Origin of the sequence: Rhizobium sp. LC145, assembly GCF_001005825.1 — a bacterium.
In the GTDB taxonomy this organism is placed as follows: Bacteria; Pseudomonadota; Alphaproteobacteria; order Rhizobiales; family Rhizobiaceae; genus Neorhizobium.
On sequence record NZ_LBHV01000001.1, the window covers coordinates 723,952 to 780,564 of the forward strand.

Annotated in this window: 53 protein-coding genes and 4 tRNA genes (2 of these 57 cut by a window edge); 20 read left to right on the plus strand and 37 right to left on the minus strand. The window is 62.0% G+C overall.

The genetic code is table 11. The annotated features are described in order from the left end of the window. The 19 genes from nuoN to YH62_RS03795 all read right to left on the minus strand — a co-directional run. On the minus strand, positions 1-1,194 hold the 5' portion of the coding sequence (gene nuoN, locus YH62_RS03710; protein WP_046792764.1) for an NADH-quinone oxidoreductase subunit NuoN. The gene continues 249 nt to the left of window position 1, outside the view; only the first 1,194 of its 1,443 coding nucleotides appear in the window; its start codon is at positions 1,192-1,194; its stop codon lies off the left edge, out of view. An 18-nt stretch (positions 1,195-1,212) separates the two neighbouring features. Continuing rightward, positions 1,213-2,724 (minus strand): NADH-quinone oxidoreductase subunit M, encoded by a 1,512-nt coding sequence (locus YH62_RS03715; RefSeq protein ID WP_046792765.1) that lies wholly within the window; start codon positions 2,722-2,724, stop codon positions 1,213-1,215. After that, positions 2,724-4,724 carry an NADH-quinone oxidoreductase subunit L gene (gene nuoL, locus YH62_RS03720; protein ID WP_046792766.1) on the minus strand — a complete coding sequence of 667 codons (2,001 nt, stop codon included), beginning with the start codon at positions 4,722-4,724 and terminating at the stop codon, positions 2,724-2,726. Before nuoL ends, YH62_RS03715 begins: the two co-directional genes overlap by 1 nt. Positions 4,725-4,731: 7 nt before the next feature. Next, complete coding sequence (gene nuoK, locus YH62_RS03725) at positions 4,732-5,040, minus strand: NADH-quinone oxidoreductase subunit NuoK (protein ID WP_046792767.1); 309 nt, start codon at positions 5,038-5,040, stop codon at positions 4,732-4,734. A 26-nt stretch (positions 5,041-5,066) separates the two neighbouring features. Further along, on the minus strand, positions 5,067-5,681 hold the full coding sequence (locus YH62_RS03730; RefSeq protein ID WP_046792768.1) for an NADH-quinone oxidoreductase subunit J: 615 nt from the start codon (positions 5,679-5,681) through the stop codon (positions 5,067-5,069). A gap of 132 nt (positions 5,682-5,813) precedes the next feature. Next, positions 5,814-6,305, minus strand: a complete 492-nt coding sequence (gene nuoI / locus YH62_RS03735) for an NADH-quinone oxidoreductase subunit NuoI (RefSeq protein WP_046792769.1) — start codon at positions 6,303-6,305, stop codon at positions 5,814-5,816. A gap of 40 nt (positions 6,306-6,345) precedes the next feature. After that, a complete protein-coding gene (gene nuoH / locus YH62_RS03740; RefSeq protein WP_046792770.1) occupies positions 6,346-7,389 on the minus strand; it encodes an NADH-quinone oxidoreductase subunit NuoH in 1,044 nt (347 codons plus the stop codon). A gap of 7 nt (positions 7,390-7,396) precedes the next feature. Next, positions 7,397-9,478, minus strand: a complete 2,082-nt coding sequence (nuoG, locus tag YH62_RS03745) for an NADH-quinone oxidoreductase subunit NuoG (protein WP_046792771.1) — start codon at positions 9,476-9,478, stop codon at positions 7,397-7,399. 55 nt (positions 9,479-9,533) lie between these two features. After that, positions 9,534-10,184, minus strand: a complete 651-nt coding sequence (locus YH62_RS03750) for a hypothetical protein (RefSeq protein ID WP_082118221.1) — start codon at positions 10,182-10,184, stop codon at positions 9,534-9,536. 4 nt (positions 10,185-10,188) lie between these two features. Further along, on the minus strand, positions 10,189-11,493 hold the full coding sequence (nuoF, locus tag YH62_RS03755) for an NADH-quinone oxidoreductase subunit NuoF (protein WP_046792773.1): 1,305 nt from the start codon (positions 11,491-11,493) through the stop codon (positions 10,189-10,191). Positions 11,494-11,503: 10 nt separating this feature from the next. After that, complete coding sequence (locus tag YH62_RS03760) at positions 11,504-12,700, minus strand: NADH-quinone oxidoreductase subunit E (RefSeq protein WP_046792774.1); 1,197 nt, start codon at positions 12,698-12,700, stop codon at positions 11,504-11,506. 16 nt (positions 12,701-12,716) lie between these two features. Beyond that, complete coding sequence (locus YH62_RS03765; RefSeq protein WP_046792775.1) at positions 12,717-12,965, minus strand: hypothetical protein; 249 nt, start codon at positions 12,963-12,965, stop codon at positions 12,717-12,719. Next, positions 12,965-14,155, minus strand: coding sequence for an NADH-quinone oxidoreductase subunit D (locus YH62_RS03770; protein ID WP_046792776.1), 1,191 nt, complete (start codon positions 14,153-14,155; stop codon positions 12,965-12,967). Before YH62_RS03770 ends, YH62_RS03765 begins: the two co-directional genes overlap by 1 nt. Positions 14,156-14,221: 66 nt before the next feature. Beyond that, positions 14,222-14,596 carry a four helix bundle protein gene (locus YH62_RS29330; RefSeq protein WP_280950038.1) on the minus strand — a complete coding sequence of 125 codons (375 nt, stop codon included), beginning with the start codon at positions 14,594-14,596 and terminating at the stop codon, positions 14,222-14,224. 59 nt (positions 14,597-14,655) lie between these two features. Next, positions 14,656-15,258, minus strand: a complete 603-nt coding sequence (locus YH62_RS03775) for an NADH-quinone oxidoreductase subunit C (RefSeq protein ID WP_046792777.1) — start codon at positions 15,256-15,258, stop codon at positions 14,656-14,658. A 17-nt stretch (positions 15,259-15,275) separates the two neighbouring features. Next, positions 15,276-15,857, minus strand: coding sequence for an NADH-quinone oxidoreductase subunit B (locus YH62_RS03780; protein ID WP_046792778.1), 582 nt, complete (start codon positions 15,855-15,857; stop codon positions 15,276-15,278). Beyond that, the gene (locus tag YH62_RS03785) at positions 15,848-16,213 is read right to left on the minus strand and encodes an NADH-quinone oxidoreductase subunit A (protein ID WP_046792779.1); all 366 of its coding nucleotides are present in this window, start codon (positions 16,211-16,213) and stop codon (positions 15,848-15,850) included. Before YH62_RS03785 ends, YH62_RS03780 begins: the two co-directional genes overlap by 10 nt. A 302-nt stretch (positions 16,214-16,515) precedes the next feature. Then, a tRNA-Asp gene (locus YH62_RS03790) sits at positions 16,516-16,592 on the minus strand. Positions 16,593-16,657: 65 nt separating this feature from the next. Continuing rightward, positions 16,658-16,734 (minus strand) — tRNA-Asp (locus YH62_RS03795). Between the two features lie 262 nt (positions 16,735-16,996). Between YH62_RS03795 and YH62_RS03800 the strand changes: the two genes are divergently transcribed. Both YH62_RS03800 and YH62_RS03805 read left to right on the plus strand, forming a co-directional pair. Continuing rightward, positions 16,997-17,072, plus strand: a tRNA-Val gene (locus tag YH62_RS03800). Between the two features lie 193 nt (positions 17,073-17,265). After that, positions 17,266-17,766, plus strand: coding sequence for a hypothetical protein (locus tag YH62_RS03805; protein WP_046792780.1), 501 nt, complete (start codon positions 17,266-17,268; stop codon positions 17,764-17,766). 18 nt (positions 17,767-17,784) lie between these two features. Here YH62_RS03805 and YH62_RS03810 read toward each other — a convergent pair whose 3' ends face one another. Both YH62_RS03810 and YH62_RS03815 read right to left on the minus strand, forming a co-directional pair. Next, complete coding sequence (locus YH62_RS03810) at positions 17,785-21,228, minus strand: YhaN family protein (RefSeq protein ID WP_046792781.1); 3,444 nt, start codon at positions 21,226-21,228, stop codon at positions 17,785-17,787. Positions 21,229-21,230: 2 nt separating this feature from the next. Continuing rightward, positions 21,231-22,466, minus strand: a complete 1,236-nt coding sequence (locus YH62_RS03815; protein WP_046792782.1) for a DNA repair exonuclease — start codon at positions 22,464-22,466, stop codon at positions 21,231-21,233. A gap of 383 nt (positions 22,467-22,849) precedes the next feature. Here YH62_RS03815 and YH62_RS03820 point away from each other — a divergent pair, with 383 nt between their 5' ends. Continuing rightward, complete coding sequence (locus YH62_RS03820; protein ID WP_197082515.1) at positions 22,850-23,299, plus strand: cupin domain-containing protein; 450 nt, start codon at positions 22,850-22,852, stop codon at positions 23,297-23,299. A 69-nt stretch (positions 23,300-23,368) separates the two neighbouring features. Here the strand turns inward: YH62_RS03820 and YH62_RS03825 are convergent, their stop codons facing one another. The 5 genes from YH62_RS03825 to clpP form a co-directional block, all read right to left on the minus strand. After that, positions 23,369-25,567: an esterase-like activity of phytase family protein gene (locus YH62_RS03825; protein WP_046792783.1), complete on the minus strand. Its 2,199-nt coding sequence runs from the start codon at positions 25,565-25,567 to the stop codon at positions 23,369-23,371. Between the two features lie 198 nt (positions 25,568-25,765). Further along, on the minus strand, positions 25,766-26,041 hold the full coding sequence (gene hupB / locus YH62_RS03830) for a DNA-binding protein HupB (protein WP_046792784.1): 276 nt from the start codon (positions 26,039-26,041) through the stop codon (positions 25,766-25,768). Positions 26,042-26,240: 199 nt separating this feature from the next. Then, the gene (lon, locus tag YH62_RS03835; RefSeq protein WP_046793030.1) at positions 26,241-28,661 is read right to left on the minus strand and encodes an endopeptidase La; all 2,421 of its coding nucleotides are present in this window, start codon (positions 28,659-28,661) and stop codon (positions 26,241-26,243) included. A gap of 414 nt (positions 28,662-29,075) precedes the next feature. Next, positions 29,076-30,353, minus strand: coding sequence for an ATP-dependent Clp protease ATP-binding subunit ClpX (gene clpX, locus YH62_RS03840; RefSeq protein ID WP_046792785.1), 1,278 nt, complete (start codon positions 30,351-30,353; stop codon positions 29,076-29,078). 275 nt (positions 30,354-30,628) lie between these two features. After that, positions 30,629-31,261 (minus strand): ATP-dependent Clp endopeptidase proteolytic subunit ClpP, encoded by a 633-nt coding sequence (gene clpP, locus YH62_RS03845; protein ID WP_046792786.1) that lies wholly within the window; start codon positions 31,259-31,261, stop codon positions 30,629-30,631. A 356-nt stretch (positions 31,262-31,617) separates the two neighbouring features. Here clpP and YH62_RS03855 point away from each other — a divergent pair, with 356 nt between their 5' ends. The 3 genes from YH62_RS03855 to YH62_RS03865 all read left to right on the plus strand — a co-directional run bounded on the left by YH62_RS03855 (position 31,618) and on the right by YH62_RS03865 (position 36,038). Further along, positions 31,618-32,868 carry a GGDEF domain-containing protein gene (locus YH62_RS03855; RefSeq protein ID WP_052760336.1) on the plus strand — a complete coding sequence of 417 codons (1,251 nt, stop codon included), beginning with the start codon at positions 31,618-31,620 and terminating at the stop codon, positions 32,866-32,868. Positions 32,869-32,980: 112 nt separating this feature from the next. Next, positions 32,981-34,738: a gamma-glutamyltransferase gene (ggt, locus tag YH62_RS03860; protein WP_046793031.1), complete on the plus strand. Its 1,758-nt coding sequence runs from the start codon at positions 32,981-32,983 to the stop codon at positions 34,736-34,738. 40 nt (positions 34,739-34,778) lie between these two features. Further along, entirely contained in the window at positions 34,779-36,038 is a 1,260-nt protein-coding gene (locus YH62_RS03865; RefSeq protein ID WP_046792789.1) for a cytochrome P450, read from the plus strand. On the opposite strand, the gene YH62_RS03870 is transcribed toward YH62_RS03865, so the two are convergent. The 3 genes from YH62_RS03870 to YH62_RS03880 all read right to left on the minus strand — a co-directional run bounded on the left by YH62_RS03870 (position 36,039) and on the right by YH62_RS03880 (position 38,237). After that, positions 36,039-36,383 (minus strand): cupin domain-containing protein, encoded by a 345-nt coding sequence (locus tag YH62_RS03870; RefSeq protein ID WP_046792790.1) that lies wholly within the window; start codon positions 36,381-36,383, stop codon positions 36,039-36,041. A gap of 8 nt (positions 36,384-36,391) precedes the next feature. Next, positions 36,392-37,675: an O-acetylhomoserine aminocarboxypropyltransferase gene (locus YH62_RS03875; RefSeq protein WP_046792791.1), complete on the minus strand. Its 1,284-nt coding sequence runs from the start codon at positions 37,673-37,675 to the stop codon at positions 36,392-36,394. A gap of 133 nt (positions 37,676-37,808) precedes the next feature. Further along, entirely contained in the window at positions 37,809-38,237 is a 429-nt protein-coding gene (locus YH62_RS03880; protein ID WP_046792792.1) for a CoA-binding protein, read from the minus strand. A 573-nt stretch (positions 38,238-38,810) separates the two neighbouring features. Between YH62_RS03880 and YH62_RS03885 the strand changes: the two genes are divergently transcribed. The 6 genes from YH62_RS03885 to YH62_RS03910 all read left to right on the plus strand — a co-directional run bounded on the left by YH62_RS03885 (position 38,811) and on the right by YH62_RS03910 (position 43,315). After that, positions 38,811-39,236, plus strand: a complete 426-nt coding sequence (locus YH62_RS03885) for a PaaI family thioesterase (protein WP_046793032.1) — start codon at positions 38,811-38,813, stop codon at positions 39,234-39,236. 229 nt (positions 39,237-39,465) lie between these two features. Then, the gene (gene rplM, locus YH62_RS03890) at positions 39,466-39,930 is read left to right on the plus strand and encodes a 50S ribosomal protein L13 (RefSeq protein WP_046792793.1); all 465 of its coding nucleotides are present in this window, start codon (positions 39,466-39,468) and stop codon (positions 39,928-39,930) included. 2 nt (positions 39,931-39,932) lie between these two features. Then, positions 39,933-40,400, plus strand: coding sequence for a 30S ribosomal protein S9 (rpsI, locus tag YH62_RS03895; protein WP_046792794.1), 468 nt, complete (start codon positions 39,933-39,935; stop codon positions 40,398-40,400). Between the two features lie 116 nt (positions 40,401-40,516). Beyond that, a complete protein-coding gene (speB, locus tag YH62_RS03900; protein WP_046792795.1) occupies positions 40,517-41,467 on the plus strand; it encodes an agmatinase in 951 nt (316 codons plus the stop codon). Positions 41,468-41,540: 73 nt separating this feature from the next. Continuing rightward, positions 41,541-42,473: an N-acetyl-gamma-glutamyl-phosphate reductase gene (argC, locus tag YH62_RS03905; protein ID WP_046792796.1), complete on the plus strand. Its 933-nt coding sequence runs from the start codon at positions 41,541-41,543 to the stop codon at positions 42,471-42,473. Next, on the plus strand, positions 42,470-43,315 hold the full coding sequence (locus tag YH62_RS03910) for an aminoglycoside phosphotransferase family protein (RefSeq protein WP_046792797.1): 846 nt from the start codon (positions 42,470-42,472) through the stop codon (positions 43,313-43,315). The genes argC and YH62_RS03910 overlap by 4 nt, the downstream gene beginning before the upstream one ends. Here the strand turns inward: YH62_RS03910 and YH62_RS03915 are convergent. Next, positions 43,312-44,409, minus strand: coding sequence for a COX15/CtaA family protein (locus tag YH62_RS03915; protein WP_046792798.1), 1,098 nt, complete (start codon positions 44,407-44,409; stop codon positions 43,312-43,314). The genes YH62_RS03910 and YH62_RS03915 overlap by 4 nt on opposite strands. Positions 44,410-44,567: 158 nt before the next feature. Here YH62_RS03915 and YH62_RS03920 point away from each other — a divergent pair, with 158 nt between their 5' ends. Together YH62_RS03920 and YH62_RS03925 are read left to right on the plus strand one after the other, a co-directional pair. Then, on the plus strand, positions 44,568-44,777 hold the full coding sequence (locus YH62_RS03920) for a DUF2842 domain-containing protein (RefSeq protein WP_046793033.1): 210 nt from the start codon (positions 44,568-44,570) through the stop codon (positions 44,775-44,777). Between the two features lie 78 nt (positions 44,778-44,855). Then, complete coding sequence (locus tag YH62_RS03925; protein ID WP_245282034.1) at positions 44,856-46,133, plus strand: GNAT family N-acetyltransferase; 1,278 nt, start codon at positions 44,856-44,858, stop codon at positions 46,131-46,133. Between the two features lie 16 nt (positions 46,134-46,149). On the opposite strand, the gene YH62_RS03930 is transcribed toward YH62_RS03925, so the two are convergent. Then, positions 46,150-48,366 (minus strand): exopolysaccharide transport family protein, encoded by a 2,217-nt coding sequence (locus YH62_RS03930; RefSeq protein ID WP_046792799.1) that lies wholly within the window; start codon positions 48,364-48,366, stop codon positions 46,150-46,152. A 181-nt stretch (positions 48,367-48,547) separates the two neighbouring features. Between YH62_RS03930 and YH62_RS03935 the strand changes: the two genes are divergently transcribed. The 5 genes from YH62_RS03935 to YH62_RS03955 all read left to right on the plus strand — a co-directional run bounded on the left by YH62_RS03935 (position 48,548) and on the right by YH62_RS03955 (position 53,543). Continuing rightward, the gene (locus tag YH62_RS03935) at positions 48,548-49,123 is read left to right on the plus strand and encodes a polysaccharide biosynthesis/export family protein (protein WP_046792800.1); all 576 of its coding nucleotides are present in this window, start codon (positions 48,548-48,550) and stop codon (positions 49,121-49,123) included. A 5-nt stretch (positions 49,124-49,128) separates the two neighbouring features. After that, complete coding sequence (locus tag YH62_RS03940) at positions 49,129-50,301, plus strand: glycosyltransferase family 4 protein (RefSeq protein ID WP_046792801.1); 1,173 nt, start codon at positions 49,129-49,131, stop codon at positions 50,299-50,301. Between the two features lie 98 nt (positions 50,302-50,399). After that, positions 50,400-51,956: an undecaprenyl-phosphate glucose phosphotransferase gene (locus tag YH62_RS03945; RefSeq protein ID WP_046792802.1), complete on the plus strand. Its 1,557-nt coding sequence runs from the start codon at positions 50,400-50,402 to the stop codon at positions 51,954-51,956. Then, positions 51,953-53,197 (plus strand): O-antigen ligase family protein, encoded by a 1,245-nt coding sequence (locus tag YH62_RS03950; RefSeq protein ID WP_046792803.1) that lies wholly within the window; start codon positions 51,953-51,955, stop codon positions 53,195-53,197. Before YH62_RS03945 ends, YH62_RS03950 begins: the two co-directional genes overlap by 4 nt. A 49-nt stretch (positions 53,198-53,246) precedes the next feature. Beyond that, positions 53,247-53,543 carry a helix-turn-helix domain-containing protein gene (locus YH62_RS03955; protein ID WP_046793035.1) on the plus strand — a complete coding sequence of 99 codons (297 nt, stop codon included), beginning with the start codon at positions 53,247-53,249 and terminating at the stop codon, positions 53,541-53,543. Between the two features lie 82 nt (positions 53,544-53,625). Here the strand turns inward: YH62_RS03955 and YH62_RS30010 are convergent, their stop codons facing one another. Next, positions 53,626-53,802, minus strand: a complete 177-nt coding sequence (locus YH62_RS30010) for a hypothetical protein (RefSeq protein WP_156176926.1) — start codon at positions 53,800-53,802, stop codon at positions 53,626-53,628. Here YH62_RS30010 and YH62_RS03960 point away from each other — a divergent pair. Next, entirely contained in the window at positions 53,801-54,130 is a 330-nt protein-coding gene (locus tag YH62_RS03960; RefSeq protein ID WP_046792804.1) for a hypothetical protein, read from the plus strand. The genes YH62_RS30010 and YH62_RS03960 overlap by 2 nt on opposite strands. Before the next feature lie 170 nt (positions 54,131-54,300). Here the strand turns inward: YH62_RS03960 and YH62_RS03965 are convergent. From YH62_RS03965 to YH62_RS03985, 5 genes are all read right to left on the minus strand, one after another. Continuing rightward, positions 54,301-54,377, minus strand: a tRNA-Pro gene (locus YH62_RS03965). Positions 54,378-54,532: 155 nt separating this feature from the next. Further along, the gene (locus tag YH62_RS03970) at positions 54,533-55,021 is read right to left on the minus strand and encodes a BA14K family protein (RefSeq protein ID WP_046792805.1); all 489 of its coding nucleotides are present in this window, start codon (positions 55,019-55,021) and stop codon (positions 54,533-54,535) included. Between the two features lie 107 nt (positions 55,022-55,128). Beyond that, positions 55,129-55,665 (minus strand): MerR family transcriptional regulator, encoded by a 537-nt coding sequence (locus YH62_RS03975; protein ID WP_046792806.1) that lies wholly within the window; start codon positions 55,663-55,665, stop codon positions 55,129-55,131. Between the two features lie 175 nt (positions 55,666-55,840). Next, positions 55,841-56,176 (minus strand): integration host factor subunit alpha, encoded by a 336-nt coding sequence (locus tag YH62_RS03980; protein ID WP_046792807.1) that lies wholly within the window; start codon positions 56,174-56,176, stop codon positions 55,841-55,843. Positions 56,177-56,342: 166 nt separating this feature from the next. Next, on the minus strand, positions 56,343-56,613 hold the 3' portion of the coding sequence (locus tag YH62_RS03985) for a beta-ketoacyl-ACP synthase III (RefSeq protein WP_046792808.1). Its footprint extends 701 nt past the window's final position; only the last 271 of its 972 coding nucleotides appear in the window; its start codon lies beyond the right edge, outside the window; it ends in the stop codon at positions 56,343-56,345.

Genomic DNA, 56,613 nt, shown 5'->3' on the forward strand with positions numbered 1-56,613 from the left:
GAAGACGAAATACTTGGCGAAGAAGCCCGCGAGCGGCGGAATGCCCGCCATGGAGAACATCAGCGCGGTCAGCACCACAGCCATGAAGGGCTTGGTGGAGGAAAGCCCGGCGAGATCGTCGACATTCTCGACATTCTCGCCCTCCTTGCGGCGCATCGCCATGATGCAGGCGAAGACGCCGAGCGTCATGACCATGTAGATGGTCATGTAGAGAACGACGCCGGAGATGCCCGTCTCGGTGCCGGCGGCAACGCCGACAAGCGCGAAGCCCATATGGCCGATCGAGGAATAGGCCATCAGCCGCTTGATGTTGCGCTGGCCGATCGCCGCGAACGAGCCGAGCAGCATCGAGGCGATAGCCACGAAGACGATGATCTGGCGCCAGTCGGCTAGGATCGGCATGAAAGCTTCGGAGACGAGGCGAACCAGGATCGCCATGGCGGCAACCTTCGGTCCGGCCGCGAAGAAGGCGGTGACCGGCGTCGGCGCGCCTTCATAGACGTCCGGCGTCCACATATGGAACGGCACGGCCGAGATCTTGAAGCAGGCGCCGGCCATCACGAAGACCATGCCGAAGATGAGGCCGAGATTGCGCGGTTCGGAGGAGAGCACTCCGGCGATCTCGTCAAAGCCCGTATTGCCGGTGAAGCCGTAGATCAGCGACATGCCGTAAAGCATCATGCCCGAGGAGAGCGCGCCGAGCACGAAATACTTCAGGCCCGCTTCGGTGGAACGCAGGCTGTCGCGGTTGATGGCCGCGACGACATAGAGCGACAGCGACATCAGCTCCAGGCCAAGATAGAGGGCGATGAGATCGTTGGCCGAAATCAGCACCATCATGCCGAGGGTTGCGAGAACCAGGAGAACCGGGAACTCGAAACGGTCGAGCTGCTCGGAACGGGCATGGCCGACGGCCATGATCATCGCCGTGATCGAGCCGATCAGCGCGAGCACCTTCATGAAGCGCGCGAAGGGGTCCAGAAGGAAGGCGCCTCCGAAGGCCTCGCCCTCGCCGGGCGAGAAGATCAGCCAGAGCCCGGCGATGACGAGCAGCGCCACCGCAAGACCGGTCACCGTCGGCGCGGACTTGTCGCCGGAGAAGACGCCGATCATCAGAAGAGCGAGCGCGCCCACCGCCAGAATGACTTCCGGCATTGCGAGCTGCAGGCTTAGAGAGAGTAGTTCAGCGGTCATATCCAGTCGTGTCCCGTCTCAGTGCACGGTCAGTGCAAGGTCTTGCGCCGCGCGCAGGGCTGCGGAGTAGTTATTTACCAGGAGGTCTACCGAGGCTGCCGTCGCATCGAAGATCGGTGCCGGATAGACGCCATAGAAGATGGTGAGCGCGATCATCGGGTAGAGGATCACCTTCTCGCGGGTCGAAAGATCGAGCAGACCCTTGAGGCTCTCCTTCTCGAGCGCGCCGAAGATCACCCGGCGATAGAGCCAAAGCGCGTAGGATGCCGAAAGGATGATGCCTGTCGCCGCAAAGAGCGCGACCCAGGTGTTGACCCGGAAGACGCCGATGATCGTCAGGAATTCGCCGACGAAGCCGGACGTGCCCGGCAGGCCTACGTTCGCCATGGTGAAGACCATGAAGGCGACGGCATATTTCGGCATGTTGTTGACGAGGCCGCCATAGGCCGTGATCTCGCGGGTATGCAGCCGGTCGTAGATGACGCCGACGCAAAGGAAGAGCGCGCCCGAGACGATGCCGTGCGACAGCATCTGGAAGATCGCACCCTGCACGCCCTGCACGTTGGCAGCGAAGATACCCATGGTCACGTAACCCATGTGGGCGACGGAGGAATAGGCGATCAGCTTCTTGATGTCGTCCTGCATCATCGCCACCAGCGAGGTGTAGATGATCGCCAGAACCGACAGCGTGAAGATGAACGGCGCGAAATAGTCGGACGCCAGCGGGAACATCTGCAGCGAGAAGCGGATGAAACCATAGCCGCCGAGCTTCAGCAGGACACCTGCCAGGATGACGGAGCCCGCGGTCGGCGCCTGGACGTGCGCGTCCGGAAGCCAGGTGTGGACCGGCCACATCGGCATCTTCACCGAGAAGGCCGCGAAGCAGGCGAGCCATAGCCAGGTCTGCATGCCGGCCGGGAAGCCGTATTTCACCAGCTCTGTCATGTCGGTCGTGCCGGCCTGCCAGTAGATCGCCATGATGGCGAGCATCAGCAGCACCGAGCCCGTCAGCGTGTAGAGGAAGAACTTGTAGCTCGCGTAGATGCGATCCTTGCCGCCCCATACGCCGATGATGACGAACATCGGGATGAGCGTCGCTTCGAAGAAGACGTAGAAGAGGACGATATCCAGCGAGACGAAGACGCCGACCATGACCACTTCCAGAAGCAGGAAGGCGATCATGTATTCCTTGAGGCGCTTCTCGACCGATTCCCAGCTCGCCAGCACGCAGAACGGCATCAGGAAGGTCGTCAGGATGACGAACAGCATGGAAATGCCGTCGACGCCGAGGTGATAGGCGATGCCCGTTCCGAGCCAGGCATGTTTCTCCACCATCTGAAAGCCCGGGTTCGAATTGTCGAAGCCGATCCAGATGAACAGCGAAACGATGAAGGTGAACACCGTCGTGAACAGGGAGACGTTCAGGATGTTGCGGCGGCCATAGGGGCCGTCCTCCCGCGTCAGAAGCAGCAGAAGGACGCCGACCAGCGGCAGGAAGGTGACCGTCGAGAGAATGGGCCAGTCGGTCATTACAGAGTGCTCCCGAGCATCATCCAGGTGACGAGGGCGGCGATGCCGATCAGCATCGCAAACGCATAGTGATAGAGATAGCCGGACTGCAGGCGCACGACGCGGCTGGTGACGTCCACGACACGCGCGGCAACGCCGTTCGGACCGTAGGTGTCGATGACGCCGATGTCACCCTTCTTCCAGAGGAAGCGACCGAGCGCCTTGGCGGAACGGACGAAGAGGAAATCGTAGATCTCGTCGAAGTACCACTTGTTCAGCAGGAACTCGTAGAGGACCTTCTGGGACTCGGCGAGACGACGCGGCGTCGAGGGCGACTTGATATACATGTACCAGGCCGTGACGAAGCCGAGAGCCATGGCGGCGAAGGGGCTCCACTTCACCCAGAGCGGCACGTGGTGGAACTCTTCCAGAATCTCGTTTTCCGGAAGCGTGAACAGCGCGCCCTTCCAGAACTCGGCATATTCATGGCCGAAGAAGTGGCCTTCGAACACAACGCCAGCGAGAACCGCGCCGATGGCGAGAAGGAAGAGCGGCGCCAGCATGACCATCGGCGATTCATGCACATGGTGCATGACGTCGGCGGAGGCGCGCGGCTTGCCGAAGAAGGTCATGAAGGCCAGACGCCAGGAATAGAAGCTCGTGAAGAGCGCCGCCACCACCAGGAGCGTGAAGGCGAAGCCCGCCGCTGCCGAATGTGAGGCGAAAGCGCTCTCGATGATCACGTCCTTGGAGAAGAAGCCGGCGAAGCCGAGCATGGTGCCGGGAATGCCGACGCCGGTCAGCGCCAGCGTGCCGATCGTCATCATCCAGAAGGTCCACGGAATATGCTTCCGGAGACCGCCCATGTAACGCATGTCCTGCTCGCCATCGACGGCATGGATCACCGAACCCGCGCCAAGGAAGAGCAGAGCCTTGAAGAAGGCGTGTGTAAACAGGTGGAAGATCGCCGCGCCATAGGCCCCTACCCCGAGTGCCACGAACATGTAACCGAGCTGCGAGCAGGTGGAATAGGCGATGACGCGCTTGATGTCGTTCTGCACGAGGCCAACGGTCGCCGCGAAGAAGGCGGTGATCGCACCGATGATCGTCACAACGAGCAGGGCATCGTGCGAAAGCTCGAAGAGCGGCGACATGCGGGCGACGAGGAAGACGCCGGCGGTCACCATGGTCGCGGCATGGATGAGGGCCGAGACCGGGGTCGGGCCTTCCATGGCGTCCGGCAGCCAGGTGTGAAGCAGGAACTGCGCCGACTTGCCCATCGCGCCCATGAAGAGCAGCAGGCAGACGACGGTCAGCGCACCGGCCTTGGAAAGCTCCATGCCGAAGATGTTGATAAAGGGTTCGGCGGCTTCCGCTGCACCTTCCGCCGGCAGATAGCTTCCCGCAGCCGCAAAGATCGTCTCGAAGTTGATCGAACCGAACAGCACGAAGACGCCGGCGATGCCCAGCACGAAACCGAAGTCGCCGACGCGGTTGACGATGAAAGCCTTCATGGCGGCGGCCGATGCCGAAGGCTTCTTGTACCAGAAGCCGATGAGCAGATAGGACGCCAGGCCCACGCCTTCCCAGCCGAAGAACATCTGCGCCAGGTTGTCGGCGGTCACCAGCATCAGCATGGCGAAGGTGAAGAGCGACAGATAGGCGAAGAAGCGCGGCCGATGCGGATCGTGGTGCATGTAGCCGATCGAATAGATGTGCACCAGCGACGACACGGTGTTGACGACCACGAACATGACCGCCGTCAGCGTATCGATGCGGAAGGCCCATTCGATATCGATGCCGCCGGACTGTATCCAGCGCAGCACATCGACCTTGATGACCTCGCCTGCTTCGCCATGGTGAAGCGCGACATTGAAGAAGACGATCCAGGAGAGAACGGCGGCGATGACCATCAGGCCGCTGGTGACATATTCCGATGCCTTGGCGCCGATCGACCGGCCGAACAGGCCGGCGATCAGGAAGCCGATCAGGGGAAGGAAGACGATAGCCTTGTAGATCATGACCCGATCAGCCCTTCATCATGTTGACGTCTTCGACCGCGATCGAGCCGCGGTTGCGGTAGAAGACGACGAGAATTGCAAGACCGATAGCAGCCTCGGCGGCCGCGACGGTGAGAATGAACAGCGCGAAGACCTGGCCGACGATGTCGTTCAGGAAGGAGGAGAAGGCCACCATGTTGAGGTTGACCGAGAGCAGGATGAGCTCGATCGACATCAGAATGATGATGACGTTCTTGCGGTTCAGGAAGATGCCGAACACGCCGAGCGTAAAGAGGATGGCGCTGACCGTCAGGTAGTGGGAAAGACCTATTTCCATATTTTTCGTTCCTTTTTCCCGCTCACTCAGACGCCCTGGCCCGGCTTGACCTTGACCACCTCGACGGCGGTCTCCGGCGTACGGGCCACCTGGGTCGGTATGTCCTGCCGCTTGATGTTGGTGCGGTGACGCAGCGTCAGCACGATTGCGCCGATCATCGCCACCAGAAGCACCAGGCCGGCGATCTGGAAGAAGTAGACATAATTCGTATAGAGCACGTCGCCGAGCGCGGCCGTATTGGTCCGTTCGGCCGGGTTCGGGATCGGCATGGTGATCGCCCGCGCGGCCTGCGGCGTCAGCACGCTGCCGCCGATCACGATGATCAGTTCGGCCGCGACGATCAGACCGACCATGATGCCGACCGGCGCATATTGCAGCATGCCGGAGCGCAGCTCGGCAAAGTCGATGTCGAGCATCATGACGACGAAGAGGAAGAGGACCGCCACGGCGCCGATATAGACGACGAGCAGGATCATGGCGAGGAACTCGGCGCCCGTCAGCAGGAAGAGCCCGGCCGAATTGAAGAACACCAGGATCAGGAACAGTACCGAATGTACCGGGTTCCTGGCCGAAATGACCATGAACGCCGACGCCACCGCGACGAACGCGAAAAGATAGAAGAAAACAGCCTGCAGACCCATCGTGGTGCCTTTTCGTCCTCACCGGGAAGTTCCGAAAGGATTCCTTCTTCCCGTCAGAAATCCGGAGGTCCTTTGACCTCCGCATTCATTGTTTGCTTGTGGCGCCGGCGGCGCCGGTCCGATGGCCCGCCCTCAGCGGTAGGGCGCATCCATTGCGATATTGCGGGCGATCTCGCGCTCCCAGCGGTCTCCGTTTTCGAGAAGTCTCGCCTTGTCGAAATAGAGCTCTTCGCGGGTTTCGGTCGAAAACTCGAAGTTCGGGCCTTCGACGATCGCGTCGACCGGACATGCCTCCTGGCAGAAGCCGCAATAGATGCACTTCACCATGTCGATGTCGTAGCGCACCGTGCGGCGGGTGCCGTCATTGCGGCGCGGTCCGGCTTCGATGGTGATCGCCTGGGCAGGACAGATCGCTTCGCAGAGCTTGCAGGCGATGCAGCGCTCCTCACCGTTAGGATAACGGCGAAGCGCATGCTCGCCGCGGAAGCGCGGAGAGACCGGGCCCTTTTCGAAGGGATAGTTGATCGTGGCCTTCTGCTTGAAGAAGTAGCGCATCGACAGGAAGAAAGCGCCGACGAACTCTTTCAGAAACAGCGAACTGACGGCTTGCGAAAGACTTGCCATCCTTATTCTCCAATGATGCCGAAACCGGGACCGGTCATGGTTATGCCCATCCCATCAGTTTCAGCACGAATGCGGTGATGATGACCATGGCGAGCGAGATCGGAAGGAAGACCTTCCAGCCGAGACGCATGAGCTGGTCATAGCGGTAGCGCGGTACGAAGGCCTTCACCATGGCGAACATGAAGAAAACCATGGACGCCTTCAGGACGAACCAGATGATGCCGGGAACCCAGTTCAGGAACCAGACGTCGACCGGCGGCAGCCATCCGCCGAGGAAGAGGATCGTCGTCAGCGAGCAGATCAGCAGGATCGCGGCATATTCGCCGAGCATCAGCATCATGTACGGCGCGGAGGAATATTCCACCATGTAGCCGGCGACGAGCTCCGATTCCGCTTCCGGAAGATCGAAGGGCGGACGGTTGGTTTCGGCCAGTCCCGAGATGAAGAAGATCACGAACATCGGGAAGAGCGACAGCCAGTGCCAGTCCAGGAAGGAGTTCGGCAGGCCGACCATGGTGCCGAGACCATCGCGCTGGGCATAGACGATATCGGTGAGGTTCAGCGAGCCGACGCAAAGCAGGACGGTGACGATGACGAAGCCGATCGAGACTTCGTAGGACACCATCTGCGCGGCGGAGCGCAGCGCGCCGAGGAACGGATATTTCGAGTTCGACGCCCAGCCCGACATGATGACGCCGTAGACTTCGAGCGAGGAGATCGCGAAGACATAGAGGATGCCGACATTGATATTGGCGATCACCCAGTTGTCGTTCAGCGGAATGACCGCCCAGGCGGCTAGCGCAAGCGTCACCGAGACCAGCGGAGCGATCAGGAAGACGCCCTTGTTAGCGCCCGACGGAATGATCGGCTCCTTGAAGACGAACTTCAAAAGGTCGGCGAAGGACTGGAACAGGCCGAAGGGACCGACGACGTTCGGGCCGCGGCGAAGCTGCACGGCAGCCCAGATCTTGCGGTCGGCCAGCAGGATGTAAGCAATGAAGACCAAGAGGCAGACGAGGAGCAGCAGGGACTGTCCGATCATGACGATCGCCGGCCAAGCATAGGTCGAGAAGAATGAATCCATGGTCCTGTTACTCCGCCGCTGCCTTGAAGTTGTTACGGGCCAGAGCCGAGCATTCGGCCATGACCGCGGAGGCGCGGGCGATTGGGTTCGTCAAATAGAAGTCTTTGATCGGAGACGCAAACGCAGACTTCGTCATCTCACCGGCTTTTTGCCCGAGTGCGGCGATTTCGTTCACGTCACCGGCCGCGATCTCATCAAGCGCGGCGAAATGCGGATAGGCTTCATAGAGCTTCGCCCGCAGCGCGGAGAGCGAATCGAACGGCAGTTTCTTGCCGAGCACGTCGGAAAGTGCGCGCAGGATCGCCCAGTCCTCTCGAGCCTCGCCCGGTGCGAAACCGGCGCGGTTGCCCATCTGCGGGCGGCCTTCGGTGTTGACCCAGGTGCCGGACTTCTCCGTATAGGCTGCGCCGGGCAAGATGACATCGGCGTTATGAGCGCCCGCATCGCCGTGGCTGCCGATATAGACGGTAAACTTGGCGTGCTTGGTCGAGAACTCCATTTCGTCCGCACCGAGCAGGAAGAGTACGTCCATCGAGCGCAGCATGGTCGCCGCATTGGCTCCCTTCGGACCCGGCACGAAGCCGAGATCGAGGCCACCGACGCGGGAGGCCGCGGTGTGAAGCACGGCAAAGCCGTTCCACTCGTCGGTGAGCGCGCCCACAGAGCCGGCGAGCTGGGCGGCGGCCGCCAGGATGGCTGCGCCATCCTGGCGGGCAAGAGCCCCCTGCCCCACGATGATCATCGGGTTCTTGGCGTTGCGCAGCGTATCGACGAAGCTGTGCTTGCCGGATGCGAGATCGGCAAGCGTCTCCGGGCCGGCGCCGAGATAGTCGTAGACGTAACGCAGCTCGCTGACTTCGCCGATGACGCCGATCGGGAAATTGCCTCGGCGCCAGCGCTTGCGGATGCGGGCGTTGAGGACCGCGGCCTCAAGGCGCGGATTGGCGCCGACGATCAGCAGAGCGCCAGCATTTTCAATGCCCTGGATGGTCGGGTTGAAGATGTAGCTTGAACGGCCGAGCGACGGATTGAGCGCCGTCCCGTCCTGGCGACAGTCGAGATTTTCCGATCCGAGCGAGCGGATCAGTTCCTTGAGCGCGTACATTTCCTCGACGGAAGCGAGATCGCCGGCGATCGCACCGATCCTCTCGCCGGAAGTCGCCGAAATGGCGGTCTTGATGGCCGCAAAGGCTTCACCCCAGGTCGCAGCCTGCAGGCGTCCGTCGCGGCGCACATAGGGCCGGTCGAGACGCTGGGTCTTCAATCCATCCCAGATGAAGCGGGTCTTGTCGGAAATCCACTCCTCGTTGACCTCCTCGTTGACGCGCGGCATGACGCGCATGACTTCGCGTCCGCGGGTGTCGACACGGATCGCCGAACCGACGGCATCCATCACGTCGATCGATTCGGTCTTGTTCAGCTCCCAGGGACGGGCCGTGAAGGCGAACGGCCGCGAGGTCAGCGCGCCGACCGGGCAAAGATCGACGACATTGCCCTGCAGCTCGGAGGTCATGGCCTGTTCGAGATAGGTGGTGATTTCCGCATCCTCGCCACGACCGATGAGGCCGAGCTCGGAAATGCCGCCGACTTCCGTCGTGAAGCGGACGCAGCGCGTGCAGTGAATGCAGCGGTTCATCACCGTCTTGACGAGCGGGCCGATATACTTGTCCTCGACGGCGCGCTTGTTTTCCGTATAGCGCGAACTGTCGATGCCGAAGGCCATGGCCTGGTCCTGCAGGTCGCACTCACCGCCCTGGTCGCAGATCGGGCAATCCAGCGGATGATTGATGAGCAGGAATTCCATCACGCCTTCGCGGGCCTTCTTGACCATCGGCGTATTGGTGAAGACTTCCGGCAGCTCGCCGTTCGGTCCGCCGCGAACGTCGCGCACGCCCATGGCGCAGGACGCCGCCGGCTTCGGCGGTCCGCCCTTCACCTCGATGAGGCACATGCGGCAATTGCCCGCGACCGACAGACGCTCGTGAAAACAAAAGCGCGGAACCTCGGCACCGGCTTCCTCGCACGCCTGAAGCAGCGTGAAATGATCCGGGACTTCGATCTCCTTGCCGTCTACCTTCAGCTTAACCATCGTCTCACTTACGTCCTGTGTTCAATCGCGCGACCCTTGAGCCGCCGAAGTATTCCTATTGCATCAGCTTCTTTGCCTGGCCGATCCAATCGTCACGACCGATGCGGCCCTCGAAACCGAGCGTCTTGTCGAACCGGGCGACGTCCGCCTTGCTCCATCCGGCAATGTCGGCGAAGCGCCGGACGCCCATATCGTTCAGAACCTTTTCCAGCTTCGGGCCTATGCCGGAGATCAGTTTCAGATCATCCGCAGGACCGACAATCCCCGCGTCAGACCCTGTGGCGGGAACCGCTTTGCCCCTCGCCTGCCGCTTCGGGGCGGCCGTGGCCTTCGCAGCCTTTTCCGCAACCGGTTTTTCCGCCGACTTCGGTGTGGCCTTTACGCGCTGCACCGGCTTCGCTTCCTCCGGCGCGGCTTGTGGCGCTGCCGGCTTCCGCGCAGCGGCTGCATGGGCGCTTTCGTCACCGAAAGCCTTGTTCATCCGGTTCGCCGCTTCCATCGCCCCTTGCAGCATGCCAAAGAAAACCCCGGCGGCCTGCGTTGCGAGACCGAAGCCGATCGCCGTGGCAGCCGTCATGGCCGCCGCCGGATGCGACATGAGCGGATGAAGCGAAAAGGCTTCCGAGAAATCGGCCGGGCGCGCGGGATCGTGCGCCGGCATATCCGCCCTCGCCCTCACATCCCGATCTGCGCCCGTTATCGCCACGCTCTTACTCCGCTGCTTCCATCACCGCGCCGTGGGACGTGGCGTTGTGGGTGTATTGATCGATACGCGCCTCGATTTCCGGACGGAAATTGCGGATCAGGCCCTGGACCGGCCAGGCGGCCGCGTCGCCGAGCGCGCAGATGGTGTGGCCCTCGATCTGCTTGGAGACCTGGAGGAGCATGTCGATCTCGCGCTTCTGCGCATTGCCCTTCACCATGCGTTCCATGACACGCCACATCCAGCCGGTGCCTTCGCGACAGGGCGTGCACTGGCCGCAGCTCTCATGCTTGAAGAAGGCCGAGAGACGTGCGATCGCCTTGATGATGTCGGTGGACTTGTCCATGACGATGACGGCGGCGGTGCCGAAGGAGGACTTCACGTCGCGCATGCCGTCGAAGTCCATGATCGCATCGATCATGTCCTCGCCCTTGACGACGGGGCAGGACGCGCCGCCGGGGATGACACCGAGCAGGTTGTCCCAGCCGCCTCGGATACCGCCGGCATGCTTCTCGATCAGTTCGCGGAAGGGGATGCTCATGGCTTCCTCGACCGTGCAGGGCTTGTTCACGTGGCCCGAGATCATGAAAAGCTTGGTGCCGACATTGTTCGGGCGGCCGATCGAGGAGAACCAGCCGGCGCCACGGCGCAGAATGGTCGGCGCGACCGCGATCGATTCGACGTTGTTGACCGTCGTCGGGCAGCCGTAGAGGCCCATATTGGCCGGGAACGGCGGCTTCAGGCGCGGCTGGCCCTTCTTGCCCTCGAGGCTTTCCAGCAGCGCCGTCTCTTCGCCGCAGATATAGGCACCGGCGCCGTGATGGACGTAGATGTCGAAATCCCAGCCGTTCTTGTTGTTCCTGCCGAGAAGGCCGGCGTCATAGCACTCGTCGATCGCCGCCTGCAGCGCCTCGCGCTCGCGCATGTATTCGCCGCGCACATAGATGTAGGCGGTATGGGCGCCCATGGCGAAACCGGCGATCAAGCAGCCTTCGATCAGCGTATGCGGATCGTGGCGCATGATCTCGCGGTCCTTGCAGGTGCCCGGCTCGGATTCGTCGGCATTGACCACGAGGTAATGCGGGCGACCGTCGCTTTCCTTCGGCATGAAGGACCACTTGAGACCGGTCGGGAAGCCCGCGCCGCCGCGTCCGCGCAAGCCGGACGCCTTCATCTCGTTGATGATCCAGTCACGGCCCTTTTCGATGATGATCTTCGTACCATCCCAGTGGCCGCGGCTCATCGCGCCCTTGAGCGACTTGTCCTTGAGGCCGTAGATATTGGTAAAGATGCGATCCTGATCCTTGAGCATGTCTCACTCCTTACCGCGGCTTCTTGCCGAAGACACGAATGTATTCGGCCTCACCGCCCTTGGCGAGTGCCTTGGCCTGCTTGACCCAGTCGTCGCGCTCGATCCGGCCCTTGAAGTTCAGATAGGAATCGACCCATTCGCGCTCCGCCTTCTTCCAGGAGGCGACTTGCGCGAAGGTGAAGATGCCGAGTTCGTGCAGAATGCCCTCGATCTTCGGGCCGACGCCAGCGATCATCTTGAGGTCATCCACTTCCGCCGGGCGTTCGATGCCCTTCGGGCGGTTCTTGTCTTCCAGCGAGGGCTTGGCGGCCTTGGCAGCCTCGGGCTTTCCACCCGTCGCCGAGCCCGGCTTGGCCGGTGCGCCTTCCGCCGTGCTGCCGACCGCCTTCGGGTCCGGCACGCTCTTTGCGGTGGCGGAAAGCGGCTGCTTTTCCGCAGCCTTCACGTTGGCGGCCGCCGCCTTCGGGGCGGTTGCCGGGGTCTTCAGCTTGGGATCGGTTTCCGGAGCCCGGTCCTTCGGCCGTGCGGCCTCGGCGGGCGGAATAGGTGCTGCGTCGGCCGCAGGCTGCGGCTCGAGATTGGTGCGAACCGGCTTCACATCTTCGAGAAGGGTCAGCGCACCGCCTTCGGGAGCGGAGAAATACCGGTCGATCTGCGGACCGGGCTTGATCTCGTCACCCTTGCCTGCCTCGAACGCATCGATGATCTCTTCCAGCCGCTCGGGCGTCAGGTCCTCGTAGGCATCCTTGAAGATGATGACCATCGGTGCGTTGACGCAGGCGCCCTGACACTCGACCTCTTCCCAGGAAAGCGTGCCGTCGGCATTCAGCGCGAAGGGATCGTGATGGATCTTCTTCTGACAGACCTTCATCAGGTCCTCGGCGCCGCGCAGCATGCAGGGCGTCGTGCCGCAGACCTGGATATGGGCGCGGGTGCCGACCGGCTTCAGCTGGAACTGCGTGTAGAAGGTCGCGACTTCCAGCACGCGGATATAGGGCATGTCGAGCTTGGCGGCGACGTATTCGATCGCCGAGCGCGTCACCCAGCCGTCCTGTTCCTGCGCGCGCATCAGAAGCGGAATCACCGCCGATTGCTGACGGCCTTCCGGATACTTTCTGATGGTCGCCTCAGCCCAGGCGGCGTTCTCGTCATTGAAGGCGAACGCTGCCGGCTGAAACTGCTCTTCGGCTAATCGACGAACGGACATTCTTTCTCACGCCTTATCAGTTTAAGGTTCCGCACCGCGATTTCGTGACGGTGAGGAATTCGCAGGCATAGGCAGAATTGCCTTTCTGCATGAACACTATGAACTTGGTCGTACCGTTGGGTACGGCTGCCTTGATCTCAAATCCCTTCGACAGGAGGTCCGCAATGGTGGAGCCTCCCTTGATCGCATCCGGCGAGGCCCGCTCCTGCGCAAGCGCAGCGGAGGCGGCCAGCAGAGCAAATGCCGTCAGGATCGGTCGGCGCATCAGCGATCCACCTCACCGAACACGATATCGAGCGAGCCGAGAACCGCAGAAACGTCCGCAAGCTGGTGCCCACGACAGATGAAATCCATCGCCTGCAGATGGGCATAGCCCGGTGCGCGGATCTTGCAGCGGTAGGGCTTGTTGGTACCGTCGGAGACGAGATAGACGCCGAACTCCCCCTTCGGAGCCTCGACGGCCGCATAGGCCTCGCCGGCCGGCACGTGGTAGCCTTCGGTGTAGAGCTTGAAGTGATGGATGAGGGCTTCCATCGAACGCTTCATCTCGCCGCGCTTCGGCGGCACGACCTTGCCGTCGGTGGAGGAGAACGGCCCGCTCCTGGCATCGCCCAGCAGGCGGTTGACGCACTGCTTCATGATCTTCACGGATTCGCGCATCTCGATCATGCGGATCAGATAGCGATCGTAGCAGTCGCCGTTCTTGCCGATCGGAATATCGAAATCCAGCTCGGAATAGCATTCATAAGGCTGCGCACGGCGCAAATCCCATGCGGCACCCGAGCCGCGCACCATGACGCCGGAAAAGCCCCAAGCCCAGGCGTCCTCCAGCTTCACCACGCCGATATCGACGTTGCGCTGCTTGAAGATACGGTTGCCGGTCAAGAGATCGTCGATGTCGTCGAGCTTCGCCGGGAATTCGTCGCACCAGGTGCCGATATCCTCGACCAGTTCCGGAGGCAGGTCCTGATGCACGCCGCCCGGCCGGAAATAGGCCGCATGCATGCGCGCGCCGGAGGCCCGCTCGTAGAAGACCATGAGCTTCTCGCGCTCCTCGAAGCCCCAAAGCGGCGGGGTCAGCGCGCCGACGTCCATCGCCTGGGTCGTGACGTTCAGGAGATGCGAGAGGATGCGGCCGATTTCGGAAAACAGCACGCGGATGAGCTGGCCGCGGATCGGAATTTCGAGCCCGATCAGCCGCTCCACCGCGAGCGCGAAGGCGTGCTCCTGGTTCATCGGCGCGACGTAATCGAGGCGATCGAAATAGGGAACGGCCTGCAGATAGGTCTTCGTCTCGATCAGCTTCTCGGTGCCGCGGTGAAGCAGGCCGATGTGCGGATCGACCCGCTCGACGATTTCACCGTCCAGCTCCAGCACAAGCCGCAACACGCCGTGCGCGGCCGGATGCTGCGGTCCGAAGTTGATGTTGAAGTTGCGAACGTTGTGTTCAGTCATGTGCGGCGCGCTCCGCGCTTGTAGGAATTAGGCAATAGGCAGTAGGCAGTAGGCCTTTGCCCGTATTCAGTTCTCATTTCCATTTCGTCCATCCTGCAAACGACGGATAAGCGACCGCAACATCTTTCCAACTTCATCACCTAGAGACATCGCAGGCTGTATTTCAGCCAATCCAATGATCCCTACACGGGTCGACAATATCAAATGCGTTTCCAATTCCTTTAATGACCCCTGTGCGATTTTCAGGTGCTGCACGTAAGCGCCTGTAGCATCTCGTCCGTAGCCTTCAGCAATATTAGCAGCCACGGAAGCGGCTGATCGCCTAATTTGAGAAACGAGACCGTAGATTTCCTCTTTCGGAAATCTTCTGGTGAGCTCGTAACAGACCACCGCAAGGTCCATCGAACGTTGCCAGACCACGAGGTCCTGATAGGAATTTATCGCCGTTTGTTTACTCTCCTAAAACGATTGCCTACTGCCCACTGCCTATTGCCTGAGCTTTACTGTTTTGCCTTCTCATCCCCCGGCAGCACGTAATCCGTCCCTTCCCAGGGAGACAAGAAATCGAAACTGCGGAATTCCTGGCGCAACTCCACGGGTTCGTAGACCACCCGCTTTGCGGCATCGTCATAACGAACCTCGACGAAGCCGGTCGTCGGGAAGTCTTTGCGCAGCGGATGACCTTCGAAACCGTAATCCGTCAGGATACGGCGCAGGTCCGGATGGCCGGTGAACAGGATGCCGTAGAGGTCCCAGGCTTCGCGCTCGAACCAGTCGGCGCCCGGATAGACCGAGAAAGCGGAAGGAACCGGCTCGTCCTCGCCGGTCTCGACCTTTATGCGGATACGCAGGTTCTGGCGCGGCGAAAGCAGGTGATAGACCACGTCGAAACGCTTCTCGCGCGCCGGCCAGTCCACCCCGCAGATATCGATGAAGCTCACGAACCCGCACTGCACGTCGTCGCGCAGAAAGGTGAGCAGCGGCACGATATCGTCCGGCTCGGCCGTCAGCGTCAGCTCGCCATAGGCGATCACCGCATCCTTCACCAGTTCCGGACGCGTCTCGCGGATATAGGAGGAAAGCTCGTTCAGGGCTTCAGTCATTGCTTCGTCCTTCGCCCTCAGCGCTCGATCGTACCGGTCCGCCGGATCTTCTTCTGCAGCAGAAGCACTCCGTAGAGCAGCGCCTCCGCCGTGGGGGGACAGCCCGGAACATAGATATCGATCGGCACGACGCGGTCGCAGCCGCGCACGACCGAATAGGAGTAATGATAGTAACCGCCGCCGTTGGCGCAGGAACCCATGGAGATGACGTAACGCGGTTCCGGCATCTGGTCATAGACCTTGCGCAGCGCGGGCGCCATCTTGTTGGTCAGCGTGCCGGCGACGATCATGACGTCCGACTGGCGCGGCGAGGCGCGCGGCGCGAAGCCGAAGCGCTCGACATCATAGCGCGGCATGGAGAGCTGCATCATCTCGACCGCGCAGCAGGCGAGGCCGAAGGTCATCCACATCAGCGAACCGGTGCGGGCCCAGTTGATCAGCTCGTCGGTGGAGGTGACGAGAAAACCCTTGTCGGCGAGCTCGTTGTTGATCTCGCCGAAGTACGCGTCGTCGCTGCCGATAGGCTTGCCGGTGTTCGGATCGATGATCCCCTTGGGCTGCGGCGCGACCAGAGTGCTGCCGGTGTCGACTACGCCCATTCCAGCGCTCCTTTCTTCCATTCATAAATGAAGCCGACGGTCAGGACCGCCAGGAAAACCATCATGGACCAGAAGCCGAACCAGCCGATATCGCCGAAAGACACCGCCCAGGGAAACAGGAAGGCGACTTCGAGGTCGAAGATGATGAAAAGGATCGAGACGAGATAGAACCGGATGTCGAACTTCATGCGCGCGTCGTCGAAGGCGTTGAAGCCGCATTCATAAGCCGAGAGCTTTTCCGAATCGGGCGCCTTGTAGGCGACGGCGAAAGGCGCGATCAGAAGCGCCAGGCCGATCACCAGGGCGATGCCGATAAAGACCGCAATCGGGATATAGGAAGCGAGGAGTTCACTCATGGCATTCGATCCTTGCTGGCCAAAAGCACCGGGCGGCGCTCGATCAACAATGCGCGGGCCAAGCAAACGTGCATTGCAACACGCCGTGTGACTAGCGCAGGCGAAGCCCCGGTGCAAGACTTTTGAGCGCCCCTTGCCACGTCAAAATGGACCAGGCGCTCCACAATCACCAGAGGTTGATTGGGAAGCAAAATTGACGAGTGCCGCACAGCCTATGGCAGCAGGCCGGACTTCGCAATAGCCGGGCAAAAGTCCCGGACCGCCCGGCGACACGAGGAAAGCCTGCATGAAGATAAGGAGAATGGCGCGAGTGACGGGGCTCGAACCCGCGACCTCCGGCGTGACAGGCCGGCACTCTAACCGACTGAGCTACACCCGCGCACAATGCCGCTTGCGGCATTTTGACCGATCCCAAACAAGACCGGTCGACTTCGAGGAAGAGAATGGCGCGAGTGACGGGGCTCGAACCCGCGACCTCCGGCGTGACAGGCCGGCACTCTAACCAACTGAGCTACACCCGCGCATTTCTCAAAAGGGCGCTTGGCCCTTCACCGTGCGGCCTCGACCGCCCGGTTGAGCGGCTAACTAAGAGGTTCGGCATCGGGTGTCAAGCAGGTTTCAAGACAAAAGGATGACGGCGGTCGATTTGCACAGACCCCTCCCCTTTCCGCGTCGGTCTTCCGCAAAAAATTCAAAAAAACATCATGAAGGCTCTTGCGGTTTTTCCGCGATCCGCATAGATCACGGCCACCGACGCGGCGGACGGGTTCCGCAGCCGCGAAAGGGCGATTAGCTCAGTTGGTAGAGCGCCTCGTTTACACCGAGGATGTCGGGAGTTCGAGTCTCTCATCGCCCACCATTTTCTCCTTTGAAATCATTGAACAACCCATTTTGTTGGGTTTCCGGCGTCCATTTGGTACACAAGGCCGGTTGACAATGAGTTTTATAATATCTGCCCTGCCCTCATCGGTAGTATCTGGGGCGGAATGACGTATAATGTTTGAACGTGAAACGTACTAGCCTTCATCATTGATCAATTCAGCGAGGCCGCTGTGGACTTCCTTTCGCTCATATTGGCAGCAATCGGATGGCAGAAAAATCACGCCAACAAAGTCAGTGATCGGCGGATAGAAGCATATCGCATGAACGCAGAGGTGGCGGCTGAGGCTGCTCAGTGCGCTAACATGCTAGCGCTTGCAACACCAAGCATCCTCCGGCGTGCAGCGCTTCTCTTTCCCGATCAGCCGCTGGTTTATCAAAGCTGCCATGACACGCTTACGACAATGCGTGCCCAAGCGGAGCAACTTCATGCCATGGCGGAGAGCTATAAGCCGATGATCGAGCGGGGCAGCACATGGGCCGATTGGGATAAAGCGGTGAGGCAGCTTCACGAGTGGAGGTCCACGGCTTCCATGCTGCGCCCTCATACGGAAACGATCATCAAACGGTACGAGGATTTGCTGACCGCCGCAGAAAATACAGAACCTCTCCCTTCGCCTTCACCTCCCGTGCGCCAACCAAGAGACCGGGGATGGGATGCTCCGCCCCTTTAACCGAGGCGCCAGGGGGGATTAAAGCAGCACCAAGTCCAGCCCGTCGCCGATCTCGCGCCTGGCGGTTTCCACCACGCTCGTCTGGTGGGTGAACAATATCGTCTGGAATCGCTCGCCGCCCGCGGCGAGCGTGCGCAGGCCCGCAGCCGTCCGCTCGTCGTCGAAGGTCTGGAAGATATCGTCGAGAATCAGCGGGGCCGGTTCGTTGCGGCCGCAGTAATCCTCCAGGAAGGCGAGCCGCAGGGCCAGATAGAGCTGGTCTCCCGTTCCCTCGCTCAAGCCGCCAAGCGGCACCTGTTCGCCGGTTTTTCGTTCCACGGCGAGCTGCAGTTCGTCGTTCTCGTCATAGAGCTGCAGGAGCCGCGCGAATCGGCCGCCGGTAAGCTCCGCAAACACTTGTCCCGCCCGCTGCATCACCGGATCGGCCTGCCGTTCGCGGTAGATCTCCATGGATGAGGAGAGAAGACTCGTCGCGAGCTTCAGCACGACCCAGCGCCGCGCAAGCTCCCTCGCCTCCTCCTCCGCCGCGAGCTTGCGGAAAACCGCGCCCTCGGCGCCGATGCCGGTTTCGAGCTCGCGGCGACGACGCAGATTGTCCGCCTCGCCGGCGCGCAGGGCCGCGATGCGGTCGATCTGTCGGCCATCCTCCGCCTCCAGCTTCTCGACCTCCAGGGCGGCGGCGACACGGTCGAAATCGGCAAGTGCGGCGCGCACCGCCTGCTCATCCCGGCCATCAGCCTGCTCGACGAACCGATTTTTCCCCTGGCGCAGGCTCTCCTCCAGCCGGTTGCGCTGCCTGAGATCCTCCAGGACCTCCGCAAGTTTCGGGATTTCGGACGAAAGCATTTCGGCAAGCGCGGCCAGCTCCTCCTGAAGCCGTTCCCCCTCGCTCTCCGAACGGCCCAATGCCGCTTGCGCGCGCTCTAGTTCCGCGACGAGAGCGGCGCGATGCTTGGCGTCCGCATTGGCGGCCATGGCGCGCTCGTTGAGCAGGCCTGCCGCGACATCCGGCGCGATGGAGCCGAGGTCCGGCGCGACCTGCGCACACAAGGCGCGCATTTCCTCCTCGAAGCCTTCCATGTCCCGCGCCATGCCGCGCACGCGCCGGTTCCGGTTTTCGCGCTCCGACATGAGATCCGGCACGATTCGCCAGAGATCGAGGGCGGCAAGCGCCATTTCCATTCTGGCGTCCTCCGGCAGGTCGACGGCGGCGAGCGCCTGGGTAAAGGCCCTCTCCCAGATTTCCGTTTCCCTGCGAAGCGCCGTCTCGCGCTCCTCCAGCCGCTCCAGGGTTCCTTGAGCGGAATGGCGCTTTCCTTCCAGCGCGCGGCTTTCACTCCAGCGTTCGGCGATCTCGCCGATCTTCCGTTCGATCCCGCGGGAAAGCGGCACGGTCGGCAGCGCGGCGGCTGGAAGACCGACAGCGTCGGCGAGAGACGATAGCGCCGGCCTCAGCTTCTCCTCTTTCAGCCGCAGAATCTCGAGTTCGTCGCGCAATTGGGTGAGGTTTTCCGCCTGGCGCGACAGCTCGTCCACCGCGCGGCGCCATTCGATCATCCGCTCCGGTGTGCCGGGAGAAACCAGCCCCGGCTGGAAGGCATCCTCGAAATCGGTGATAGCATCGGACAAGGCGATCTCCGCCTCCCTTGCTGCCTTCCGGTTCTTTACGAGCTGCCCTTCGATTTCTCTCTGCCGAAGCGCGATCTGGGCGTGGCGGGAGACCCTTTCGGCATCGGAAAGCGCCGCATCCGCCAGGCGGTCAGCCTCGCTGATGGCGCCCGACAGGAGACCGAACCCTTCCCTGCCCGGCTTCGCCTCCGCTGCCTTCAAGGCCTCGTCCCGGCTTGCGCGGGCAAGCGCTATATCCTCACGCGAAACGATCCTGCCCTCGATCTCGAGCGCCGCGCGCTGGGCGGCAAGGCTCGCCCCCTCCTCTTCCAGCGCGGCGAGCCTTGCGGCGACTTGCGTGCTTTCCGCCCGCGCGTCCTCGATCATGCGGCGGTGATTGGTGAGAGCGGCGATATCCGGCAGCGGCGCGGCAAGCAGCTTCTCGATATCCTTCACCGGCGGGTCCAGCCGGTCGGCGGCGGCGCGAAAGTTCGCCTCGGCGCGCGTTACCCGCACCTGCAGATCCTCGATAGCCGAAAGCGCGCCGATATCGGGACGCAAGGCGGCAAATTGCTCCGTCCAGGGTTTCGGATCGATCAGGCGGGCATCAGGCCCCTCCTCCTCCAGCCGCCGAAGCGTCTGCCGCTCCTCCTCGATCCGCTGGCGAAGCTCCTTCAGGCTGCGGTCGAGCGCCGCCCCCTCGTCCCCCAGCGCCTTCAGCCGCGCAAGGTCCGCATCCGTCGGCTGGTGGCGTTCGAGGCCGGCGGCATCCGCAAATCCCAGACGCCGGGCAGCCTGGGTGAGCCGCTGGTCGAAATCCTCGACTTCGCCGCGCACCCGGCCAAGATCTTCCCGCGCCTTGAGATAGGCGCCCTTCTGCGCATGGGCCGCAAGAATTCTGGGGGCCGCCTCGATCAGCGCCTCGTCCACATGCAGCGCATCGGCCTCGTCGCGCAGGCGGCGAACCTCGATCTCGGCCACACGACGAGCCTCGGCATTTTCCCGCGCGCCCTCCAGCGCTTTCGCCAGGCGCTCCTCGAAGCCGGCCGGAAGATCGGCCAGGCTCTCATACCGGGAAAGCATGGCCTGCTCGCGATCGATCTCCCGCAGCACCGGCTCCAGCCGCATCAGCATGCGCAATTGATCGAGCGCCCGCTTCGTCTCCTGCCGCTCGGCCAGTACCTCGGCAAGCTCCGCCTCGATCTCTGCCTGCTCGGCCAGAAGCTTCTTCCAGTCGTTGGATTTCAGCTCGCTTTCGCGCTCGGCCTTTCGCGCCTCGTCATGCGCGTCGAGCACCTGATAGAACAATCGGTCCTTCGAACGCCGCTGCGCATAGAGGCCGTCGGCTTCGGCTTCGATCGCCTTGCGCAGGTTCGACAACCCCGGGAGGCCGGAAGCGGCCGAAAACAGAAGGCTGCCGATTTCCCCGCCGCTCCTCAGCATGTTCTCGCCGCCGGCGCGCAAGGATGCGGAATTCAGTCCGAAGGCGCGCTCGAAGACATCGCGGCTCAGCGTGCCGAGAAAAGGCGCAAGCGCATCTTCCGGCAGCGCCTCCTCCGCCTCGCCGTCGGCAAGCAGCGTGTTCTTGCGCCCCTTCCGACGCCGGAAAGCCAAAATATCGCCATCGCGCGCGGTGATCTGCGCACCCACGCGCAAGGAACCGGAATCGTGCAGGAACGTATAGTCGGAGCGATCTGGGAAGCCGAACAGCAGGTCCGAAATGGCCGAGAGCGCGGAGGATTTTCCCGCTTCGTTCGGTCCGTAAATGACATGCAGCTTCGCATCCGGCCGGAAGACAAGACTGCGGTCGGTCAGCGCGCCATAACGCAGGATATCGAGGCGATCGAACCGCATGTTCAGCCGGCCCTCGCGGCGCGGGAAAGCAGCAGCTCGCGGGCTTCCGCCAGCAGGGTTTCGGCATCGCCGCCGAGAGCGAGCTCGCCCGCCCCGATCCCGCCCGGCAGGCGCGCGGCGATCTCGGCAATCCTGGACTCCGCGTCGGCAAGCAGTTCCGACGGGAAAGCGCCTGCCAGAATCAGGCCCTCGATGCCGAGAATGTCCTTGGAAACGGCCTTGCCGTTCGCTTCCGGCTCCAGCCGCACTTCCAGCTTTTCCAGCCAGATATCCTCGTGGCAGCGATGGCAAGCCGCCTGCACCTCGTCGCGGAAATCCTGAGCGCGCGACGCCAGCTCGTGGCGGAAGCGGCTCCTGCCGGTAAGCCTCACACGCAATGCCAGAGCCCGGCCCTCCATCCGCTCCACGACCGGCTCCAGCGCGCTTTCCAGCCGCTGCAGGATGGCGGGAATATCGTCCTCGGGCTCCACCGCAACGGCAAGTTCGGCGAAACGGGCGCTATCGGTAATCACCCGCTCATGGCTGACGCGGCCATCCTCGACCGTCACCAGCACCGCGCCCTTCGCGCCCTGTTCGCGGATGCTGCGTCCCTGCAAGTTGCCGGGAAAGATCACCACCGGGTCTTCGCTCACCACTTCGTAATCATGCACGTGGCCGAGCGCCCAATAGTCGTAGCCGCGCGATCTCAGGTCCTCAATGGAACAGGGAGCATAGGGCGCGTGCGGTTCGCGGCCGGTCAGCGAAGTGTGCAGCACGCCGATATTGAACCAGCCGGCCTGCCGCTCCGGATAGGAAAGCGCCAGGTTCTCCGTCGCCGAACGCTCGGCAAAGCCCTGGCCGTGCAGCGCCACCTTCAGATGATCCAGCGTGAACGTGCCCGGCTTGTTGACCGGGAATTCCCGCACGTTTCTCGGCAGCGTGATGGTCTTCGTGATGACGCTTTCGGCGTCGTGGTTCCCCTTCAGGAGGAAAACAGGAATTTCCTCCCGCTCCAGCCGCGCCACTTCGCGGTTAAAGAAGAGACCGATCTTGTTGTCCTTCCAGTCGCCGTCATAGACATCGCCGGCAACGATGAAAAAATCCACCTTTTCAGCGATCGCCTGTTCCACGAGCGCGGAAAAAGCCTTGCGGCTCGCTTCGATGAAGAGTTCGGCGATCGCGGCATCCTTCAGCGCCAGCCCCTGGAAGGGGCTGCCGAGATGCAGGTCCGCGGCATGGATGAAACGGAAGGACGTCATCGAATCGCTTGCATTGGTTGGCCGAGATGAACCCTTGTTTTAGGCAAATGCCGGGCATGAAGAAAGCATCGCCCGAATCGGCCTGTGGATAGCCTGGCCATTCGTCCGCTCGGTCCTTCTCACACCCAGCCTTCACAAAGATTTCGCAATGCACCATTAAATGCTGCATTGCAAAACAAGCAACTTAGGATACAATGAAATCATAATTGCAACCGATCCATGAAGGATCGGAGACGATCAGCATCCAATCAGCACAAAAGAATGAGACGCGCCCGGTTTCCGCCGGGGATGCGAACAGGAAGCTTTTACCCGCAAGGCCCGGTCCACGAGCGCGAAGCCGGCGGGCCCGAGGGAATACTGTTGACCCGACAAACGGAGGCCTGATGATGGTCACGAGTATGCAGATCACGCATTCCAGACCGATACAATTCTCGCCATATATGCTCGATGCCGACAGACCGACCTCTCTGCGATCGGAAACTCTGCTCCAGAGCGGCACGTCGTGGGACGGAACAGTCTGCAAGTCCTATCCTGACGGCATGCCGGAAATGTCCCTCCTGAAAATCACGGTTCCGGCCAACACCGAACTCCCCTGGCACGATCATCAGATGCCCTGCGCCGCCTATGTGCTGGAAGGTGAAATCACGATCGAGAAGCAAACCGGCGAAAAGAAGATGTTCGGCAAAGGCCAGGGATTTCTCGAGGTCGTGGAAACGGTGCATCGGGGCGTCACCGGAGCAATGCCGGTCGAGCTCATCGTGTTCTATGCGGGCGTAAAGGATATGTCTTTGTTGCGAGCGCGCACCATCGAGGCAGAAGCCGGCTTGCGGTGAAACCGCAGGATCGCCAAATGCAAAAAGGCCGAGCAATGCCCGGCCTTTCCGTTTTCAGCGTTGCAAGCCTCAGTTCGTCGCCAGGTTGACCTGGAAGAACAGCGTCTCGCCGGAGGAGTCGTCCACTCCGTCATTGTCCGTCACGGCATAGGCCTTGCCGGACTTGTCGAAGGTGAAGCCCTCCAGCTTGTCGACCACGTAACCGTTCGAGGCAGCCTTGAGGTCCGGAATGAAGTCGTGGACTTCTTCCTTGGTGACGAGCGGCAGTTCGCCACCCAGCTTGCCCGGCTTCAGGTCGGCGATCGCGACGCGGTAAAGCTTCTTGAGCTTCGCTGCATCGCCAAGTTGGTTGTCCCGCTCGACGATATAGACCTGGTCGCCATGAGCGGTGATTTCCGACAGGCCGACCCAGCCCTCTTCCGTCTTCTCGATCGGATAACGAACGGCGCCCCATTCCTTGGACTTCGGCTTGTAGGAGACGAGCTTGACGGTGCCCTTCGGGTCGTCCTTCCACTCGCGCTGGACAGCCATCCAGAGCGTCAGGTCGTCGCCAGAACCGATAGTCGTCACGCCTTCGAAACCGAAGCGGGTCTCCCCGGCGAGCAGGTCGGCCGGCAGGCCGATTTCGGCCTTGATCTCGCCCTTGGCGTTGACGTTGTAGAGGCCGTGGCCGACGAGCTTGGAAGAATCTCCTTCCGAGGCGAGCCAGAAGCCGCCCTTGCCGTCGAGCGCAATGCCTTCGATGTCCAGCTTCTGGGCCGGCTGGCCGTTGCGGGTCACACGCAGCACATTGGTGATCTCGGCCGGCTTCTTCGTCGCGTCGATGGTGAAGATCGACGGCTGCATGCCGTAGACCGAATCGCTCACCGCATAGAGGATGCCTTCCTTCTCCGCATCGCCGACCAGACCGGAAAGAGCGCCCCAGCCGACAACGTTGCCGTCGATATCCTTGGAAACGAGCTGCGGATAGTTCGGCTCACCTTCGCCAAGCTCGTAGAGCATGACATGCGAACGGGCGCCGCCATCCTCGCTGAGATCGGCCTCGTTGGCGGTTGCCAGCAGGTTGCGGCCGGGGATTGCGACCGCACCTTCCGGCGAAATACCGGAGGGCAGAAGCTGGACGAGTTCCGGCTCCGCTCCGGTATCCTTGTAGACGCCGACGATCGAGGCGCGCTCGGACAGGATGAAGATATATTTCTGACCGTTGAAGCTCGCGATTTCCATGCCTTCAGGCTCGACACCCTTGGACTTGGCGCGATTCTCCGGGAAGTGGCCGATGCGGGCGATCTCCCGCTCCAGCGAGGCGCCCGCTTCATAAAGGACCTTGCCGCTGCGGTCGAAGATGGTGAAGCTGCGCGAACCGCCCTTCCAGTCACCTTCATTGGCGACAACGAGGCGGTTGTTGTCCAGCCACTTGATGGAGTCAGGTTCGCGAAGCACGCCTTCGGCCTTGCCGGTGAAGGAAAGCTGGCCGTCGGTCTTCTTGTCGATGCCTTCAAGATCGGTCGCACCGGCGGAGAAATGCCCGGTCACCGTGCCGGACTTGCCGTCGATGATGACGATATGGTTGTTCTCCTGCAGGGTGACCGCGATTTCACCGGCATCGTTGATGGAGACGAATTCCGGCTCCGGATCTTCCGGGGCGACCTCGGCAAGACCGGTCAGCGAAACGCGCTTGATCGAGGCGCAGTCGGCCAAGCCATCCTTCAGGGAAACGATCACGAGATCGCCGGCCGGCATCTGCGGCAGGGCGCCGTCGTTCACGTCCTCGTCGCGCTCGTTTTCGATGGCGATCGCGGCAAAGCTCTTGTCGGCGGAAATCGCGATCGAATCCGGCTGGCCGCCGAGATCGCAGGTCGCATCCACCTTCTTCGTCGCAAGATCGACGACCGCGAGCTGGCCGGAAGGATTGGCTCTGCTTTCGGAAGTGTTGATGGCCGCGAGAACCTTGTTGCCGGCCACCGCGACGGATGTGGGCTCACCTTCGAAGACCAGCGCGCCGCCAGCCTTCGGAGCCTTGGGATCGGTGATGTCGATGAAGCCTATCGCGCCGAGCGGACTGTCGGAATAGACGAGCGTGTTGCCGTCCTCGCTGGCGGTGATGATCTCGGCCGAGGTCGTGGACGTCTTGTCCTTGTCGGCTGGCAGATTGGTCGCGACCGGAAAGGACGCGATGCGATTGAATACCTGTTCTGCGCCTGCCGGCACGGCAGCCGAGGCAAGCAGGGCCGCAGTCAGTGCGGCACCGGCAGTAATACGGATTGTCATGGAAAGCCCTCCTGTCCATGGAACGAACAGGTGGCTTGTGAGCCAGCCGCGTGACAGGTGCATGACAATAGGATGACGCCCGCATGACACTCCGCAAGCTTCATCGCTGCTGCACGGTGGCGGTCACGAAAAAGGCCCAGCTTCACGCCGGGCCTTCTGTTCTCGAAAGATATCCGCGTGCCCTCAACGGGCGACGCATCAGCTGTTGACGGCGTCCTTCAGACCCTTGCCAGCCGAGAACTTCGGCACGTTGCGGGCCGGGATGTCGACTTCGGCACCGGTCGAGGGATTGCGGCCCTTCGATGCTTCGCGACGGGAAACGGAGAAGCTGCCGAAACCGGCAAGGCGAATATCGCCGCCCTTCTTCAGCTCAGCCTGGACGGCATCGAATACGGCGTCGACAGCGGATGCGGCATCGGCCTTGGAGAGGCCAGCCTTTTCGGCAACTGCGGATACCAACTCGGTCTTGTTCATGTTTCCACCCCTTTCAATCGGTATTGGAACGACTCGTTTAATCGGGGCAGACAATAGTTCCGTGGCTGCCCATGGCAACTGAAAAGCTCCGCAATCGCCTGAAAAACAAGGGGGAAGACGTGAGTTTTCACAAAAAAAGCCGGCTTGAAGCCGGCTTTTTCGATGACTAGTGCCGATTTGACATAGGCAAGGCTCGAAATCAGTGGGCGACAGCCGCTCCGGCGTCGTCGACGCCTTCCACGGTTGCGATCACCGGAGTCTCGATGCTCCCGTCCCATTCGATCGGCTCGGGCAGCCGAACCAGCGCATGCCGGATGACTTCACCCATGCGGGAGACCGGAATGATCTCCATGTTGTTCTTCACGTTATCCGGAATCTCCGCCAGATCCTTGGCGTTCTCTTCCGGGATCAGAACCTTCTTGATGCCGCCGCGGAGCGCTGCAAGCAGCTTTTCCTTGAGGCCGCCGATCGGCAGCACACGGCCGCGAAGGGTGATTTCGCCGGTCATGGCGACATCCTTCGAAACCGGGATGCCGGTCATGATCGAGACGATCGCGGTTGCCATGGCGACACCGGCCGACGGACCATCCTTCGGCGTCGCCCCTTCCGGAACGTGCACGTGGATGTCGCTCTTGTCGAAGCGCGGCGGCTCGATGCCGAAATCGACCGCGCGGGAGCGGACATAGGATGCCGCCGCCGAGATCGATTCCTTCATGACCTCCTTGAGGTTGCCGGTCACCGTCATACGGCCCTTGCCCGGCATCATCACGCCTTCGATGGTCAGCAGCTCGCCGCCGACTTCCGTCCAGGCAAGCCCCGTCACCACGCCGACCTGGTCATCGCGTTCGGCTTCGCCGTGACGGAAGCGAGGAACGCCCAGATAGTCATGAATGTTCGCAGCCGTCACATCGACCGACTTCGTCTTGCCCTTGATGATCTCGGTCACCGCCTTGCGGGCGAGCTTCATCAGTTCGCGTTCGAAGTTACGCACGCCCGCCTCGCGGGTGTACTGCTGGATGATCGCCATCAGGGCATCGTCGCTCACCGAGAACTCGTTCGGCTGCAACGCATGTTCCTTGATCGCCTTCGGCAGAAGGTGACGCTTGGCGATCTCGCGCTTTTCGTCTTCCGTGTAGCCCGCAATTCGGATGATCTCCATGCGGTCCATCAGCGGAGCCGGAATGTTCAGCGTGTTCGCCGTGGTGATGAACATCACGTCCGAAAGGTCGTATTCGACCTCAAGGTAGTGGTCCATGAACGTCGAGTTCTGCGCCGGGTCCAGCACTTCGAGCAGGGCCGAGGACGGATCACCGCGGAAATCCATGCCCATCTTGTCGATTTCGTCGAGCAGGAAGAGCGGGTTGGACTTCTTCGCCTTCTTCATCGACTGGATGACCTTGCCGGGCATCGAGCCGATATAGGTGCGGCGGTGACCGCGGATCTCGGCCTCGTCCCGAACGCCGCCGAGCGCCATGCGCACATATTCGCGGCCGGTGGCCTTGGCGATCGACTGGGCGAGCGAGGTCTTGCCGACACCCGGAGGGCCGACGAGGCAAAGGATCGGACCCTTGATCTTCGTCGCGCGCGCCTGGACGGCCAGGTACTCGACGATGCGTTCCTTGACCTTGTCCAGGCCGAAGTGATCCTGCTCGAGAATCTTCTCGGCATTGTTGAGGTCGGCCTTGATCTTGGAGCGCTTGGCCCACGGAATGCCGAGCAGCCAGTCGAGATAGTTGCGCACGACGGTGGCTTCCGCCGACATCGGGCTCATCTGGCGCAGCTTTTTCAGTTCCGCGTCAGCCTTCTCGCGCGCTTCCTTCGAAAGCTTGGTCTTGGAGATGCGCTCTTCCAGTTCGGCCATCTCGTCGCGGCCTTCCTCGCCGTCGCCAAGCTCCTTCTGAATCGCCTTCATCTGCTCGTTGAGATAGTATTCGCGCTGGGTCTTCTCCATCTGGCGCTTGACGCGCGAGCGGATGCGCTTTTCCACCTGCAGCACGGAAATCTCGCCTTCCATGAAGCCGAGCGCCTTCTCGAGCCGGAGCTTGATGCTGACCGTCTCCAGCATTTCCTGCTTTTCGGTGATCTTGATCGAGAGGTGCGAGGCCACCGTATCGGCCAGCTTCGAATAGTCCTCGATCTGGCTCGCGGCGCCCACGACCTCGGGCGAAATCTTCTTGTTCAGCTTCACGTAGTTTTCGAACTCGGAAACCACGGAGCGCGACAGTGCCTCGATCTCGACCGGATCATCCTCCGGCTCGACGAGAATGTTGGCCTGAGCCTCGTAGAACTCCTCGCGGTTGGTGTAGCTGTCGATCTCGGCACGCGCGCGGCCTTCCACGAGCACCTTCACGGTGCCGTCGGGGAGCTTCAGGAGCTGCAGCACGTTCGCCACCGTGCCGACCTTGTAGATCGCGGAAGGCTCAGGATCGTCATCGCCGGCATTGATCTGGGTGACGAGCATGATCTGCTTGTCGGAGCCCATCACTTCCTCGAGCGCGCGAATGGATTTTTCCCGTCCGACGAACAGAGGCACGATCATATGCGGGAAGACCACAATGTCGCGCAGGGGCAGCACCGGATAGGTATCGCCGCCGGGTGCCGCAGACGTTGAATTCGTCATGTCATTTCCTTTCATCCCGTTTCCGGGAAACGTTCCGGACAAGTCATCCGGGCACTTCACTCCAACCGAAAGTGGAGTTTCCGAAAATTGATTTCAAGCCTTGCAGATTCGCCTTTGGGAGTATCGGGCAGCGATCTACAAGTGGAACACGAACACTTTCTACGCTGAACAGCGGAATACCGTCTCGGTAGTCCTTCATCCGGTTTCGGCATCTTGCTCTAGAACGATGCCCGGCCGGAAATACGATCCTCATCTATTTTCTAATGCAAACCGGGCGTCTCGCCAAACCCATGCCGAAGCAAAACGGTGGATGGAGCGGAAAAAAGCGAACGCGGCGCCCGCTTTCGTCGCCCATTTGCGAAAAGAGGCCCCGCAGGGCCTCTCAAGCTCGATAGGTCTGCTTTACGCAGGAGATCAGGCCGAGGCGTTGGCCTTTTCCTCCTGGCGATCGGCATAGATGTAGAGCGGACGCGCCGTTCCCTTGACGACCTCCTCGGAGATGACGACCTCGCGAACGCCTTCCAGCGCCGGCAGTTCGAACATCGTGTCGAGCAGGATCTTTTCCATGATCGAGCGCAGGCCGCGGGCGCCGGTCTTGCGGACGATCGCCCTCTTGGCGATCTCGCGCAGCGCGTCCTCGTGGAAGGTCAGATCCACGTCCTCCATCTCGAAGAGGCGCTGATACTGCTTGACCAGCGCGTTCTTCGGCTCGGAAAGGATCTGGATCAGCGCATCCTCGTCCAGGTCCTCAAGCGTCGCCAGAACCGGCAGACGGCCGATGAACTCGGGAATGAGGCCGAACTTCACGAGGTCTTCCGGCTCCAGTTCCCGCAGCACTTCGCCGACCCGACGCTCGTCCTGAGCGCGAACCGTCGCGCCGAAGCCGATCGAGGTCTTCTCGCCGCGGGCGGAGATGATCTTGTCGAGGCCCGCGAAGGCGCCGCCGCAGATGAACAGGATGTTCGTCGTGTCGACCTGCAGGAATTCCTGCTGCGGATGCTTGCGGCCGCCCTGCGGCGGGACGGAAGCAACCGTGCCTTCCATGATCTTCAGAAGCGCCTGCTGCACGCCCTCGCCCGAAACGTCGCGGGTGATCGACGGATTGTCGGACTTGCGGGAGATCTTGTCGACCTCGTCGATGTAGACAATGCCGCGCTGGGCTCGCTCGACATTGTAGTCGGCAGCCTGCAGGAGCTTCAGGATGATGTTCTCGACGTCCTCGCCGACATAGCCGGCTTCGGTGAGCGTCGTGGCGTCGGCCATGGTGAAGGGAACGTCGATGATGCGGGCGAGCGTCTGGGCGAGATAGGTCTTGCCGCAGCCGGTCGGACCGACCAGCATGATGTTCGACTTCGCCAGTTCCACCTCGCCTCCCTTGGAGGCGTGCGCGAGACGCTTGTAATGGTTGTGCACCGCGACCGAGAGGATACGCTTCGCCTGCTTCTGGCCGATGACGTATTCGTCGAGAACCTTGATGATGTCCTGCGGCGTCGGAACGCCATCGCGGGATTTCACCATGGAGGTCTTGTTCTCTTCGCGGATGATGTCCATGCAGAGTTCGACGCATTCATCGCAGATGAATACGGTCGGCCCGGCGATCAGTTTCCGGACTTCGTGCTGGCTCTTGCCGCAGAACGAACAATAGAGAGTATTCTTGGAGTCGCCGCCGTTGCTGCCGCTGACTTTGCTCATATCACTTTCCTTCCAGCACTCCGCTCTCCGCCTGGGCAGAGGCGGTCCACTCTTTGCCTGCCGGCCGGCGCCCACCGGGGCGACCAGGCCCGCCTTGCTCGGGGCACTCTACCGATCCGCATTTTGCGGACCGGCGGCAACGAAACCCCTAAAGAAACGATGCCGTGTCATAAAAACTCTACACAGCATTAATAAGCACTAATACCGCTTTCCGCGAGACTTGAAACCCTCATTTTTTCGTCACAACGGGGTGAAGTCCGCGGTCTGGTGACGGTTTAATCCGCAGTGTTGCCTTCGAGTTCCTGCCGCGAAGTCAGAATTTTGTCGACGACGCCCCATTCCTGAGCCTCGTCCGCAGCCATGAAATGGTCGCGATCGAGTGTCTTCTCGACTTCCTCGTAGGTGCGGCCGGTATGCTTCACGTAGATTTCGTTCAGCCGCCTTTTCATCTTCAATATGTCACGAGCATGGCGTTCGATGTCGCTTGCCTGCCCCTGGAAGCCGCCGGAGGGCTGATGCACCATGATGCGCGCATTCGGAGTTGCGAAGCGCATGCCCTTCTCGCCGGCGGCCAGAAGCAGCGATCCCATGGACGCGGCCTGACCGACGCAGAGCGTCGAAACGGCGGGGCGCACGAACTGCATCGTGTCGTAGATGGCCATGCCGGCGGTGACGATGCCGCCCGGGGAATTGATGTAGAGCGCGATTTCCTTCTTCGGGTTTTCGGCCTCGAGGAAGAGAAGCTGGGCGCAGACCAGCGAAGCCATATGATCTTCCACCGGGCCGGTCAGGAAGATGATCCGTTCCTTCAACAGGCGCGAATAGATGTCGTAGGAGCGTTCGCCGCGATTGGTCTGTTCCACGACCATCGGCACCAGGGCCATGGCGGTATCAACTGGATTTTTCATGTCCGTCCTTTGTCAAACGCGTGCCGGAATGCCGTCAGCTCCCCGGAATCAGATAAAATTGGTCATCCCCTACATAGAGTGTCAGCGCCCGGTACTTCAAGACGGAGCGACCGATATCATTAATCGCCGGAAGGAAGGCAAGGCAGGCCTCCCGTTCGCCGAGCGGGCCTTCCTCCCTTGCCGAAGCGATAGCGCGCCCACAGGTTTCGTCGCTCACGGTAAAGCGAAAATGAACGCCCCTCATCCAACAGTCTCCGACTGAGCTCCGCATCGGGCCCTGTTCCGGCCCGGCAACCGCTTTTAAAGATTCCCCGGTGTATTCTGCGGGGGACCGACTTCGACGGGGGAAACGTGTTTTGGACATCGTCACTGGTTTCTTGATCTGGACGGCGGAGGCTTTGACGCTCAGCCTCGTCCTGTTGTCCAGATGGCAGTATCAGCGCGATCCCTTCTATCTCAGCTGGAGCATCGGCTTTGCCCTGCACGGGATAGGCGTGGCACTGGTCGCGCTGCGCGGAGACATACCCGATTTCGTTTCGATCCAGGTCGCCAATACCATGGCGCTCGCAGGCGTCGGCATGTGGATCGCCGGGCTGCTGCAGTTCGACGGCAAGCCGGTCGAGCCCTTCGTCGCTATCCCCGCCCTGATCTGGATCGCCGGCATGTTCCTGATCCCGGTCAGGGACAACTTCGCCTACCGCGTCGCGCTCTACAACGTCGCGGTCATGGTGGGTTACTCCATCATGATCGGCATCCTGTTGAAGAAGCAGGATGCTTCCCGTTCGACGCGACGCTTGCTCGTCTTCTTTATCGGCGTCCAATTCATCTGCAGCGGCCTGACCGGCGTGCTGGCCGTCGTCAACCAGGTAACGTCGTTTGCCGGAGGCACGAGCGCCACCCTCCTCTTCTTCCCCGCCGCTTTCTGCTTCGTGGCCGGCATCATGACCTGCGGGAAACTCCTGGCCGAACGGTCCGAGCGACAGCTCAAGGCGCTGGCGGCCACTGATCCGCTCACCGGCGCTCTCAACCGGCGCGGCCTGATCGACGAACTCGAAAATCTCCGCGCGTCAGAAAATCCGCAGAAACCGCTCGTCGCGCTCCTGCATTTCGATCTCGACAACTTCAAACGGATCAACGACACCTGCGGGCATCAGGCAGGCGACACCGTGCTCGTCGCATTCTCGCGGATCGCCGCCACGTCGCTTAACGGACGCGGCTTCTTCGGCCGCATGGGCGGCGAGGAATTCGCAAGCATCCTGCGTGTCGCCGACATGGTCGAGGCGGCGAGTATCGCGGAAGGCATCCGCATGACGCTCACGCTCCAACCCATCGTCGCGGGACCTCACCGGATCGATGTCACGGCCAGCGCCGGCATCGCGCTCCTGCCGGCAGAAACAGCGGACCTGGACAAGCTGCTGAGCTCAGCCGACCGCGCCCTTTATGCAGCCAAGGAAGCCGGGCGCGACCGGACCGCCGTCGAAAGCAATGGAACGCTCCTGATCGTTCCTTCGGTCCACCGGCTCTCCGAAGAGACGATGGAGGCGGAAATCAGCGCCAGCCGGCAGGTCACCGCACTGAGGCGGATCACGGCAATCGCCCAGCGCTGATCGCCAGCCTCTTCGAAATTGATCTTGCCTGCAGCCCGCGCAAGCCCACATTCTCTCGATGGTCAAACAATGGAGCCCGATCGGCAGTGATCGGGAATGGCGGGAGCAGGCCGTGCGGAAAATTCTTCTCAGCAGCATCTTCGTTTTGCTTCTCATCTTGCCCGGCCAAGGGCTTGCGCAACAGGCATCAGATACCGTGGCGCCCGAGCGCGCGACCGGCTTCACGTCCGCCAAACGAACCGAGACGAAGCGCTCCATGGTGGCGGCAGCCAATCCGCTGGCGGCGGAAGCGGGCCGAGAAATTCTCGCCAGGGGCGGCAACGCCATAGACGCCATGGTGGCGGTCCAGACGGTGCTCGGCCTCGTGGAGCCGCAGAGCTCCGGCCTTGGCGGCGGCGCCTTCCTCGTCTATTACGATGCCGCCACGCAGAAGCTCACCACCTTCGACGGACGCGAAACCGCTCCGATGGAGGCAACGCCGAAGCTCTTCCTCGACGATCAGGGCCAACCTCTGAAATTCATGGATGCGGTGGTGGGCGGCCGCTCGGTCGGCACGCCGGGAACGGTGAAGCTGCTGCACGAGGTTCACCAACGTCTTGGAAAGGCCGAGTGGGCGAGCCTGTTCGGACCGGCGGAAAAGCTCGCGACGGAGGGCTTTGCCGTCTCTCCTCGCCTGGCGGGCCTGATCGCTTCCGAAGGAGACCGGCTCAAGAAATACGAAGGGCCGCGCGGCTATTTTTACGACGAAAGCGGCGCGCCGCTGAAGGCGGGGGCCATCCTCAAGAACCCGGCCTATGCGGAAACCCTGAAGACGATCGCGAGCGGCGGCGCCGATGCCTTCTACTCCGGCCCGATTGCCGAGGCGATCGTGAAGACCGTGCGGGACGCTGAGGGCAATCCAGGCGTGCTCTCGCTGGCTGACTTCACCAATTACCGGATCAAGGAGCGCGAACCGGTCTGCGTCACCTATCGCGCACTCGATATCTGCGGCATGGGCCCGCCCTCCTCCGGCGCGGTCGCGGTCGGACAGATCCTCGGCATCGTCGAGAACTTCGACTTGCGGGGGCTCGGCCCGCAGAATCCGGAGAGCTGGCGTCTCATCGGCGATGCGCAGCGGCTCGCCTTCGCCGACCGCGAGCGCTATCTGGCGGACCCGGATTTCGTGCCCGCGCCGATCAAGGGGCTTTTGACGAAAGACTATCTCGGCACCCGCGCCGCCCTGCTCGACGGCGACAAGGCGCTTGCCGCCGATGCGGTGAAAGCGGGCGAACCGGAATGGGATCACGCCCTGCTCTTCGGCCGTGGCGAGGCGCTCGAAATGCCATCCACCAGTCATTTTTCGATCGTGGACAGTGAAGGCAATGTCATCTCGATGACCACGACCATCGAAAGCGGCTTCGGCTCGCGGCTGATGACGAACGGTTTCCTGCTCAACAACGAGCTTACCGATTTCTCCTTCAAGACCCATGACGGCGCCCTGCCGGTGGCCAACCGCGTGGAGCCCGGTAAGCGGCCTCGCTCCTCCATGTCGCCGACCATCGTGATGAAGGACGGCAAGCCGCTGCTCGCGATCGGCTCTCCCGGCGGCAGCCAGATCATCGGCTACGTGGCGCAGGCGCTGATCGCCTATATCGACTGGCAGATGCCGGTAGAGGAGATCGTCGCCCAGCCGCATCTCATCAATCGTTTCGGCACCTATGATATCGAAGCCGGCACGACCGCCGAGGAGTTGGCCGAACCGCTGAAGGCGCTCGGATACGAGGTGAAGGCGGGCGAGATGAATTCCGGCCTGCATGCGATCGAGGTCACGGCGACCGGCCTTGCCGGCAGCGCCGATCCACGCCGCGAGGGTGCGGCGGTCGGCGAGTAGCGGCTTTCGCAGCCAAAGGGATTGAGCTAGCAATGTGGTCATGACCGCAACACCCCTCCCCTTGGCTGATTTCCTGCGCATCGATCCCGAAACCCGCCACGTCTCGCTCGATGGCCGCAACCCGGCCTTCTACGGCGATCCGAACCGGGTCTACGCGGCTCTGCACGAGCATTGTCCGACCTTCTATTGGGAGGAACAGCGGCAATGGTTCTTCACCGGCTATGACCATGTGAACACACTCTTGCGCGACCGGCGTTTCGGCCGGCAGATCCTGCATATCGCCAGCCGCGAGGAACTCGGCCTTCCGGATCCCCTGCCCCATCTCGAAAACTTCGATCTGGCGGAACGCCATTCGCTGCTGGAAATCGAGCCGCCGGAACACACGCGGCTGCGCACGCTGGTCAACCGCGCCTTCGTCTCCCGCCATATCGAACGCCTGCGGCCGGAGATCGCCGAACTGGCGGAAAAACTCATCGACGGGTTCGAGAGGGACGGCGAGACGGAGCTTCTCTCCTCCTTCGCCGATATCATTCCCGTCACCATGATCGCCCGGATGATCGGCATTCCCGACGAAATGGGCCCGCAATTGCTTGCCTGGTCGCATGCCTATGTCGGCATGTACATGTTCAAACGCAGCCTTGAGGATGAATACGCTGCCGACCGGGCGGCAAGGGAGTTCGCGGATTATGTGAAGGGCCTTGTCGCCGAGCGCCGCCGAAGCCCGCGCGAAGACCTGCTGACCCACATGATCCATACCGAGCATAAGGGGCAGTACCTTACAGATGACGAACTGGTCTCGACGACCATCGTGCTCCTCAATGCCGGCCATGAGGCGACCGTGCACCAGATCGGCAATTCGGTTCGCGTGATCCTGGAAAGCGGCCTCGCTCCTGCCGATCTTTTCCAAGACGAGGCAACGACCGAACGCACGGTCGAGGAGACACTGCGCATCTGTGCGCCGGTCCATATCTTCCAGCGCTGGGCGCTCGAGGATGTCGAGGTGGACGGCCTTTCCTTCACGCGCGGCGACAAGGTGAGCCTCATCCTCGCCGCGGCCAATCTCGACCCGAGGAAATTCGCCGAGCCGCTCACCTTCAAGCCGGACCGGCAAGAGGCGCCGAACCTCTCCTTCGGCGCGGGCATACACTTCTGCATCGGCGCGCCGCTCGCACGCCTGGAACTCAATACCGTGCTGCCGATCCTCTTCCGGCGTCTGCCGGGCTTGAGGATCGCGTCACCGCCTAAGGTGAAGGACGTCTATCATTTCCACGGGCTCGAACGGCTGAATTTGAAGTGGTGATCACACCCTGATCACGTAGTCCTTACGAGTCGTTTCAACGACTTCCCAGGTTCCCTTGAAGCCGGGTCTCAGGATCATGCTATCGCCGGGGCGCAGATGCACCGGCTCGCCGCCCTCCTCGGTCACGATCGAATGGCCGGAGAGAATGTGGAAATATTCCCATTCCTCGTAAATGATCCGCCACTTGCCGGGTGTCGCTTCCCATATGCCGGCATAGAGCCCGCCTTCCGCCTCCTCGAAATTCCAGGTTCGGAATTGCGGATCGCCGGAAATCAGCCGGTCGGGTTGAGGCGCGCCAAGCTCGGGCTCGACGGTGGAGGGATCGAAGGTCAACCAGGATGCCATGCCCCACCTCAAACCCTTGCGAGCGACTGTTCGAGATCGGCGATGATATCGGCGGCGTCCTCGATGCCGATCGACAGGCGCACCACGTCCGGACCGGCGCCGGCGGAGACCTGCTGCTCCTCGGTCAACTGCCGGTGCGTGGTGGAGGCCGGATGAATGACAAGCGAACGGGTATCGCCGATATTGGCAAGGTGGGAGAAGAGCTTGAGGCCTTCCACGAAGGCCTTGCCTGCCTCGTATCCACCCTTGATGCCGAAGGTGAAGACGGAACCCGCGCCCTTCGGAGAATATCGCTGTTGCAGCGCGTGGTTGGGATCGTCCTCAAGCCCCGCATAGCGCACCCACGCAATCCTTTCATGCTCCTTCAGCCATTTCGCCACCGCAAGCGCGTTGTCGCTGTGTCTCTGCATCCTGAGCGGCAGCGTCTCGATGCCGGTTAGGATGAGGAAGGCGTTGAAGGGCGAGATCGCCGGCCCGAGGTCGCGCAGGCCGAGCACGCGGGCCGCGATCGCGAAAGCGAAGTTCCCGAAGGTCTGGTGCAGCACCATGCCGGCATATTCCGGGCGTGGTTCGGAAAGCATCGGGTATTTGCCGGATTTCGACCAGTCGAACGTGCCGCCGTCGACGATGATGCCGCCCATGGAATTGCCATGGCCGCCGAGGAATTTCGTCAGCGAATGAATGACGATATCGGCCCCATGCTCGATGGGCCGCAGCAGATAGGGGCTTGCGAGCGTGTTGTCGACGATCAGCGGCAGTCCGTGCCTTCGGGCTACCTCGGCTACGCCCGCTATATCCACGAAAGTGCCACCGGGATTGGCCAGGCTTTCGATGAAGATGGCCTTGGTGCGATCGTCGATCTGGCTCTCGAAGCTTTCGGGATCGGCGCTATCGGCCCAGCGCACCTGCCAGTCGAAATTCCGGAAGGCATGGCCGAACTGGTTGACCGAGCCGCCATAGAGCTGACGCGCGGCGACGAAATTGTCGCCCGCACCCATGATCGTGTGGAAGGCGAGCATCTGCGCCGCGTGGCCGGAGGCGGTCGCCAAAGCGGCCGTGCCGCCCTCGAGCGCGGCGATGCGCTCCTCCAGAACCGCCTGGGTCGGGTTCATGATGCGGGTATAAATATTGCCGAACTGCTGCAGCCCGAAGAGCGCCGCCGCATGATCGGCGTCGTTGAAGACGAAGGATGTCGTCTGATAGATCGGGGTCGCCCGCGCTCCCGTCGTCGGGTCGGGCTGGGCTCCGGCATGAACGGCGAGCGTGGAAAATCCCGGACTGCGTGTCGGCATGGCGCCCTCTCCTCAAACGACAGATATTTGCCTGATCAAGAAACCCGCTGGCTGGCCCGCAATCAAGGAATAAGATTCCAAGCAGCCGGCATCTCGGGCAAGCGGGAATCTCCCTTTGCGGTTGTGAGGCCGATCAGGCGATTAAGCGGGGATATTCGATTGCCGGGCAGCGGTCCATCACCACCGCGATGCCGGCGGCCTCGGCCTTGGCGGCCGCCTTGTCGTCGCGGATATCGAGCTGCCCCCAGACGACCTTCGGTTTCTGCAGCAGGGCCAGCGCTTCGTCCACCACGCCATCCAGATATTGGGCGGCCCGGAAAACATCGATCATGTCGACCGGCTCGGGAATATCGGAAAGATGGGCATAAACCTTTTGCCCGTGGATTTCCTTGCCTGCTTGTCCGGGATTGACCGGGATCACGCGATAGCCTTTCGAAAGCAGGAAGCCCATCACCCGGTTGCTCGGGCGCTCCGGATTGGGAGATGCGCCGAGCAGCGCGATCGTTCGGGTCGTCTTCAGTATCTCGGCAATATAAGCGTCGTCGTAGCGGTCGTGGTTCATGTTTACCTCCTGCGACGGAAACGGCCGTTCACCGCTCCTCATCCCTTATTTAGGTAACATTCCGCCAAATCCGATGGGCCTTCCCATTCTCTTTTCCACAACAGGATTTCCGGCTTGCCTAAGGCGGCTCGTCCGGCGTTTCACCAATGTTCCGGGAACATTCGCGTTCCGTACCCCGGCATATTAGAGCCATCTTATGGTTGAATTAGGGGTTCCTACTGATCGAGCCGCGCGGAACCGCATCAAGCGAAATATCTCGCTTACAGCTCGATCCGGACGGGCGCCGATCGACAATTCACGCTTTGTTTCACGGATTCATCAAATATTGCTTTCAGATCGATTGGATTTCACCAGCCGATGCCGCTTCTCCCGCTCCAGGCAATTCTTGAAATATTTCAATCATAGATTGCATAAGCCGTCTTAATCTTGCCTGGAACCGGCAAGATCAGGAGGGCTGATGTTTCAGCATCTTTGCACATGGACTACGACAATAAATTGACGGCTCCGATCTTGACTGATTTCGACCGGTTCAATTCCCTGCGCCATAGCGGCGAGAGAGCGGAAGGAACCGGGATGCACCCCATCATGACTATCGAGGATGTCCACGCCTTTCTGGAAAGCCATTTTCCGCAGGTGCACGCGGATGGCCGCGTTCTTTCGGTAACCGATATTCGGCCCGGCGGGCTTACCATGCGCTTCGAACCCGGCGAACGGCATCTGCGTCCCGGCGACACGGTTTCCGGCCCTTCCATGGTGATGCTCGCGGATGTCGCAGCCTATGCGGCAATCCTCGCCCATATCGGTCCGGTGGCGCTCGCGGTCACCACCAGCCTCAACATCAATTTCCTGCGCAAGCCGAAGCTCGCGCCGATTTTCTGCGACTGCAAGATATTGAAGCTCGGCAAGCGACTGGCCGTCATCGACGCCATCCTCACGCAGGAGAAAGACGATTCCCCGGTCGCCCAGGCCGTGGCGACCTATTCGATTCCGCCGAAATAATGTGGTACAGTAACACCACATAAATAACCCATTGATTTTGCTTGATCTATTTTTCAACTCGTGAAATTGGCGAGCTTGACCATTTTTTCCGTCGCCGGTATAAGCCGCCACAGTCTGCAGACCTTCCCGGACTGCATTCTCTCTTGCCGCCTACGGCAAGCCAAGCAACAAGAAACGCCCGGCATTCGGAACATCCGGAAGCTCGGGTCCAGATGAAAGAAGCAAGAACATGTCAACCTTCGTTCAGAAGCCCGCCGAGGTGGAGAAGAAGTGGGTGATCATCGATGCCGAAGGGCTCGTCGTCGGTCGCCTCGCCACCATCGTTGCCAACCGTCTCCGCGGCAAGCACAAGGCCACCTACACCCCCCACGTGGATGACGGCGACAACGTGATCGTCATCAATGCGGAAAAGATCGCCCTCACCGGCAAGAAGTATACCGACAAGAAGTATTACTGGCACACCGGTTATCCGGGTGGCATCAAGGAGCGCACTGCGCGCCAGATCATCGAAGGCCGCTTCCCGGAGCGCGTCGTCGAGAAGGCTGTCGAGCGCATGATCCCGCGCGGCCCGCTCGGTCGTCGCCAGATGAAGAACCTGCGCGTCTATGCCGGCCCGAACCATCCCCATGAAGCACAGCAGCCAGTCGCCCTCGACGTGGCCAAGCTGAACAGCAAGAACGTAAGGAGCGCCTGATAATGGCCGATCTCTCCTCTCTGAAGGACCTCGCTCCGGCGGCCGAAAACCAGGCTCCGGTACACGTCCGCAAGGTCGATAACCTCGGCCGTTCGTACGCCACCGGCAAGCGCAAGAACGCGGTCGCCCGCGTTTGGATCAAGGCCGGCTCCGGCAAGATCATTGTCAACGGCAAGGATTTCTCCGCCTATTTCGCCCGTCCGGTCCTGCAGATGATCCTGCAGCAGCCGATCGTCGCAGCGGCCCGCACCGGCCAGTTCGACATCGTCGCGACCGTTGCAGGCGGCGGACTTTCCGGCCAGGCCGGCGCAGTTCGCCACGGCCTCTCCAAGGCCCTCACCTACTTCGAGCCGGGCCTGCGCTCGGTCCTCAAGAAGGGTGGCTTCCTGACCCGCGACAGCCGCGTCGTCGAGCGTAAGAAGTACGGCAAGGCCAAGGCCCGTCGTTCCTTCCAGTTCTCCAAGCGCTAATCGCTTCCGGATTTGGACTTTCGAAAAGGCGGGGCTTCGGCTCCGCCTTTTTTGTTTTCACTCTTGTTTTTCCGTTTTGTCGGAAGCACCTTGCGGCAGCCATCCTGGAGAGGATCATGCCCTCGAAATCCATCGACCATGCCTTCACCGGCAAAAGCCTCACCTCCGCCGCCACGGACCCGACATTCGCGGGCGCGCTTTCTTTCATGCGCCGCCGCTTCACCAAGAACCTAAAGGGCGCCGACGCGGTCGTCTGGGGCATTCCCTTCGATGCGGCGACCTCCAACCGGCCGGGCGCGCGTTTCGGGCCGCAGGCAATACGCAGGGCCTCCGCTATCTTCGATAACGACCCGCAATATCCGTTTCAGCGCGACCTATTCGCCGAAATGGCGGTGATCGATTACGGCGATTGCCTGCTCGACTACGGCGATCATCAGAAGACCCCGGCCACCATCGAGCAGGAGGCGGCAGCGATCCTCGCAAGCGGCGCCTTCCTGCTGACGCTCGGCGGCGATCATTTCATCACCTGGCCGCTCCTCAAGGCGCATGCGGCAAAATACGGCCCGCTCGCGCTGGTGCAGTTCGATGCCCATCAGGATACCTGGTTCGACGACGGCAAGCGCATCGATCACGGTTCCTTCGTGGCGCGCGCCGCGCGTGACGGCCTCATCCATGCCGGCCACTCGATCCAGATCGGCATCCGCACCCATGCGCCCGAGGATTGCGGCATCCGCATTCTCCACGGGCACGAGGTGGAAGACATGACGGCGGCCGAAATCGCCGCGCTGATCCTGGACCATATCGGTGACGTGCCCGCCTATCTCACCTTCGATATCGACTGCCTCGATCCGGCCTTTGCGCCCGGCACCGGCACGCCTGTCGCAGGCGGGCCGAGCAGCGCGAAGATCCTGTCGGTGCTGAGCAAGCTCGGCCCCCTCGATATCCGCGGCGCGGATGTCGTCGAAGTCGCGCCCGCCTATGACCACGCGGATATCACCGCCATTGCCGGGGCGACGGTTGCCATGTATATGCTCGGGCTCCGCGCGGAGAAATTCTCCGCCCGTTAATTTTCTGATTCAACAAACTGGTAGACTGAATCCGGATATCACTCCAAGGCACTGAAACAACAGGATAAAGACAATGACAGCGAAGATCTTCATCGATGGCGAACACGGCACGACGGGGCTGCAGATCCGCACCCGCATGGCCGGCCGTCGCGATGTCGAGCTGCTGTCGATCCCGGAAGCGGAGCGGCGCAACGCCGCGATGCGCGAGGACCTGCTGAATAGTGCGGATATCGCCATCCTTTGCCTGCCGGATGACGCGTCGAAAGAAGCAGTCTCCATGCTTGCCGGCAACAACAAGGTTCGGGTCATCGATACGTCGACCGCATTTCGTGTCGACCCTGCCTGGGCCTACGGTTTCGCCGAGATGGACAAGGCTCAGGCCGACAAGATCAAGTCTGCCCGTCATGTGGCCAATCCGGGCTGCTACCCGACCGGCGCCATCGCACTCATCCGGCCGCTGCGCGTCACCGGAATCCTGCCGGATGGCTATCCGGTGACGGTGAACGCGGTCTCCGGCTATACCGGCGGCGGCAAGCAGATGATCGCGCAGATGGAAGACCGGTCCAGAGAAGACGCAATCAGCGCCAACAATTTCCTGTACGGACTTCCGCTCAAGCACAAGCATGTCCCGGAGATGAAGATTCACGGCCAGCTCGACCGCGCCCCCCTCTTCTCGCCGTCCGTCGGCCGGTTTGCGCAAGGCATGATCGTGCAGGTGCCGCTCTTCCTTGATGACCTCAAGGAAGGAACGACCATCGAGGGCATCCATAAGGCGCTCGCCGAGCATTATGCCGGACAGGATATCGTCACCGTCGTGCCGCTCGAGGAAAGCAAGGCTCTGCCGCGTGTCGATGCCGAGGAACTCGTCAATACCGATGGAATGAAGCTCTTCGTGTTCGGCACGCCAGGCGGCGCCCATGTCAATCTCGTGGCCCTGCTCGACAATCTCGGCAAGGGCGCCTCGGGTGCGGCCGTCCAGAACATGGACCTGATGCTTTCGGCATGAGCGACAAGGGCATCGCAGCCTTTCCGACCGAATGGCGGATCGAAAGCGCGCACCGTATCGCCGATACGGTGGCCGGCACTGTCTATGAGGTGACGCGGGCCGGCGGCGAGATCGATATCGTCAAGGTGCTGAAGAAGAAGGCGCTTGCCGACAATCTTCGCGGCGTCGATTTCCTCGAATGGCGCGACGGGATCGGCGCCATCCGCGTATTGGCGCGTTCGGGCAATGTCATACTCCTCGAACATGCCGGCAAGGAGACGCTCCGCGACCGTCTCGTCTCGCATGGGGACGCGCAAGCGACCGAAATCGCCGCCGAGGTGCTGATGAAATATCATCACCCCTCGGATGTGCCACCTCCGGCAACCCTCCAGCCCCTCCAGCGCTATTTCGAAAGCCTGTTCAAGAAAGCGGAGGCGGACCGCAGCCAAGGGATCGAAAGCCTCTATCTCGAAGGCGCGGCGATGGCCGAAGCGCTGATCGCCAATCAACGTGACGTCAAGCCGCTGCATGGCGACCTGCATCACGAGAATATCATGCTTGGGCCCCGCGGCTGGCTCATTATCGATCCGGTCGGCCTGATCGGCGATGCGGCGCTCGATGTCGCCAACATGTTCTCCAATCCGCTCGACCGCTTCGACCTCACCCGCGACGAGGGGCGCATCGCCTCCATGGCGGAAGTCTTCGCCAAAACGCTTGGGCGCGATGTGCGCACCCTCCTGCGCTACGCCTTTGCCTATGGCTGCCTTTCGGCCGCCTGGCATGAAGAGGACGGTAGCGAGGAAGAGCGCGACAACGAACTCAAGGTCGTCGCCGCAGTCAAGAACGTGCTCGATCAGGCCTAATTCCGGACCTCGACCGCCCTCGCTGCAGGATATTCCCCGACAAAGCCGCGCCAGTGGGCGATCGCGAAGCCGAGCACCACCAGCGCGCCGGCCTGATGCAGAAGCGCGACATGCAGATGTACCTGGGTCAGCAGCGTCGCGATGCCGATCGCTGCCTGGAGACAGATAAGCCCGAAGAGCAGGATGGCGCGACGGGCATGCGTCGTTCCCGGCACTGAGCGCAGCGTCGCCGCCATGTGCCAGAGCGCTACGGCGAAGAGGAGATAGGCGCCCATGCGATGGACGAATTGTACCGTCTTCGGATTTTCGAAGAGGTTGATCCACCAGGGCTGCTGGATGAAGAGGTCGGCCGGAACCAGCGCGCCGTCCATCAGCGGCCAGGTATTGTAGCTGAGGCCGGCATCGAGCCCCGCCACCAGCGCGCCGAGATAGATCTGGAACAGAGAAAGTATCGCCACCAGAACCGCGCCCGTCTTCGCGCCGCCCTTCGCGGCATCGCCGCTATGCGGCGACAATCCGCGCATGATCCAGACGCAGCCGGCAAAGATCAGGCAGGCGATCGTCAGGTGGACCGCCAGCCGGTATTGCGAGACGCTGACGAGCTTGCTGAGACCGGAGGAAACCATCCACCAGCCGATAAAGCCCTGGAAACCGCCGAGCGCCAGCAAGCCAACCAGGGGCCACCGCAACTGCTTTTCGATGCGTCCCGTCAGCCAGAAGAACAGGAGCGGCAGGGCGAAGACGATGCCGATCGCGCGCGCCAGCAGTCGATGCGCCCATTCCCACCAGAAGATCGACTTGAACTCGTCGAGCGTCATGCCGTGGTTGATCTGCTCGTATTGGGGAATGCGTTTGTAGAGCTCGAACTCTTCCTGCCACTCTTCCACGGAGAGCGGCGGAATGGCGCCGTGGATCGGCTTCCATTCGGTAATCGACAGGCCGGAATCGGTCAGCCGCGTCGCGCCGCCGACCAGAACAAGACAGAAGAGCGTGAAGATGACCACGCCAAGCCAGATGCGTACCGCGCGCCGGTCGCGCTCGCGCCGCTTCGTCTCACTCAACATATTTGCTGCCGTCACGTCCGCCGCCGACATGGTCACTCCTGCGGTTCCGGGAAAAGGGGCGGACATCGTCCGTTCCCTCATCTTCGGCGTTGATTTGCCCCATAGACCCATGCAAAACAAGCCCCGATCCTTTGCGGCATGCGGTCGCGGATGCCTAAATGAAGCCCCATGAGGAGATGAAAGACAACATGCCCGCGCGCCTCAGAAGCTTCATCGGCACGATCCTCATCATCTGCCTCGTCATCTTCTACGCGCTGGCGGCCACGACCTTCGCCACCCTTCTGCTCGGCACCTCCCCCTGGTGGGTCCACCTTCTCTATTTCCTCCTGAGCGGACTCATCTGGATACTGCCGGCCATGCTGATCATCAAATGGATGGCCGGCCCGAAGCCGAAGTGACCCGCCGTCCCGTCACCTCGCATTAACCAAATCCCGCAGATTTGGCGCAGCACCAGGCCCGGTAAACCCATTCTTTCGATGGCCCCGCCTATCATCCCGACAGTGATCGGCAGGGGCGAGATGCACAAGCGGAAAACCGAATTCGTCAACGCGCTCGGCAGTGCCCAGAGCCCGGAAGAGCTCCGGGCAGGCGGGCGGTTTTCCCTTGCCGACCTTAGCCTTTCGGTGACCGAGGACCTGCCTTCGCTGGAGACAGCCTGGCGGCGGCTCGAGAACCTTGAGCGAAACTCGCTGCATCAGGGCTATGACTGGTGCCGCGCCTGGTTCGAAGCGCATGGCAACCGGGGCATTGTCGTGGAGGGCCGTTTCGACGGCCGCACGGTGATGCTTCTGCCGCTCGAAGTGGCCGTAACATTCGGCACCCGCATCGCCCGTCCGCCCGGCGGCCGGTTCAACAACCTCAATACCGGGCTCTTCAGCGAGGATTTCCCCCTTCCAGATCCGCAAGCCCTTGCGCCTCTCACCCGGTTGCTGAAGCTGACGCTTGCCTCCCATGCGGACCTGCTCGTCTACGACAACGTGCCGCTTGAATGGCATGGCACCCGCCATCCCCTCGCCGCGCTCGCGACTGCCGAAAACCCCAACCGCTCCTTCCAGCTTCCGCTCCGGGCCTCGTTCGAGGAAACGATCGCGCAGCTCAACGCCAAGACCCGAAGGAAGAAATTCCGCCTGCAAAGCCGCAAACTGGGGGCGCTCGGCGGGTTCGAACATATCAGCCCGGCGACAAGCGAAGAAAAGCACGCGCTGCTCGACGTTTTCTTCCGCCAGAAAGGCGCGCGCCTGAAGGCTTTCGGCCTGCCGGATATCTTCCGCGCCTCCGCGACCCGCGATTTCTTTCATCGCCTGCTCGATGCGCCGCAGCAAGGCGCCGACACACCGCTCGTCCTGCATGCCATTCGCCTCAGCGGCCGGCATGAGGGGCATGTCGCGGCGATCGCCGGGCTCTCGCGCAAGGGCGGGCACATGCTTTGCCAGTTCAGCTCGATCGATGAGAGCGTCTGCCCGGAGGCGAGCCCCGGCGAACTTCTGTTCTGGCTGATGATCGAGCAAGCCTGCGGTGAGGGCGCCACCGTCTTCGATTTCGGGCTCGGCGACCAGGTCTACAAGCGGAGCTGGTGCACGGAGGAGACCGTGCAGCACGATATCCTGATGCCTCTGACCTGGAAAGGCACGGCGGCCTATCCCCTTGCAGTCGCGCTCGGTCGGGCGAAATCGGTGGTCAAGCGCAGCCCCGGCCTCTACACGCTCCTGCAGCGCTGCCGCGCTGGCTTCGAGAGATTGCAGAAGAATCCCTGACCCGGCGCTGAGGGGATCAGGCGGCGGCATTCCGTCCCGCGCTGGGCGAGCGGCCTTCGCCGAGGCCGGACATCACGAGCAGGTTGCGGTAGCCCGCCTCCTCGAACCTGCCGACCAGGGCGGCGATATCGGCCTCCTCGAATTCCGGCACCGACAGGATGACCTCGGCCGATTGCGCCCGCGTCAGGCGTGAAAGTCCCGACATCTCGGCGGGGCCGCATTCCACCAGCACCAGGTCATAAGCATCGCAGAGCGCATCGACGATCATGGTCAGCCTGTCCGCGCCGCGCATGGCGCGGCCGGCATCCGCCGTTCCATGCGGTATGACATGCGCATCCGAAAGGCGATCGCGATGAATGGCGTCGCCGAAAGCCGTTTCCCCGCAGAGAAGATCGGTAATGCCCGGCAGGCGGGCGCTCTCCGCCATCAGCCGTGTCGGGCATGCCGAACCGGTCATGTCGAGCAGCACGACGGTACGGCCGCTTTCCGCCACGTCACGGGCAAGCATCACGGTTGCGGTCGAGCCGCTGTCACCGGCCGGAGACACGGCGATTGCGAGCGGAATATCGTAGCGCAGCAGATATTGGGAGACCGAGCGGATGGAGAAAGCCGCATCCTCCTCCTTGTCCTCCTGTCCGGCCTCCTGCCTGGCCTGCTCTTCCTCGGCACTCTCCTCCACTTCGGGGGAAACCGGGTCGCCCGCGCCTGTCTCGCCGGCACCGGCAATCTCCTGATGATCAAAATGGGCTGCCGCCTGCACCGGCTCGGGCTGCGTCACGACGGGCGCGGCATTCGCCGCCCCGATTGCCGGCGCGATTTCCACTGTCTCCTCGTCCTCCGAGGGGCGCAGGGCACGACCGGAGAAAAGCTCGCGGAGCATTGCGACGATGGCGCCGATGATGAGCGTTGCGAGCGCCACGACGATCACGATCGGCCCGACCTTGGGGAAATAGGGTTCGGAAGGCTCGACCGCGCTCGAAACGATGCGGGCATCGGCGGGGCTCGAATTACGATCGAGTTGGGAGGCCGCCTCGCGATAGCGCGCCAGATAGGTTTCCAGAAGCTGGCGCTGCGCGGCCGCTTCGCGCTCCAGGGCGCGCAAGCCTACCTCTTCTTCCCCAGCCCTTGCGGAATCCGCCTTCAGCCCGTTGAGCTGCTGGATCAATTGCTGCTCGCGCAGCCGCGCGACTTCTGCCTCGCTGTTCAGGCTTCCGAGAATCTTCTGGGTCTCGCTCTCGATCTGCCGGCGAATGCCCGCAAGTTGCGCGCGAAGACCCTTCAGGCGGGGATGATTTTCGAGTAGAGCCGTCGATTGGTCCGAAACCTGCGCCTGGAGATTGGCCTCCGCCTCCTTCAGGCGCTGGATGACCTGCGATCCCACCACATCGCCCAGCGTATCGCTATCGCGGCCCGCCTCGAGTGCCGCGCGCACGTTCTCCGCCCTCGCCTCGGCATTGGCGCGCTCCGCCCGCACGCGGGCAAGCTCGGTGGAAATGTCGTTCAACTGCTGGGCGGAGAAGCTGCTCGTCTCCGTGGTCTGGAAGAGGCCCGCGGAAGAACGGTAGTCCGCCACCTTCTTTTCCGCCTCGCGCACCTTTTCAGTGAGGCTGGCGATCTCGGGCTCCAGCCAGCGGGCGGTTTCCGAATGGGTGTCCAGCTTGGCGCCGCTCTGCAGGGAAAGATAGACGTCGGCCATCTTGTTCGGAATGGCGGCGGCAAGTTTCGGGTCATGCGAGGAAAACTCGATCGCGATCACGCGCGAGTTCTCGACGGGATAGACTTCCAGCTTCTCCCGGAAGGCCTTCAGCACCCTCTCCTCCGGCGCCAGCTCCAGGGGATTCTGCTGCAGGCCGAGCAGCACCAACGGGTTGGGCAGCATGGATTGCGCGTCCGGATCGAACTCCTTCAGCTCATGGAGCTTCAAGTCCCTGGCGACCTCCTTGATGAGATCGGTCGACTGCAAGAGCTGCGCCTGGCTGGTGACGTTCAATGCATCGAGCACCGGGTCGTTGGCGCTTGCCGGCGTCTCAGTGCCGGAAAGATTAGGCGAACGGGATTCGATCAGGATGCGCGTTTCGCCGCGATAGCTGGGGGGCGCTAGACTTGCCCCCACGAATGCCAGACCTGCGGCAAGCACCGTCGAGCCGAGAATTCTGCCCCTGCGCTCCCAGACCGCTGAAAACAGCCGCCCGAGATCGATGTCCATGTCCTGATTGCCCGCCAAGCCCGACATGCCATGCTCCAACTGGTAGATTTCCACGAAGTGTAAAACATCGTGGTAACGCGAGGGTTAATGGCGTCTATCGCCCGCTTCACCCGGAAAATTCGGAAATCCGCGCCGTGCCTTTACCGGGCATTAACCCTAACGGAACGATAACAGCCGCATATGCTTGCCCAGCCGGAGCTTTGAGCAAATGCCGTTGGCCCGTCCGAACCATGTGATCGCGCTTGCGTTTGCAGTCGCTGCCACCGCGCTTGCCGGCTGCACCACCTATCGCCCGGCGCCCAAGGCCTTCCACGAGGCGACGATCCAGCCCTATCGCCTCGATAGCGGCGACCGTCTTCGCGTCAACGTGTTCGAGCAGCCGGGGCTCAGCAATACCTATACCGTGGATCAGGCCGGCTACGTCTCCTTCCCGCTGATCGGGCGCGTCGCCGCCCGCGGCCAGACGCTCACCGCCCTTGAAGGCGCGATCGCGGCCAAGCTCAAGCAGGGCTACCTGCGCGATCCCGACGTCACCATAGAGGTCGACCGCTACCGGCCCGTCTTCGTGATGGGCGAGGTCGGCCGCCCCGGACAGTATTCCTACGTGCCGGGAATGACCGCGCAGAACGCCATCGCGATTGCCGGTGGCTTCACACCGCGCGGCAATCAGCAGGATGTCGACGTCACCCGCAAGATCAACGGGGAGATCATCACCGGACGTACCGCGATCTCCAGCCCCGTCCTTGCGGGCGATACGATCTACATCCGCGAGCGGCTGTTCTGAATGCCATGGCGGACGATGGCGCCCTGCGGATCATTCACTGCTTCAGATCGCCCGTCGGCGGAATTTTCCGGCATGTGCGCGACCTCGTCGAGGAACATCGCGCGGCCGGCCACGAGGTCGGCGTCATCTGCGACAGCTCGACCGGCGGGGCGCACGAGGACCGGCTGTTCGACGGCATCCGGCCGCTCCTCTCGCTCGGCCTCGTCCGCATCCCGATCCGGCGCGCGATCGTGCCTTCGGACCTCGCGGTCATCTTCAACAGTTACAGACACATCAAGAGCTTGCAGCCGGATATCCTGCACGGGCACGGCGCCAAGGGTGGCGCGCTTGCTCGGCTGATCGGCTCAACCCTGCGGGTCAACAGGTATCGCGTAGCCCGCCTCTATTCGCCCCATGGGGGCAGCCTGCATTTCACCCGGTCCAGCCTCTCCGGCCGGGCCGTGCTGGGATTGGAACGCCTCCAGGAGCGTCTGACCGACAGCCTCGTCTTCGTCTGCGACTACGAGCGGCGCGCTTACGAGGAAAAGGTCGGCCGGCCCCGCACGCAGTCCCGCGTCATCCTGAACGGCATCCAGGATGACGAATTCGAAACCGTGGGCGTCGGTCCCGATGCGGCGGATTTCCTCTATATCGGCATGCTGCGCGACCTGAAGGGACCGGACATCTTCATCGACGCCTTTGCCCGCACCGAGCGCGCCGTCGGTCGGCCGCTTTCGGCGCTCATGATCGGAGACGGGCCGGACCGCGACCGCTACCAGGCGATGATGACTGAGCGGGGCCTGAGCCGCCGTATCCGGATGCTGCCGGCCATGCCGGCGCGCGCGGCGTTTTCCATGGCAAGGATCGTCGTCGTGCCATCGCGGGCCGAGGCCATGCCCTATATCGTGCTGGAGGCGCTCGCCGCAGGCAAGCCGCTGATCGCCTCGCGCGTCGGCGGAATACCGGAAATCCTGGGAGCGGACAGCGCTGCACTCGCCGTACCCGGCGACGCGCAGGACCTTTCCGGCATCATGGCAAGCGCGCTGACGACGCCCGGCTGGCGGGAGCGCGTGATGCCGAAACCGGAAGATTTCAAGGCGGCGTTCTCCGCCTCGGTGATGGCTCGCGAACTCCTCGACCTGTACCGGAATCTTCTCGCGCGCCCGGCGAGCGGGCGGGCGGGAGAAATCGTTTCTTAGCATCTTTCTGCTACCGGGTATTCCTGCGGAACCTTCAGGAAGGGCTCCGACGCGCTCTGTTGCGCGTCCCATCACGCATGGGCAGGAGGACCGAGGCGATGAACCAGCTTGGAAAATCCGATCAGTTCGACGTGGAATCCCTGCGCCGGCAGGCTTCCGAGATTCGTCCGAACGAGCCGGGACACCAGGCCGTCCAGAGCGCCGTGGAGCTCAATCCGCTGGCCCGGCAGATCGCCGAACAGTTCCGCGACAATAGCTATTCCCCGGCCATGCTGATCGGGCAACTCCGCCTCTTGGACTTCGCGTCGCTTCTGGCCATCGGGCTTTTGGTCGGCACGCTGTCGGTGCCGGACCCGGCCGAGAATTTCCTCCCCCGCTTTGCCGTTATCGCCTTCGGCGCGGCTCTGGTCGTGCTTCTTCTCCAGCTTGCCGATGCCTATCAGATCCCGATGCTGAGGGCGGCCCGCCGCACGATGGTCCGCGTCCTCACCTGCTGGGCGCTCGGCCTCATCGCAACGCTCGGCATCCTCTACCTGGTCGCCGGGGAATCCCACACTGCAGGCGGCGCCATCGCCTGGCTTGCGGCCGGCGGCCTCTTCCTGCTCGCCGAACGCCAGCTCCTCGCCTTCGGCATCCGCCACTGGGGGCGAAACGGGGTGATGGAACGCCGCGCCGTCATCATCGGCGGCGGCGAACCCGCCAAGCAGCTCGTCCGGGCACTCGAACAGCAGGCCGATAACGACATCCGCATCTGCGGCATCTTCGACGACCGCCGCAGCGAGCGTTCGCCCAAGGTCGTTGCCGGTTATCCGAAGCTCGGCACGTTTGCGGAACTGGTCGAATTCGCCCGGTTGGCCCGCATCGACATGCTCATCATCGCCCTTCCCGCCACCGCGGAGGCGCGCATCCTCGAGCTTCTGAGGAAGCTGTGGGTGCTGCCGGTGGACATCCGCCTCGCCGCCCATACGAACCGCCTGCGCTTCCGGCCCCGCTCCTACTCGCATGTCGGCGCCGTGCCGATGTTCGACATCTTCGACAAGCCCATCCGCGATTGGGATTCGGTCGCCAAGCGCGCCTTCGACATCACCTTCGCGCTGTTCGCCCTCGTTCTGCTCTGGCCGCTAATAATTGCCGCGGCGATCGCCGTGAAGGCGACCTCCAAGGGGCCGATCCTCTTCCGCCAGAAGCGCCATGGCTTCAACAACGAAGTCATCGAGATCCTGAAATTCCGCTCCATGTATACCGACATGAGCGACCAGACCGCGGTGAAGGCGGTCACCAAGGGCGACCCGCGCGTCACGCCGGTCGGCCGCTTCCTGCGCAAATCCTCTGTCGACGAACTGCCGCAGCTCCTCAACGTGCTGCGCGGCGAGCTTTCGCTCGTCGGCCCCCGTCCCCACGCCGTCCAGGCACAGACCGGCAATCGCAAATATGTCGACGTGGTGGAGAGCTATTTCGCCCGTCACCGGGTCAAGCCGGGCGTTACCGGCTGGGCGCAGATCAACGGCCTGCGCGGCGAGCTGGACAGCGACGAGAAGATCAGGGCGCGCACCGCCTATGATCTCGACTATATCGAGAACTGGTCGCTCTTCTTCGACCTCAAGATACTCTTCCTGACGCCGATCCGCCTCCTCAACACGGAAAACGCCTATTGAGCGCGGTCACCCACGATCTTTCCGGCCCGCTCAGAGGACGGCGCTCCGCCGCCCGCCTGGCCGGCTCGGCCATGATCGCTTTCGGCGTATTCCTCTCCGGCTTCGTGATGTCGGAGCCGGCGCCCTACGAGCTGATGATGGTGGCGCAGATCGCCGTCTGGTTCCTGCTGGGCTTAAGGATTTCCCGCACCGTCGCGCCGCTGCTGGCGCTTCTCCTGATCTTCAATATCGGCGGCCTGCTCTCCATGCTGGTCATGAAGGATATGAGCGGCGCGCCGATGTATTTCGCCGTCTCGACCTTCCTGGCACTCACCTCGGTATTCTATGCGGCAGTCGTCGAGGATGATCCCGAGCGGCTTGTCCTCATCTTCAAGGCTTGGGTCGCCGCTGCGATCATCACGGCCATGCTCGGCATTCTCGGCTATTTCCACGCCTTTCCGGGCGCTGCCGTCTTCACGCGCTATGACCGCGCCATGGGCGCTTTCGAAGACCCGAACGTCTTCGGCCCCTATCTGGTCGCGCCGCTCCTCTACCTGCTTTACCGGCTGCTTACGGGCAGACTGAGGCAGGCGCCGTTTCTCATCCTCGGCCTTCTGGTTCTGGCGCTCGGCATCTTCCTTTCCTTCTCGCGCGCGGCCTGGGGGCTGCTCGCCTTTTCCGGCGCGGCGCTGGTCCTGCTCATGCTGCTGAAGGAGCGCAGCGGCGCCTTCCGCCTGAAGATCCTGGCGCTTTCGATCGGCGCATTCGTGCTTCTCGCGCTGGCGCTCCTCATCGCGCTGCAGTTCGACCAGGTCTCGGATCTTTTCCTTAACCGGGCCCGGCTGGTGCAGGAATATGACGGCGCGCGGCTGGGACGCTTCGAACGGCACAAGATCGGCTTCCTGATGGCGATGGAGCGCCCGCTCGGTCTCGGGCCGATGGTGCTCGGCCAGATGTTCGGCGAGGACGAGCACAATATCTGGCTGAAATCGCTGACCACCTATGGCTGGCTCGGCTTCGTGACCTATGTCGGACTGATCGTCTGGACGCTCTCGATGGGCTTCCGCTACCTGCTGCGCGAACGGCCGTGGCAACCCTATCTGATGATCGCCTGGGTGATGATCCTCGGCCATGCCCTGATCGGTAACGTCATCGATACAGACCACTGGCGGCATTTCTACCTGCTGCTCGGCGTGCTCTGGGGATGCTGCGCGCTTGAACACCGGCGCCAGCGCGCAAAGCGCCTCGCCTCCCCCGCATGAGCCGCCGCGCGGCCTTGACTTCGGGCCACCTCGCTCCAAATTTTTCAATATGCTGACGGTTTCGCAACTGCGCGCCGCGCGCGCCATGACCGGGATGACGGTGGAAGAACTCGCTTCCGCGACCGGCCTTTCCGTTTCCACCATCACGGTAGCCGAAGCATCTCCAGGCCCCTTCGCCGATGCAGCCGTCACCGACAGACTGCGCGGCATATTCGAGGCCAGGGGCGTGCTCTTCCTTGCCGCCGGCGAGGAGAATGCCGGCGCCGGCCCCGGATTGCGCCTGCGCAGCCGCTTCGAGGACGAGGGTATCCGCCCGCAGAACCTCAACGCGGCCAACGACGGATAGCGTCGCTGCCAACCTCTACTCAAAGTAAAGCGGATTGTTTCCGATCAGGGATCGGATATTGCCGAACGCCTGTTCTTTTCCCTCAATGCGGCGACATCAACAAGTTTTCCATGCCTTCACGCAACGTGAAAGCATAACTTCCGCCTTTTTCTTCGAAATCCTGCCGTAAGCGGAACGTTTCCTTTCCAGGATGATTGATCCGCCAGGGATAATTCTGCGCAGCGCGGGCACCCGCGCCGCGCCCATGGAGGATAGACATGAAGAAGCCTCTCATTTCCACGAGCCTCATCTCGGCCCTCGCGTTCGGCGCATTGGGCATCGGCATCGCGCCGGTATCTGCCCAGGATTTCGAGCTGCGCATCGGCCCCGACGGCGTGCGCCCGATGATCCGCGATCGCGATCGTGATCGCGACTACGATCGAGGCGGCTGCAGCCCGCGCGCGGCTCGTGCGGCCGCCCGGGACGAAGGTTTCCGCAATCCCGAAGTCGTCCGTGCGACCCGCCGCAGCATAACGGTTGAAGGTTTCACCCGGAATGGTCCCGACAGGATCACCTTCGCCAACCGCCGCGGCTGCCCGGAAATCTAGGATAGTAACGATCGATACGCGAAGCCCCGCCAGTGGCGGGGCTTTTCACATGTCAGCATGAATGAATCATGGGCCGGATATCGCCCCACGAAATGGGAGCATCCCGATTACGTCGATCGCCCGAGTATCGAATGAAGAGAATGAACTGACTGAGAATTCAAGGAGATAAATGGTCGGGGCGACTGGACTCGAACCAGCGACCCCTTGACCCCCAGTCAAGTGCGCTACCGGGCTGCGCTACGCCCCGACCAGCTTCATGCGAAGCACGCCTTCAATACTGACATGCATCTGTCTGCGCAAGGGGAAAAATGGGGCGTCCTTGGGAATGAGTTCCCGCAGGAAAGCCGTATTCCGGCCGAAGCGAAAATCCCCGCCTTTCGGGCGGGGATTTCGTTTGCTGTATCACCGATACGGCGAGTAGCACTGGCGTCGCGGACCGTTATAGGGCTGGAACGTATTGTCGTAAGGCCTATAGGACCGATAGCGCGAATAGCACCAGTTGACGTGCGCGCTGCCTCCGCCCGAGTAGCGGGGTGCGGGCGCATAGCGCGGCTGCGCAAGCGCGCCGCCGATGATGGCGCCGGCTGCAAATCCACCGAGCGCCGCACCGAAGTTCGAACGGTCACGGTGACGCCGCCAGCGACGGTCGTCACGCCAATAACGGCGGTCGCTGCGCCAATGACGGCGGTCGCCGCGCCAGTGGCGGTCACGATTGCGCCAGTAACGGCGGTCGCCATATTCCAGGCCGCCGCCACGGTTAATGTATTGGGCGTTCACCACATCGGAGGTCTGCGCCCTGGATACGGCGGAAACCGTTGGAAAGGCCTGCGCCGGCACGACGCCGGTGAAGCCAGTCACCACCGATACCAGTATGATTGCAAGCTTTTTCATGTTTCCACACCTCTTTGTGCCTACCTGTTAAGTAAGACAGATATTCCTAGGTTCCACCTGAACCCGAGGTGAATGGTAAATTTAGCGTGTATTCAGGCAGAAAGGGCCTATCGCACCTGATCGAGAAGCCGCTTGCATTCGAGAAGATCGAAGAGCGCTTCCTGCAACAAGGCCTGGTCTTCCTTGCCAATACTCGACTTGCCAACGGAAATCTCCGGGGTTTCCCCATCGCCGGAGGAGCCGAAACCGAAGAAACGGCCGCTCGGCTTCACCTTCGGCCGGCCGACGATCTGGTCGTCCTCGGCGCCGCCGATCTTCGGATCCACATGCTTGTCGTTGCTTGCGGCCATCAGCGCTTCCATGGTGGCCACATCGCCGGAAGCGATCGCGGCGACGAACTTGTTGCCGTTCGTCTTCAGAAGCTTCTGCACGCCCTTGATGGTATAGCCGTGGTCGTAGAGCAGATGCCGGATGCCCTTCAGCAGGTCGACATCCTCGGGCCGGTAATAACGCCGCCCGCCCCCGCGCTTCATCGGCTTGATCTGCGGGAAGCGGGTCTCCCAGAAACGCAGCACATGCTGCGGCAGATCGAGGTCCTCGGCGACCTCGCTGATGGTTCGGAAAGCGTCCGGGCTCTTGTCCAAGTCTCAACTCTCCCAGAGGTCCATTGCCGCTGCGCGGAACATCGCTGCTACCGACGCAAGACCAAGCTTTGGCAATTATGCTACGAATCGAACATATCTCAACGGCTTACACCGTCAGATTCAAGCATATTCACAGGAAGTGTGGAGAAGTAAGGCAGCCGGGCGAAAAATCCGGTCAGGCGGCGGGGCTCGCCCTCTGCTTGATCTTGCGCGCGGTGTGAGCCTTGAGGATGCGGTTTTTAAGGACGTTCGAGGCCTTGAAGGTCATCACCCGACGCGGAGAGATCGGCACTTCCTCGCCAGTCTTGGGGTTGCGGCCGATGCGTTCGTTTTTCGAGCGGACCTGGAAGGTCGCGAAGGAGGAAAGCTTGACGGTTTCCCCGCGCACGATGGCATTGCATATCTCGTCGATGACCGTCTCGACGAGTTCGGCTGATTCCGTCCGCGAAAGCCCGACCTTGCGAAATACAGACTCCGCCAAGTCTGCCCTTGTTACTGTCTTGCCGGCCATGACTCCGCCCTGTCTTGAAAATTCATCCTATCAAAGCCGGCTGAGAGTATTTTGCTTGGCCGCCAGGGTCAAGCTCTTGTCCTGATCGATTAATTCCACTTTGGACGAGTGCCCTAAGATCCGTACTCAATCAGGATTTGGAGCGTGGTATGAGGGAAAATCACTCTTACCAGCGGACGAGCATCGCCCCCCAGGTGAAGCCGCCGCCCATGGCTTCCAGCATCACCAGATCGCCCTTCTTTATGCGCCCGTCGGCAAGCGCCACGGAAAGCGCGAGCGGGATGGAGGCGGCCGAAGTGTTGCCGTGCTGATCGACGGTGACGACCACCTTCTCGAGCGGAATTGCGAGCTTCTTGGCGGAGCCGTCGATGATGCGGCGGTTGGCCTGATGCGGCACCAGCCAATCGAGATCGTCGGCCGTCGTGCCGGTGGATGCG

Coding starts and splice junctions, on each gene's coding strand:
- YH62_RS03715 (WP_046792765.1), bottom strand. CDS start 2,724: ATGACCGACTGGCCCATTCTCTCGACGGTCACCTTCCTGCCGCTGGTC.
- nuoL (WP_046792766.1), bottom strand. CDS start 4,724: ATGATCTACAAGGCTATCGTCTTCCTTCCCCTGATCGGCTTCCTGATC.
- nuoK (WP_046792767.1), bottom strand. CDS start 5,040: ATGGAAATAGGTCTTTCCCACTACCTGACGGTCAGCGCCATCCTCTTT.
- YH62_RS03730 (WP_046792768.1), bottom strand. CDS start 5,681: ATGGGTCTGCAGGCTGTTTTCTTCTATCTTTTCGCGTTCGTCGCGGTG.
- nuoI (WP_046792769.1), bottom strand. CDS start 6,305: ATGGCAAGTCTTTCGCAAGCCGTCAGTTCGCTGTTTCTGAAAGAGTTC.
- nuoH (WP_046792770.1), bottom strand. CDS start 7,389: ATGGATTCATTCTTCTCGACCTATGCTTGGCCGGCGATCGTCATGATC.
- nuoG (WP_046792771.1), bottom strand. CDS start 9,478: ATGGTTAAGCTGAAGGTAGACGGCAAGGAGATCGAAGTCCCGGATCAT.
- nuoF (WP_046792773.1), bottom strand. CDS start 11,493: ATGCTCAAGGATCAGGATCGCATCTTTACCAATATCTACGGCCTCAAG.
- YH62_RS03760 (WP_046792774.1), bottom strand. CDS start 12,700: ATGTCCGTTCGTCGATTAGCCGAAGAGCAGTTTCAGCCGGCAGCGTTC.
- YH62_RS03765 (WP_046792775.1), bottom strand. CDS start 12,965: ATGCGCCGACCGATCCTGACGGCATTTGCTCTGCTGGCCGCCTCCGCT.
- YH62_RS03770 (WP_046792776.1), bottom strand. CDS start 14,155: ATGACTGAACACAACGTTCGCAACTTCAACATCAACTTCGGACCGCAG.
- YH62_RS03775 (WP_046792777.1), bottom strand. CDS start 15,258: ATGACTGAAGCCCTGAACGAGCTTTCCTCCTATATCCGCGAGACGCGT.
- YH62_RS03780 (WP_046792778.1), bottom strand. CDS start 15,857: ATGGGCGTAGTCGACACCGGCAGCACTCTGGTCGCGCCGCAGCCCAAG.
- YH62_RS03785 (WP_046792779.1), bottom strand. CDS start 16,213: ATGAGTGAACTCCTCGCTTCCTATATCCCGATTGCGGTCTTTATCGGC.
- YH62_RS03810 (WP_046792781.1), bottom strand. CDS start 21,228: ATGCGGTTCGATCGCCTCGATATCCTGCGTTATGGCGCGCTGACCGAC.
- YH62_RS03815 (WP_046792782.1), bottom strand. CDS start 22,466: ATGACGTCCTTCCGTTTCATCCATGCCGCGGACCTGCATCTCGGCAGC.
- YH62_RS03820 (WP_197082515.1), top strand. CDS start 22,850: ATGATGGTCACGAGTATGCAGATCACGCATTCCAGACCGATACAATTC.
- YH62_RS03825 (WP_046792783.1), bottom strand. CDS start 25,567: ATGACAATCCGTATTACTGCCGGTGCCGCACTGACTGCGGCCCTGCTT.
- hupB (WP_046792784.1), bottom strand. CDS start 26,041: ATGAACAAGACCGAGTTGGTATCCGCAGTTGCCGAAAAGGCTGGCCTC.
- lon (WP_046793030.1), bottom strand. CDS start 28,661: ATGACGAATTCAACGTCTGCGGCACCCGGCGGCGATACCTATCCGGTG.
- clpX (WP_046792785.1), bottom strand. CDS start 30,353: ATGAGCAAAGTCAGCGGCAGCAACGGCGGCGACTCCAAGAATACTCTC.
- clpP (WP_046792786.1), bottom strand. CDS start 31,261: ATGAAAAATCCAGTTGATACCGCCATGGCCCTGGTGCCGATGGTCGTG.
- YH62_RS03865 (WP_046792789.1), top strand. CDS start 34,779: ATGACCGCAACACCCCTCCCCTTGGCTGATTTCCTGCGCATCGATCCC.
- YH62_RS03870 (WP_046792790.1), bottom strand. CDS start 36,383: ATGGCATCCTGGTTGACCTTCGATCCCTCCACCGTCGAGCCCGAGCTT.
- YH62_RS03875 (WP_046792791.1), bottom strand. CDS start 37,675: ATGCCGACACGCAGTCCGGGATTTTCCACGCTCGCCGTTCATGCCGGA.
- YH62_RS03880 (WP_046792792.1), bottom strand. CDS start 38,237: ATGAACCACGACCGCTACGACGACGCTTATATTGCCGAGATACTGAAG.
- YH62_RS03885 (WP_046793032.1), top strand. CDS start 38,811: ATGCACCCCATCATGACTATCGAGGATGTCCACGCCTTTCTGGAAAGC.
- rplM (WP_046792793.1), top strand. CDS start 39,466: ATGTCAACCTTCGTTCAGAAGCCCGCCGAGGTGGAGAAGAAGTGGGTG.
- rpsI (WP_046792794.1), top strand. CDS start 39,933: ATGGCCGATCTCTCCTCTCTGAAGGACCTCGCTCCGGCGGCCGAAAAC.
- speB (WP_046792795.1), top strand. CDS start 40,517: ATGCCCTCGAAATCCATCGACCATGCCTTCACCGGCAAAAGCCTCACC.
- argC (WP_046792796.1), top strand. CDS start 41,541: ATGACAGCGAAGATCTTCATCGATGGCGAACACGGCACGACGGGGCTG.
- YH62_RS03910 (WP_046792797.1), top strand. CDS start 42,470: ATGAGCGACAAGGGCATCGCAGCCTTTCCGACCGAATGGCGGATCGAA.
- YH62_RS03915 (WP_046792798.1), bottom strand. CDS start 44,409: ATGTCGGCGGCGGACGTGACGGCAGCAAATATGTTGAGTGAGACGAAG.
- YH62_RS03920 (WP_046793033.1), top strand. CDS start 44,568: ATGCCCGCGCGCCTCAGAAGCTTCATCGGCACGATCCTCATCATCTGC.
- YH62_RS03925 (WP_245282034.1), top strand. CDS start 44,856: ATGGCCCCGCCTATCATCCCGACAGTGATCGGCAGGGGCGAGATGCAC.
- YH62_RS03930 (WP_046792799.1), bottom strand. CDS start 48,366: ATGTCGGGCTTGGCGGGCAATCAGGACATGGACATCGATCTCGGGCGG.
- YH62_RS03935 (WP_046792800.1), top strand. CDS start 48,548: ATGCCGTTGGCCCGTCCGAACCATGTGATCGCGCTTGCGTTTGCAGTC.
- YH62_RS03940 (WP_046792801.1), top strand. CDS start 49,129: ATGGCGGACGATGGCGCCCTGCGGATCATTCACTGCTTCAGATCGCCC.
- YH62_RS03945 (WP_046792802.1), top strand. CDS start 50,400: ATGAACCAGCTTGGAAAATCCGATCAGTTCGACGTGGAATCCCTGCGC.
- YH62_RS03955 (WP_046793035.1), top strand. CDS start 53,247: ATGCTGACGGTTTCGCAACTGCGCGCCGCGCGCGCCATGACCGGGATG.
- YH62_RS03960 (WP_046792804.1), top strand. CDS start 53,801: ATGAAGAAGCCTCTCATTTCCACGAGCCTCATCTCGGCCCTCGCGTTC.
- YH62_RS30010 (WP_156176926.1), bottom strand. CDS start 53,802: ATGTCTATCCTCCATGGGCGCGGCGCGGGTGCCCGCGCTGCGCAGAAT.
- YH62_RS03970 (WP_046792805.1), bottom strand. CDS start 55,021: ATGAAAAAGCTTGCAATCATACTGGTATCGGTGGTGACTGGCTTCACC.
- YH62_RS03980 (WP_046792807.1), bottom strand. CDS start 56,176: ATGGCCGGCAAGACAGTAACAAGGGCAGACTTGGCGGAGTCTGTATTT.